The 57,671-nt window shown below is 41.9% G+C and carries 42 protein-coding genes (1 of these 42 running past the window's edge); 23 read left to right on the top strand and 19 right to left on the bottom strand.

The genetic code is table 11. The annotated features are described in order from the left end of the window. From Q0954_RS09620 to Q0954_RS09610, 3 genes are all read left to right on the top strand, one after another. Positions 1-3,482, top strand: the 3' portion of a protein-coding gene (locus Q0954_RS09620) for a CusA/CzcA family heavy metal efflux RND transporter (RefSeq protein ID WP_299456242.1). 856 nt of this gene lie to the left of the window's left edge; 3,482 of the gene's 4,338 nt are visible here — the last part of the coding sequence; the start codon falls outside the window, past its left edge; its stop codon occupies positions 3,480-3,482. 201 nt (positions 3,483-3,683) lie between these two features. Further along, positions 3,684-4,916: an efflux RND transporter periplasmic adaptor subunit gene (locus Q0954_RS09615; RefSeq protein ID WP_299456240.1), complete on the top strand. Its 1,233-nt coding sequence runs from the start codon at positions 3,684-3,686 to the stop codon at positions 4,914-4,916. A 495-nt stretch (positions 4,917-5,411) separates the two neighbouring features. Further along, positions 5,412-7,133: a mechanosensitive ion channel family protein gene (locus tag Q0954_RS09610; RefSeq protein ID WP_299456238.1), complete on the top strand. Its 1,722-nt coding sequence runs from the start codon at positions 5,412-5,414 to the stop codon at positions 7,131-7,133. Between the two features lie 135 nt (positions 7,134-7,268). Here the strand turns inward: Q0954_RS09610 and Q0954_RS09605 are convergent, their stop codons facing one another. After that, positions 7,269-10,682 carry an AAA family ATPase gene (locus Q0954_RS09605; protein WP_299456236.1) on the bottom strand — a complete coding sequence of 1,138 codons (3,414 nt, stop codon included), beginning with the start codon at positions 10,680-10,682 and terminating at the stop codon, positions 7,269-7,271. A 402-nt stretch (positions 10,683-11,084) separates the two neighbouring features. Here Q0954_RS09605 and Q0954_RS09600 point away from each other — a divergent pair, with 402 nt between their 5' ends. Continuing rightward, a complete protein-coding gene (locus tag Q0954_RS09600; protein ID WP_299456234.1) occupies positions 11,085-11,756 on the top strand; it encodes a hypothetical protein in 672 nt (223 codons plus the stop codon). 198 nt (positions 11,757-11,954) lie between these two features. Here Q0954_RS09600 and Q0954_RS09595 read toward each other — a convergent pair whose 3' ends face one another. The 7 genes from Q0954_RS09595 to Q0954_RS09565 all read right to left on the bottom strand — a co-directional run bounded on the left by Q0954_RS09595 (position 11,955) and on the right by Q0954_RS09565 (position 22,536). Beyond that, the gene (locus Q0954_RS09595) at positions 11,955-12,629 is read right to left on the bottom strand and encodes a class I SAM-dependent methyltransferase (RefSeq protein ID WP_299456232.1); all 675 of its coding nucleotides are present in this window, start codon (positions 12,627-12,629) and stop codon (positions 11,955-11,957) included. A gap of 249 nt (positions 12,630-12,878) precedes the next feature. Next, positions 12,879-15,107, bottom strand: a complete 2,229-nt coding sequence (locus tag Q0954_RS09590) for a DUF5916 domain-containing protein (protein WP_299456231.1) — start codon at positions 15,105-15,107, stop codon at positions 12,879-12,881. A gap of 538 nt (positions 15,108-15,645) precedes the next feature. Then, complete coding sequence (locus tag Q0954_RS09585; protein WP_299456229.1) at positions 15,646-15,831, bottom strand: hypothetical protein; 186 nt, start codon at positions 15,829-15,831, stop codon at positions 15,646-15,648. A 166-nt stretch (positions 15,832-15,997) separates the two neighbouring features. Then, positions 15,998-18,889 carry a COR domain-containing protein gene (locus tag Q0954_RS09580; RefSeq protein ID WP_299456227.1) on the bottom strand — a complete coding sequence of 964 codons (2,892 nt, stop codon included), beginning with the start codon at positions 18,887-18,889 and terminating at the stop codon, positions 15,998-16,000. Positions 18,890-19,116: 227 nt separating this feature from the next. Further along, entirely contained in the window at positions 19,117-19,512 is a 396-nt protein-coding gene (locus Q0954_RS09575) for a DUF1987 domain-containing protein (RefSeq protein ID WP_299456225.1), read from the bottom strand. Positions 19,513-20,123: 611 nt separating this feature from the next. Beyond that, on the bottom strand, positions 20,124-20,519 hold the full coding sequence (locus Q0954_RS09570) for a DUF1987 domain-containing protein (RefSeq protein ID WP_299456223.1): 396 nt from the start codon (positions 20,517-20,519) through the stop codon (positions 20,124-20,126). Positions 20,520-20,769: 250 nt separating this feature from the next. Then, positions 20,770-22,536 (bottom strand): ABC transporter ATP-binding protein, encoded by a 1,767-nt coding sequence (locus Q0954_RS09565; RefSeq protein ID WP_299456221.1) that lies wholly within the window; start codon positions 22,534-22,536, stop codon positions 20,770-20,772. Between the two features lie 280 nt (positions 22,537-22,816). On the opposite strand from Q0954_RS09565, the gene Q0954_RS09560 reads away from it, so the two are divergent. The 7 genes from Q0954_RS09560 (at position 22,817) to Q0954_RS09530 (ending at position 30,761) form a co-directional block, all read left to right on the top strand. Continuing rightward, positions 22,817-24,796, top strand: a complete 1,980-nt coding sequence (locus Q0954_RS09560) for a WG repeat-containing protein (RefSeq protein ID WP_299456219.1) — start codon at positions 22,817-22,819, stop codon at positions 24,794-24,796. Between the two features lie 731 nt (positions 24,797-25,527). Beyond that, positions 25,528-25,698: a microviridin/marinostatin family tricyclic proteinase inhibitor gene (locus tag Q0954_RS09555; protein WP_002703878.1), complete on the top strand. Its 171-nt coding sequence runs from the start codon at positions 25,528-25,530 to the stop codon at positions 25,696-25,698. A 382-nt stretch (positions 25,699-26,080) separates the two neighbouring features. Further along, a complete protein-coding gene (locus Q0954_RS09550) occupies positions 26,081-26,305 on the top strand; it encodes a microviridin/marinostatin family tricyclic proteinase inhibitor (protein ID WP_299456215.1) in 225 nt (74 codons plus the stop codon). Between the two features lie 167 nt (positions 26,306-26,472). Then, positions 26,473-27,465 carry an MvdC family ATP-grasp ribosomal peptide maturase gene (locus tag Q0954_RS09545; protein ID WP_299456213.1) on the top strand — a complete coding sequence of 331 codons (993 nt, stop codon included), beginning with the start codon at positions 26,473-26,475 and terminating at the stop codon, positions 27,463-27,465. Then, the gene (locus Q0954_RS09540) at positions 27,462-28,478 is read left to right on the top strand and encodes an MvdD family ATP-grasp ribosomal peptide maturase (RefSeq protein ID WP_299456211.1); all 1,017 of its coding nucleotides are present in this window, start codon (positions 27,462-27,464) and stop codon (positions 28,476-28,478) included. Before Q0954_RS09545 ends, Q0954_RS09540 begins: the two co-directional genes overlap by 4 nt. A 412-nt stretch (positions 28,479-28,890) precedes the next feature. After that, complete coding sequence (locus Q0954_RS09535) at positions 28,891-29,661, top strand: DUF2807 domain-containing protein (RefSeq protein WP_299456209.1); 771 nt, start codon at positions 28,891-28,893, stop codon at positions 29,659-29,661. Then, positions 29,658-30,761, top strand: a complete 1,104-nt coding sequence (locus Q0954_RS09530) for an acyloxyacyl hydrolase (RefSeq protein WP_299456207.1) — start codon at positions 29,658-29,660, stop codon at positions 30,759-30,761. Before Q0954_RS09535 ends, Q0954_RS09530 begins: the two co-directional genes overlap by 4 nt. An 858-nt stretch (positions 30,762-31,619) precedes the next feature. Here Q0954_RS09530 and Q0954_RS09525 read toward each other — a convergent pair. The 4 genes from Q0954_RS09525 to Q0954_RS09510 all read right to left on the bottom strand — a co-directional run bounded on the left by Q0954_RS09525 (position 31,620) and on the right by Q0954_RS09510 (position 37,921). Next, positions 31,620-33,938 (bottom strand): DEAD/DEAH box helicase, encoded by a 2,319-nt coding sequence (locus tag Q0954_RS09525; protein ID WP_299456205.1) that lies wholly within the window; start codon positions 33,936-33,938, stop codon positions 31,620-31,622. Positions 33,939-34,104: 166 nt separating this feature from the next. Then, positions 34,105-34,491, bottom strand: a complete 387-nt coding sequence (locus tag Q0954_RS09520) for a hypothetical protein (RefSeq protein WP_299456203.1) — start codon at positions 34,489-34,491, stop codon at positions 34,105-34,107. Positions 34,492-34,665: 174 nt separating this feature from the next. Next, positions 34,666-36,615 carry an AAA domain-containing protein gene (locus tag Q0954_RS09515; RefSeq protein ID WP_299456201.1) on the bottom strand — a complete coding sequence of 650 codons (1,950 nt, stop codon included), beginning with the start codon at positions 36,613-36,615 and terminating at the stop codon, positions 34,666-34,668. A gap of 64 nt (positions 36,616-36,679) precedes the next feature. Beyond that, positions 36,680-37,921 carry a sialidase family protein gene (locus Q0954_RS09510; protein WP_299456199.1) on the bottom strand — a complete coding sequence of 414 codons (1,242 nt, stop codon included), beginning with the start codon at positions 37,919-37,921 and terminating at the stop codon, positions 36,680-36,682. 401 nt (positions 37,922-38,322) lie between these two features. Here Q0954_RS09510 and Q0954_RS09505 point away from each other — a divergent pair, with 401 nt between their 5' ends. From Q0954_RS09505 to Q0954_RS09485, 5 genes are all read left to right on the top strand, one after another. Beyond that, the gene (locus tag Q0954_RS09505; RefSeq protein WP_299456198.1) at positions 38,323-38,874 is read left to right on the top strand and encodes a sigma-70 family RNA polymerase sigma factor; all 552 of its coding nucleotides are present in this window, start codon (positions 38,323-38,325) and stop codon (positions 38,872-38,874) included. Between the two features lie 282 nt (positions 38,875-39,156). Continuing rightward, positions 39,157-40,578: a toxin-antitoxin system YwqK family antitoxin gene (locus tag Q0954_RS09500; protein WP_299456196.1), complete on the top strand. Its 1,422-nt coding sequence runs from the start codon at positions 39,157-39,159 to the stop codon at positions 40,576-40,578. 362 nt (positions 40,579-40,940) lie between these two features. Continuing rightward, positions 40,941-41,903, top strand: coding sequence for a phosphoribosylaminoimidazolesuccinocarboxamide synthase (locus tag Q0954_RS09495; protein ID WP_299456194.1), 963 nt, complete (start codon positions 40,941-40,943; stop codon positions 41,901-41,903). 33 nt (positions 41,904-41,936) lie between these two features. Further along, complete coding sequence (locus tag Q0954_RS09490) at positions 41,937-42,320, top strand: STAS domain-containing protein (protein ID WP_045114763.1); 384 nt, start codon at positions 41,937-41,939, stop codon at positions 42,318-42,320. 204 nt (positions 42,321-42,524) lie between these two features. After that, positions 42,525-43,472, top strand: a complete 948-nt coding sequence (locus Q0954_RS09485; protein WP_299456189.1) for a ribonuclease Z — start codon at positions 42,525-42,527, stop codon at positions 43,470-43,472. A 66-nt stretch (positions 43,473-43,538) separates the two neighbouring features. Here Q0954_RS09485 and Q0954_RS09480 read toward each other — a convergent pair whose 3' ends face one another. Next, entirely contained in the window at positions 43,539-44,762 is a 1,224-nt protein-coding gene (locus Q0954_RS09480) for a hypothetical protein (protein WP_299456187.1), read from the bottom strand. A 754-nt stretch (positions 44,763-45,516) separates the two neighbouring features. Here Q0954_RS09480 and Q0954_RS09475 point away from each other — a divergent pair. The 4 genes from Q0954_RS09475 to Q0954_RS09460 all read left to right on the top strand — a co-directional run bounded on the left by Q0954_RS09475 (position 45,517) and on the right by Q0954_RS09460 (position 49,912). Further along, positions 45,517-47,331 carry an acyl-CoA dehydrogenase gene (locus Q0954_RS09475; RefSeq protein WP_299456186.1) on the top strand — a complete coding sequence of 605 codons (1,815 nt, stop codon included), beginning with the start codon at positions 45,517-45,519 and terminating at the stop codon, positions 47,329-47,331. Between the two features lie 160 nt (positions 47,332-47,491). Next, the gene (locus tag Q0954_RS09470) at positions 47,492-48,361 is read left to right on the top strand and encodes an RNA polymerase sigma factor (RefSeq protein ID WP_299456184.1); all 870 of its coding nucleotides are present in this window, start codon (positions 47,492-47,494) and stop codon (positions 48,359-48,361) included. A gap of 166 nt (positions 48,362-48,527) precedes the next feature. After that, positions 48,528-49,031 carry an SRPBCC family protein gene (locus Q0954_RS09465; protein ID WP_299456182.1) on the top strand — a complete coding sequence of 168 codons (504 nt, stop codon included), beginning with the start codon at positions 48,528-48,530 and terminating at the stop codon, positions 49,029-49,031. 149 nt (positions 49,032-49,180) lie between these two features. Beyond that, the gene (locus tag Q0954_RS09460) at positions 49,181-49,912 is read left to right on the top strand and encodes an SOS response-associated peptidase (protein ID WP_299456180.1); all 732 of its coding nucleotides are present in this window, start codon (positions 49,181-49,183) and stop codon (positions 49,910-49,912) included. Here the strand turns inward: Q0954_RS09460 and Q0954_RS09455 are convergent. Beyond that, a complete protein-coding gene (locus Q0954_RS09455; protein ID WP_299456179.1) occupies positions 49,909-50,616 on the bottom strand; it encodes a metallophosphoesterase in 708 nt (235 codons plus the stop codon). The genes Q0954_RS09460 and Q0954_RS09455 overlap by 4 nt on opposite strands. Before the next feature lie 358 nt (positions 50,617-50,974). Here Q0954_RS09455 and Q0954_RS09450 point away from each other — a divergent pair, with 358 nt between their 5' ends. Continuing rightward, entirely contained in the window at positions 50,975-51,607 is a 633-nt protein-coding gene (locus Q0954_RS09450; RefSeq protein ID WP_299456177.1) for a rhomboid family intramembrane serine protease, read from the top strand. Positions 51,608-51,701: 94 nt separating this feature from the next. Here the strand turns inward: Q0954_RS09450 and ytxJ are convergent, their stop codons facing one another. The 4 genes from ytxJ to Q0954_RS09430 all read right to left on the bottom strand — a co-directional run bounded on the left by ytxJ (position 51,702) and on the right by Q0954_RS09430 (position 54,640). Beyond that, positions 51,702-52,097 carry a bacillithiol system redox-active protein YtxJ gene (ytxJ, locus tag Q0954_RS09445; protein ID WP_299456176.1) on the bottom strand — a complete coding sequence of 132 codons (396 nt, stop codon included), beginning with the start codon at positions 52,095-52,097 and terminating at the stop codon, positions 51,702-51,704. 214 nt (positions 52,098-52,311) lie between these two features. Further along, positions 52,312-52,716, bottom strand: coding sequence for a DUF4279 domain-containing protein (locus Q0954_RS09440; RefSeq protein ID WP_299456175.1), 405 nt, complete (start codon positions 52,714-52,716; stop codon positions 52,312-52,314). A gap of 118 nt (positions 52,717-52,834) precedes the next feature. Further along, positions 52,835-53,566 (bottom strand): LytTR family DNA-binding domain-containing protein, encoded by a 732-nt coding sequence (locus Q0954_RS09435; RefSeq protein ID WP_299456174.1) that lies wholly within the window; start codon positions 53,564-53,566, stop codon positions 52,835-52,837. Positions 53,567-53,614: 48 nt separating this feature from the next. Beyond that, positions 53,615-54,640: a sensor histidine kinase gene (locus tag Q0954_RS09430; RefSeq protein WP_299456172.1), complete on the bottom strand. Its 1,026-nt coding sequence runs from the start codon at positions 54,638-54,640 to the stop codon at positions 53,615-53,617. Positions 54,641-54,863: 223 nt separating this feature from the next. Here Q0954_RS09430 and Q0954_RS09425 point away from each other — a divergent pair, with 223 nt between their 5' ends. Both Q0954_RS09425 and Q0954_RS09420 read left to right on the top strand, forming a co-directional pair. Beyond that, on the top strand, positions 54,864-55,088 hold the full coding sequence (locus tag Q0954_RS09425; RefSeq protein ID WP_299456170.1) for a hypothetical protein: 225 nt from the start codon (positions 54,864-54,866) through the stop codon (positions 55,086-55,088). Between the two features lie 815 nt (positions 55,089-55,903). Next, positions 55,904-56,197 carry a hypothetical protein gene (locus Q0954_RS09420; RefSeq protein ID WP_002694541.1) on the top strand — a complete coding sequence of 98 codons (294 nt, stop codon included), beginning with the start codon at positions 55,904-55,906 and terminating at the stop codon, positions 56,195-56,197. A gap of 85 nt (positions 56,198-56,282) precedes the next feature. Here Q0954_RS09420 and solA read toward each other — a convergent pair whose 3' ends face one another. Beyond that, positions 56,283-57,458 carry an N-methyl-L-tryptophan oxidase gene (solA, locus tag Q0954_RS09415; RefSeq protein ID WP_299456165.1) on the bottom strand — a complete coding sequence of 392 codons (1,176 nt, stop codon included), beginning with the start codon at positions 57,456-57,458 and terminating at the stop codon, positions 56,283-56,285. Between the last annotated feature and the right edge of the window lie 213 nt (positions 57,459-57,671).

Below are 57,671 nucleotides of genomic sequence, written 5' to 3'. Positions count from 1 at the left end.
CCGTAGGCGGCAAAGTAATGATGTTTAAAGGCGCCAACTCAGCACAAGTTACGCAAAGGGTGAAAGACAGAGTGGCGCAAATTCAGAAATCGTTGCCCAAAGGCATAGTCATAGATGCTTACTTGGTTCGCGATAAGCTCATTAGCACCGCTATAGGTACGGTACAGAAAAACCTGATAGAAGGTGGGCTCATTGTGGTTTTTATTTTGGTGTTGATGCTGGGCAACTGGCGCGCCGGAGTTATTGTGGCTTCGGTTATTCCATTGGCTATGCTGTTTGCGGTGTCTATGATGAACCTGTGGGGTATATCGGCAAACCTTATGAGCCTGGGCGCTATAGATTTTGGGCTCATCATCGATGGTGCCATCATTATAGTAGAAGCTATAGTGCATCGTTTTCAGACAAATTTTGCCGGGCAAAAGCTCAGTCAAAGCCAGGTAGACGAAGCGGTAATTGATTCGGCACAAGAAATAAGAAGCTCTGCTGCTTTTGGCGAAATAATTATCCTGATTGTATACATTCCTATCATAGCCTTGGTGGGCATAGAGGGCAAAATGTTTAAGCCTATGGCGCAAACCGTGATGTTGGCCATTGCTGGGGCACTGGTGCTCTCGCTTACTTATGTGCCTGCCATGGCTGCCTTATTTTTACGCAAACAAATAGTACGCAAAGTAACCGTTGCCGATCGTATTATTTTGCTTTGCCAACGGGCCTATTTGCCTTTGTTGGAGCTTGCCTTACGGCTAAAAGTGTGGTTTGTGGCGGCAACTATAGGCTTGTTTGGACTCAGTGTGTGGGGCTTCAGCCAAATGGGGGGCGAGTTTATTCCTACACTGGAAGAAGGCGACCTTGCCATGCAGCATATTTTGCCTCCAGGCAGTTCGCTCAGCCAAAGTGTGGTCACTGCCCAAATGATTCAACGTCGTTTGTTGGCAAAGTTTCCCGAAATTACCGATGCTATAGTAAACATAGGCGCTGCCGAGATTCCTACTGACCCTATGCCTGTAGAAATTGGTGATTATATCTTGGTTATGCGCCCCAAAGAAGCCTGGACATCGGCGCAAAGCCGCCCGGAAATGTTTGAAAAAATAGCCGCCGAACTCCAGCATATTCCAGGCATTGGCTATGAGTTTTCACAACCCATTCAGCTCCGTTTCAACGAATTGATGACGGGCACCAAAGCCGATATTGCCATTAAGCTTTATGGAGACAATATCGATCAACTTTTTGCGAGCGCCAAGGCTGCCGAACAGGTCATTGGTAAGGTGCCCGGAGTGGGTACGGTCAATGTAGAACAAGTGACTGGAATGCCTCAGGTAATTGTACGCTATGACTACGCAAAAATGGCGCAATATGGGTTGCACATCAAAGAGGTAAATCGTGTAATCAGGACGGCTTTTGCCGGAGAAAAAGCGGGGATTATTTATGAGGGTGAGCGACGGTTTGACCTGGTAATCAGGCTTGACCAGGCGCACCGTAGGGGCATACAAGATGTCAAAGATTTGTACATCAGCTTGCCCAATCAAGCGCAAATTCCGCTGAGCTCAGTGGCACGCATTGAGTTGGTAAAGGCGCCTATGCAAATTTCGCGGGAAAACACCCACCGACGCATTGTGATTGGGGTAAATGTGGGCGACTCGGACGTAGAAACGTTGGTACAGCATATTCGGCGAAAGCTGGAGGCTGAAGTAAAGCTACCAGCGGGGTATTATTTTGAATACGGGGGGCAGTTCGAAAACCTCAAGGCTGCCAAAGCACGATTGTCGGTAGCATTGCCCATAGCTTTGGCGCTTATTTTTATCTTGTTGTATTTTACCTTTGGCTCGGTGGCTCAGGCGGCACTTATTTTTACAGCCATTCCCCTTTCGGCAATTGGGGGCGTGTGGGCGCTCCAGTGGCGCGGCTTGCCCTTTAGTATATCGGCGGGCATTGGATTTATTGCTTTGTTTGGGGTGGCAGTGCTCAATGGCATTGTGTTGATTGGATATTTTAACCAACTAAAACACGAAGGAATGACTGACATCAGACAACGCATCATACAGGGCACCAAGGTACGCTTACGCCCAGTGCTCATGACTGCTGCAGTGGCTTCTTTGGGATTTTTTCCTATGGCAATTTCTACTTCGGGCGGTGCCGAGGTGCAACGCCCACTTGCTACAGTAGTAATAGGGGGCTTGCTCACTGCCACTTTTCTTACTTTGGTGGTATTGCCCATTTTGTATAGTTGGCTGGCAAGCTGGCAAGAAAAACAAGGAGGCAAAAACCTGCGTGTACCCAAGGCGTCATGGCTGTTGCCATTGTTGGCAGTGGGTTGGAGCACGGCACAGGCACAAACCCCGGCTATGTCGTTGGACAGTGCGATTACAGTTGCTTTGCAAAACCACCCCGATATGCAAGTGGCAAAACTCGCCATTAAGCAAACCACCATATTACAGCGCCAACGCTACAACCCTGGCACTACCAATATCACTTATCAGGGCGATGGTTTGTATAGGCCTAATAATCAGCGGGTGAGCCAGCTCAATATTACCCAAAACTTTGTAGGAACAGGCGCCACCAAAGCCCGTAATGCTTTGCAAAAACAATGGTTGGCGCAAAACAACCTGGCCAAAAATGTAGCAGCCACTAAACTTAAATGGCAGGTACAGCGATTGTATTTGAACATTCAATACAAAAAAAAGATGGTGGGGTTGTATACCCGCCTGACTGCTACCTATGGTCGGTTTTTGAAAAAAGCTAAAGCCCGGCAAGCTTCTGGCGAAACCAATGCTATAGAAAGCTTAAGCATTCGGTCACAACTTAATAAGTATCAGCTGCTTAAGCGGCAAACCGAGATGGAACAAAGCAGCCTGGAGCAACAATTTGCCCTCTTGCTTGGTTTGAGCCAACCCCTGACTACGCAAGACAGTTTGCGGGTATTGCCTTACACACCTGCCAGTTCCACCAATAACTTTAGTTTGCAACAAGCCAAGCAGCGTATTGCTATAGAAAACGCCAAAGTAAGGGTAATTAAGGCGAGTGTGCAGCCCAGTTTTAGCCTGGGCTATGCTGCCCAAAGGTTTGACGAAGGGGGTTGGTTAAACGGAGTTCAGGCAGGGGTACAAATTCCCTTGTTTAAGAGTCAAAACCGTCGCAAAGTAGCAGCACAAAAAATACAAGCCGCACTTGCCGAAACCCAATACCAAAGTACCCAATTACGTCTGAAGCAAGGCATCAGTGCTGCCCAAAATGCGGTGCAGCTTTACCGCGAAGGGGTGCGGTTTTATCAGCAACAGCTCGCTGGGGTAAACCCTGAACTGGAGCGCATTGCCCGACTGAGTTATCAAACGGGGGGGGTATCGTACCTGGAATTGCTCAACACGCTTAATCTTTCAGCTCAAAACCAGCAAAACTATTGGGCTCAAGTACTTGCCTACAACCAGGCAGTGGTGTATTATGAGTATTTGGTCAAGGCGGGGGGGGAGATAAGCGGCAAGCAATAAGCGACAAGCTTTAAGCGATAAGCATCAAGTGATAAGCAGCAAGTGTAAATACAGCAATAAGTGGCAAGCTACAAATGTAAATACAAGGACAACTTGTAGCTTGTCGCTCGTACCTTGAGACTATAGTAGCTGCTTGTCGCTCGTACCACCGATATGCATCGGCATCTAAGGACTTGAGACTATTAAATAACCAAACAAAAAATGAAACATATCAATTTATATATCATCATCAGTGTAATATTGGCTTTTGCCAATGCCTGTAAAAATCCTGAAAACAAAGGAATGGCCAATAAAAAGGCGGTGCAGGAAGCAAAAACAGGTGTCAAAGAACACGACCATCAACACCCACATACACACGAAGAAAAAGAAACTGGGGAAATACACCTAAGCAAAACCCAGGCAAGCACTGTGGGGCTGGAGTTTGGGGGGCTTAGCAAGGTGAAAATCAATGATTTTATCACGGCTACCGGTACATTGGGGCTTCCACCCAATGCTTACTCATCGGTGAGCGCCAAGGCGGAGGGGTTTATCAAAGGTAGCCAAAAATATATAGAAGGGGCGTATATCAAACAAGGGACGGTGATTGCTTATCTCGAAAACCCTGAGTTTATTCTCAAACAACAAAAATACCTGGAGATCAAAGCCGAACTTGTTTATATAAAGCAAGAAATGGCCCGGCAACAAACTTTGCTAAAGGCCAATGCCGGGGTACAAAAAAATGTGCAAAAACTACGCTCAGAGGTGGCTATCAAACAAGCCCAACTCGAAGGAATGGCCAAGTTTCTCAACTACTTGGGCATCAACACTGCCCAACTCACCATCCAAAATATAAGGCGGCAAGTAGCCATTACTGCGCCTATGTCGGGTTACATTACCTCTATCAACATGCACAATGGGGTGTATGTAGCACCCTCGCGTGAGCTCATGGAGATTGTAGATGAGGGGCACCTGCACCTAGAGCTTGAGGTGTTCGAAAAGGACGTTGCTTTGGTAGCAGAGGAGCAAAAGATTACTTATAGTGTGCCTGCTTTGGGCAAAAAACAGTACAGAGGAACGGTACACGTGATAGGCAAAGAGTTTGACAAAGCCAACAAAACGGTACGTGTGCATGGGCATTTGCAAAAGATACGCCCCCGGTTTATCAAAGACTTGTTTGTAACGGCAAAAATATGGCTCAACAATCAATCGGTGGATGCCCTGCCCGATGAGGCCATTGTAAGAGATGGTACGGCTACTTTTGTATTTGCTGGCAAGGCACACGAAAAAGATGCGCTGGAGTTTATCCCCATTAAGGTAATAACAGGGACTAGCGATAACGGCTATACTTCGATAAAGTTGATGGATAAAATACCTGCTGGAATGCAGTTAGTGACCAAAGGGGCTTATTATGTATATGCCCAGTCGAAGGCGGGCGAAGTGGGACATGAGCATTAGTGATTAGTCTAGAGCTAATTAGTCCGGAGTCGGTAGTCCCTCCTACAGCAGGGTTTTCTTATAAAACTTATACATACTCATTATCAATAACTTATGAATGTTTTTATTCAGGTACTCATCCGCAGGTGGAGACACCAGCGGAGGCGGTGACGCAACTTTTTAGGAGCTTATGCCCAAAAAACCACTCACGCTGTTTTAAGTGTTCCTTAAGGACACTTGAAGCTTATAAATAGAAGTCTCCAATCTTTACAAGACAGGCTTTCTAGCCGAATGGCTAAAAAAACTTGGACTATTAACTAGCAGTGATTAGTCTAGAGCTAATTAGTCCGGAGTCAGTAGTCCCTCCTACAGGCACCCATAAGATCAAAGTATAACTACCCTAAAAATGAACGCTTGATAATTTCGTAACCTCTGGACATTTTTTTTAACTTTGCGCTGCATAAAAATATCAAGCGAAATTAATCCAATCACATTTTAAACACGATAAGACATACAATGCATACCCCAAAAACTAGTGTATACTTTGCATTTATTTTTTTATTATTTAGTCACCTTGCCTTTGGACAAGGTTCAAAAAGAAAAACTGCCAACCTTAACACACCTTATCATGCGGTATCTACCCATATAGACAACCTTCAAACCAACAACTACCACCCTGAAATAGCCGCACAAGCCCTTTTTCGGGGGGGCAAGTATGCTTCTATAGAAAAGCGAGAAGAGTTGGCAAAACGATTGCTCAAAATTCTGGATGCCCGTGGCTTACGCGTTGACTATAGCAAGCTACCCAAAGATCCTAAATATGTAGACACGACGGCGTCAGAGGCAAACAAAAAAGTGTACATCCTCTTTCCCAAAGAACTACCTGAGGTATATGTAGAAAAAGTGGGCTCACAATGGTTGTACTCTGAATACACGCTTGACCGTATTCCTAGCTTGTATCGAAGCATAGGAATGATGGAGAAGGTTATCCATAAATTCCCCGATTGGGTGACCAACAAAGTATTGGGAATGACCTTGTTTCATTACTTATCGCTGTTAGTGTTGCTCATTTTCTCCTTCTTTTTGCACAAAATTTTTTCTTATATTTTTCGTAACCTCATTACCCGGCTTATTGTAAAACTGGGCAAAGGACAACGCGGTACCAATGTCAAAAAACTGATCCAGTCTATAGCACGCCCGGCAAGTTTGTTCTTAATTGTGAGAATCTGGATTTGGATTTTGCCCGTGTTCCAGTTTCCACTGTCTTTTACCGAGTATGTGGTCTTGTTTTTAAAAGTAGTACTGCCTGTGTTTGGTATGATGATAGGAAACCACCTGGTAGACTTTGTTGCCTTGTATATGGGCAAACTTGCCGAAAAAACCGAAGGAACTCTAGACGATCAACTCATTCCTTTGATCAAAAAAGCGCTCATTACCCTTGTGTATATCATTGGGTTTATATTTATGCTCAATGCGCTCAGCTTCGACGTTACTACCATACTTGCTGGTTTGTCTATTGGTGGTCTTGCCTTTGCTTTTGCCGCTCAAGACACGATCAAAAATCTGTTTGGCTCTTTTACTATTTTTATGGACCGTCCCTTTCAGGTGGGCGATTGGATAGTGGCAGACAATATTAATGGTACAGTAGAGGAAGTAGGCTTTAGATCTACCCGCATCCGAACTTTTAGCAACTCGGTGATGTATGTCTCTAACGGTAAGCTTGCCAACATGGTGATAGACAACATGGGGGTACGCGCCTACCGTCGTTACTCTACTACCCTGGGGCTTACGTATGACACCCCTCCCCAACTGATTGATGCTTTTGTAAAGGGCTTACGCCAAATAATTTTGGAACACCCCGATACCCGCAAAGATTATTTTCAGGTATACCTGAATGATTTTGCCGGGTCGTCGCTCAACATTTTGTTTTACTCATTTTTTACGGTCAACGACTGGGGACTGGAGCTGAGGGCACGCCATGAACTTATGATGAATATTTTGAGGCTGGCTTATGAGCTGGGGGTTCGTTTTGCTTTCCCTACACAAACTGTTCATGTAGAAGATTTACCCGGACAAAAAGGGCTAACTCCTGCCTACAGCGATTCAGACCTCAACGAAGAAAACCTGAACAAGAAAATAAAGCAGTTTATTGCAGCTCAGTTTGACGAGAAAACATTCCACGCCAAACGCAATCAAAGTAACTCTTCGGTAGGTGGAGACTCTAGCGGAGATAGTTAAGAGGTGTTCCTTCCAGATATAAAAAAACGTGCTTGTATAAAACAAGCACGTTTTTTTTGTTTTCAACCATAATTGAGATGCAGTTCAACTAGAGCGGTTGTTTAATAGAAAATGTTTTACACCATTGTGGTTAGCTCAAGACTCACCCCCTTCTTTCTCATTTTTAGGGGGTTCTATAGCTTCTACATTTAGCTTAAATTCAGCATCAAAATTGGCGTAAAACAAAAACTTAAGCTCCGCATCCGTCAAATCTTCATAATTGATAATGCCCGTGCGCAAGTCGGTGATGGACCCCTTGCGCTGTAGCAAATCTGAGAAAGCATACAAACGGATGATATGCGCTACCTTTTTTAAGCTTTTGATTCCCTCTTCGGTCTTCACCATATCCTGCCAACGGCGGTTGTCCAGATTATTGACAAAAGTCTCAGGTGTTTCGTCGTCACCCAGGCGGTGAATGCTTACCTCTACTGGCAAGGGTGTTTCGTGGGGGGTAAAAAACATGTGGAAGCCTACTTCGCAGCTAAACAAGTCGAACAAACCAGGGCCATTGAGGTATAAGTGCCACTCGTTGTCTTTGGCTTCTATTACTTGCTCTACCGGGTGTATCCGTTCATACAGTTTTTTCAAGTACTTTACTTCGTCTTGTCCTGCCTTTTCTACCCGCGATATAACACAAATCATTACTCGGTCGAGCCCGTTTTTTTCGTAATGGTGATAATAAAACCTAATCCAAGCCCAAGCTTGTGACACCTCAAAAAACATCGCGTCCGACTCTCGCACAATTCTGTCGGTTGCCTGGGCTACCTCTTCCAGGTATTCATAAATCTCTAGCTCGCTATATAGCTCTTTAAAATATTTTTTCTCTACTTTAGAACCCGAATTATCATTTTTGATCAGTTTTTCCTGCGCTACATAGCGTATTTGTACATTCGATTGCGACAGGTCAAAGTTGTTTTGGGTTTGGTACTCATAAATAATATTGCGTACCTTTTGCTCAATGTTCAGCACGTCCTCTTTCATGTGAATGAGGCTATAGTCGGTAATGGTAGAGGGGTCAATAATGGCATTGTCTTCATCGTCTGCCAACTGAAACATTTCAGCCTTGAGCTGCTCAATTTCGGTGAGTAAATACTCAAAGTGTTGAATGCCTACCTCAAAATCGCCAATTTTAGGAATTGCCGATTCATCAAAAGCCTCTATATGCTCTAGCCTAGTGAGCAAGGGTTTGAGCTGGTGGTCTTGAATAAACAAGTTAAATATAACGGGTGTGTCGGGCAACGTTTCTACCAATTGGTCGGCAATGAGTACGGTCAACTCTTTCTCTATTTGGCGCTTCAATGCCCTCCCTCCCATTTCGGGGTCAAAGCCATTCTCAGCAAGTTTTTGCAGTACCTCTTCCGATACATTTAGAATGGTATGACGACGCATAAAGCCGTGGCGTTTGAGCAATTCTTTGATCTGTAGCCACGCAATTTGCCCAATATGCTCCAGGTTTAATTTGTTGAAAATAATCACATTGTCAATGCGGTTGATAAACTCAGGCCGGAAAAAATCACGTACTGACTTTTCGTAGGTGCTGGAGGCCAAATCGGCGCGTCGCTGAATGTTAATTTCTTTGCCTACCCGCTCTGCCCCCAGATTGGAAGTCATGATAATTACAGTATTGCAAAAACTAATGGTGCGCCCCAAGGCATCGGTCAGGCGTCCTTCGCCCAATACCTGTAGCAACAAATTGTGTACATCGGGGTGGGCTTTTTCTATCTCGTCAAACAAGAGCACACAGTAGGGATTATAGCGTATTTTGGTGGTGAGTTGCCCTTCGGGGTAATCCAGGTCACCCACCAAACGGCTCACTGCTCCTCCATCGATAAACTCGTTCATATCAAACCGTACCAGGCTGTCTTCGTGGTTAAAGAGGTATTTTGCTACTACTTTGGCGGCTTGGGTTTTTCCCACCCCAGTGGGGCCAATAAACAGGTAAGAACCAAACGGGCGCTCAGGGTTGTTGAGTTGCGCCTTGATTACATGCAACACGTCGGTCAGGCAATCTACAGCGTCTTGTTGCCCCACCAGGCGGCGCGAGATATACTGCTGAAACTCATCTTTGGTAATTTTCACCTCTGGGTCGGCCAGGCGCTCGTTGAGGTGAGTCTTAGAGCTAAACTCTTCTACGATGGTTTGGGGGGTTACTTCTTCTTCAGAGTATTTAGACGACAACTGGTGCAGGTTTTCGGCGATGGCACCAATGAGCACCATATTTTGATTAAAACGTTTTTGCAGCTCAATCAAACGCAACAAACCAGTGTTACTAATCTTAAAATCGTGTTCGCTTTCCAGCCTTACCCTCACTTTGTTGATAATGCGCAAAGACTTGGTTTCGGTAGGTTCATACAAACGCACTACTTTAAACAAATCGGTAAAACCCCGGTCGAGTTCGCTTGCAATGTCCCACTCTTCAGGGGTGGCTTCTAGCACTACTTGTATCTCTCGCTTTTGCAAATAAGGTTTCAAAACATCGCTCAATGTCATGTCGTTTTGAGCCGATTTGCCTATCCTGAAAAGGGCAATAATATTGTTAAAATATAATTTATCGCGGCGGGGGTATTCGGTAATTGGGTTCATGGCAAACCTAATGATAGACTCAAACCTGCGTTGCCACATGCCTACAATGCTCATACCCGCAATCAAACGCGAGGGGTCTACATTCCAGATGTTGTCCAGGTGGTACAATTCTTTTTCAGTGTTGCGCTCCAGGTAACGGTGCACTACCTCATGCAACAGCGTGCTTTTGCCCACCCTACGGGGCCCCAGAATGACCATTGGCACATTTTCGCGGTTGTAGATCAACCGATCGAGTTGCGTTACCAGTTCGTCTTGATAAAAAGCCCGGTTTAGTTCCGACGGATACAAATCGTTGAGTTCAAAGCCTACTTTTTCTATTTCGTCGCGCCCCTCGAAGGTGGCATTGGGGCGGAAAAACTGCTGAAACATGTCATCGTCTACATAGCCCAGGGTTATTTTTTCTCCGGCAGTGTGCATATACATGTCTACCGCCGTGCAAAACTCTTTACCATTTGCCTGGTAAGGCTCCATTAAAAACTCTTCATCATATTCTTTTTTATACCTCCGGCCAAAACGCTGAATCTGCTCTTCTACCTCGCGCACCACATCGGCTTTTTTAGGATCACGGGTTTCCATAATAAACCAGAGGTTGTCAAAAGCAGGCATAGTTACTACAGTATAGCCGTTGTGCTCAAACCAGGCAGTGGCTACTTGCCCATGAAAGTAGCGTTGCCCGTAAGAAAACTCAAGCTTTAGGTTTAGATATTTAAAATCGGGATTGAATAAATACCATAAGAAATAGTCGAGGTTGGCGCGATTGGTTTTATAGTTTTTAAATTCGTTTCGCACCGATTTTATCAGGCCTTTCATTGCCCTTTCGTAGCGATCGTTTGCTACGCTTTGGTTGGCAACAAACAACGGGCGAATGATGTATTGTTTGTTTTTGTACTGAACCCATACCGGGAACTCAAAGTGAATCGAAGCCATAAAAGTTTGATAAGTGAGTGTTAGTAGTTGGGAGTTTCTACAGCCTCAAGCTATTAGCCTTTAGCTTGGCGCAGATCGCTTGCGTGTTTGTTTTTTTTAATGTTCAACCTTTAAGGAGCAGAACATAGTGAGCTCAATGTAGTTACGCCAGCATTTGGGCAACCATCCATAGCCCCTCTAGACAACCGAATCTCTAAGTTAAGCATAATCGTAAAAAACACAAGGGGTTTTTAGTAGTTGGCTTTTCTTTGTAACCCTGAAACTACACAAGGGGTGGGCGTAAAACCGGGCATTTAACCAAAGTGACTGATATTCTTTTATTCAAAGGTGAAAGAACTTAAGCCAGAGAGATTACCTTTGACACAAAAAACTCTCAAGCTCTTAACCATTAAACGCAAATACATGCAAAAAAACGCTTTTTATATTCATATCAAAGAAGCTATCGAGATTAACCAACGACGTAAAAAAATATACGCTCAACAAACCCAACGCCAATCGGTAGGGGTTTCTAATTGGTTGATTATGTCAGAAAAAACATCATTGCCTATTGCCCATTATTTCGACTGGCGGGCGCGTAAGTTCAACCAGGCAGGCATTGGCGTGGTTGCCAGCGATTTTGTGCCAATGGACGCTATTTTACCCCCCGAAACTCCGCCCTTGTATTTGCAACAGGCAAGCCCTGCCTACCTGCACGAAGTAACCCGGCTTACTCAGGCATTTGCCCAAAAGCTGAAGGCAACCCTTAAAACATACAACTTTGAGGCAGCATGTGCGGCTACTGAGGATGCCTTGCAGCAACTAGCCCAAATAGAACACCATGCCCAGGCTCATTTTGCTATGCTCAAGCACTTGCTAGAGTCCATAGGGTACGCCTCGGTCAATGCTCCACAGTATGCTCAACTAAGCAACGGAGCTACCAGCAAGCTTTCTTGCCAATTGATTAGGATACAGGCAAAAGGACTCAGTCTGGCATTGCGCATAGATAGCCGCGCCCAAAAAATTCATCAATTAGGTACAGGTATCATCGTAAATGATGTGCCTCCTATTCCTTTTATGGAACGCTGGAGGGAGTAGCTTTGAGGATGGTTTGGTGGTTTGCAAAGTACCTATAAGTTGGGCGTTTTTTTATTCAAAAAAATAGATGCTTAAGTTGAACCAAAACAGCCTCAAGCTTACGACTTATCGTTCATACTACCAACAATATGCTTGAGGCTATTATAGCATAATAGGAAACACTTGTAGCTTATCGCTCACACCTTGAAGCTTTTTTAACTACCTACTTCCTTCTTTAGGTTTTACCCCAGCAAGGAACCACACCCACACTTCTTTTTTGTTTTTCCAGCGGGTGAGCGGATATTTAAAGTCGGCAGGAATAAGCCCCACTTTTTTGAAGTCATAACGCACAAAACCAATGTCTAAGTTATGTTTCTCTTTTTGCTCATCGCGGCTGAGTTGTTTGCGGTAGGTGCGGATAGACTCTACAATAACCAACCTTCCGCCTGGCTTGAGGGCTTTCTTTAGTTTTTTGAGGTACTTAAGCGGTTTTTCCAATATATGATGATACGTATCAATCATAATGATGGCATCGAGCTGTCCTTTGGGCAACAAAGGGTCGTTTTCTTCGCCTTTGATGGTTACAATGTTGTTGTACCCTTGCTCGGTGGCTTCTTCTTTGAGCGCCTCTAGCCTATATGTGTTCAAGTCTACCCCGTATACCTTGCCTGTTTTGCCTACAGCTTTTGCCAGGTGCATGGTCATATAACCTTGGTGACAGCCCACATCGGCTACTTTGGCACCTGGGCGAATGTTCATTGCCTTGAGCAATTGAGGCACTTTTTGCCATTTGTCACGGTCTTTCCAATCGTCCGATTTATACTGAGCGCTTGCATAGGTAGTGCCCATAAGACATAGTACAATGGTGAAAGTAAAAGTTTTGAGATTTTTCATTAGATATATGGTTTGTTTAATTACGAATTTTTCAATTACGAATTACGAATGGGCGCGAGGCGAGGCTAAAAACTATGGTCTACCGACTCCCGACTCTGGACTAAATTACGAATGGGCGCAAGGCGAGGCTAAAAACTATGGTCTACGGACTCCCGACTCTGGACTATTTATCTAACTTATCATATATGCAAAATTGACAAAAACAACATTACACTATTGACCATCGACCATTGAACCATTGACTATCGCCTAAAGATTCAACCAATAGCTCAATTTAATAACCAACGCCCGGTTTTTAACCTTAAAAGCCTCGGCAAAATAGTTGTCGGTATATACAATAAATAAGTCGGACATGGGACGGAAACGCCATTGAAAGCGACTGTTAATATTGAAATTATCGGCTTGGGTATTGTACTGCAAAAAGGTTGTCCAAAACATTGTATTAGAAAAAGAGATTTCTACAGTAGGGCTTACCAGGGTAAGGTTTGCTGTACCATAGTCACCGGGCAACTCTACGTAGTTTTGGCTCACATTTACTCTAAAATTGCCCCAAGGCTGCGCCCTAAAGTTAATTCCTCCTCCATAAGACAAACGGGTACCATTATAAAAAGTACCATATTGTACAAAAGTACTCACCGAAAATGGCTGTCGGTTGTCTGAGTTATATTCTGCTCTGCCCCAGCTAAAGGCGTAGAACGTGGCAGGTAAATATTCATCTCCACCGATTAGGTCAAGGGCAAAGGGCAGTTGCACCTCGTTGTAACGTGCGCTGAGGTTCAAGTTGCTGCTATTGGTAAAGTTGAGACGATAATTAAACCCCATATTACGCTCCTGGAACTGCCCTGTTACATCGTGGTTATATAGCACATGCCAATGGTTAAAACGATGATTGTTGATGATCCCACCCTTAGAAAAGATCGTATAACTTCCCCACACTGCCCAGCGGTCAAAGCCAATATTTACGGTTCGGTCGTTTATTACATCGTAGTTTTGCAAACGAGGTGTAAAACCTAACTCGGCAATGAAGTTTTCTTGCTGTTGTTCATAAGCCACCCCTATATTGAACTTGCGGTTACGATATTCGCCAAAGCCTCCATAACTGAGGCTTCGATCCAACTGATCGGGTGTAAAAGATTTAAAGCCCCTGAGGGCTCCACGCAGATCGCCATTATTAGACAAATACCTGAACTCCATTCCGGCTACCCGATTAAAATCATTGCCAAGCATCTGGGTACCATCAAATGCCTGTCGGTTTACCAAGATGGCGTTGATGCTTGAGCGCCCCCATACACGTTGTTGTACAGTGGCCACAAACTGGTTTTGCCCCAACGAGTCGGCTTCATGGTTGCCTTGAGTCTGCACGTCCAAGATGCCCACCCGCATAGATTTGGTAATGTTGCCCGATAAGCGTGCCCCTGCCAAAATGGGCACAGGTGTACCATCTTTGAGACCTACCCTGCGCGAAAAAAACGGTTGCGTCCGCCCTGTACCAAAGTCAGCAAACAGGTCTCTATTTTCTAAAAAGAAGTTGCGTCTTTCGGGAAAAAACAGCGAAAAACGGCTCAAATTGGTTACTTGCTGATCTACATCTACCTGCGAAAAATCAGGATTAATGGTAAGGTCAAGGTTGAGGTTAGAAGTAATGGCTATTTTGGCGTCCAGCCCGGCATTGCCTCTTCTTTCCAATCCACTGGTTTCTTCAAAGTCTTCCGACATACCCCCAATAATGTAAGGAATCAACACTACATTGCCCTTCACTTTTTTGGGTGGCGAGTCCCAACGCAAAGCACCTGTATAGCCCAAGTCGGTACCATCGTAAGGAATAGGCACGTGCGCCCAGGTAGAGTAAGCGTTGCGCTGCATGTCGTTTCTTATAAAGTTGATCCCCCACTTATCAATGGTTTCGCTATAGCGCAATGACTTAAAAGGAATGGCCATTTCTACCACCCAACGGTCGTGGTGCAGTTTTACCCTAGAGTACCACTTGGCATCCCATTCCATAGAGTTTTGCCCACCCACGGTCAATCCCTCCATTTGGGCACCTCCGGCGTTTACCCCAAACAAAAAACCGTTGCTGTGCTGATTCATAGGGTCCATCAATAGAGCAAAGCCATCGCTGTTCCAATGTCCCACGTCTCGTCTAAGCGTCTGAATCACTGGTTTTTTGTCAATAAAACATACTGCACTGATATACAAAAAATGATCGTCGTATAATAGTCGTACTTCGGTTTGGGCTTCAGCCTGCCCTTTGTCGGTAGGCCATTTGCGGAGAAAGTTGCGGGCGGCATTGGTAGATTTCCAGGCTTCTTCGTTGATGTTGCCGTCGATTTTTATCTTGGCAGCAGTTTTTACAATGTTTACCTTGTAAGTTTGTTGGTTTCGGGTAGGGTTGGGTTTGGCATAAGAGGTGAGAGTACAGGCAAAAAGCCAACAGACCAGCAGGCAAAGCCTCTGATAGTTTGATAGTTGTTTTTTCATGGGTATTGGTTTATGGTACCTTTATCATGTAGTTATTACTAGATGATAAATAACGGGATAGCAGTTTAGACAAGACGTTAATAAGTTGTTAATAACCTGGTTTGCAGACAGACAACCAGTTGTGTCCGATGAAAAACCACTTGAACAATGACTGGATGCTTTGGTAGGTAAAATAGCTACTTTGGAGGATGTAAAAGGGGCATTGGTCGAGGATTACGAATTTTTCAATTACGAATGGGCGCAAGGCTTATTAATTACGAATTGGTCAATTACGAATTACGAATGGGCGCAAGGCTTATTAATTACGAATGGGTCAATTATGAATTACGAATGGGCGCAAAGCTTATTAATTACGAATTTTTCAATTACGAATTACGAATGGGCGCAAGGCTTATTAATTACGAATTAGTCAATTACGAATTACGAATGGGCGCAAGGCTTATTAATTACGAATTGGTCAATTACAAATTACGAATGGGCGCAAGGCTTATTAATTACGAATTTTTCAATTACGAATTACGAATGGGCGCAAGGCTTATTAATTACGAATTACGAATGGGCGCAAGGCGTTACTGACTAAATGACGAATGGGGTTGAAGTAACTATGGTCTACCGACTCCCGACTCTGGACTAAAGTACGAATGGGGTTGAAGTAACTATGGTCTACCGACTCCCGACTCTGGACTAAAGTACGAATAGGTTTGAAGTGACTATGGTCTACCAACTAAATTACGAATTTTTCAATTACGAATTACGAATGGGCGCAAGGCGAGGCTAAAAACTATGGTCTACCGACTATGGACTAAAAAAAAACAAACGCGTGAGCCATCTGAGACAGGCTAAAGCTAATGGCTAAAGGCTTTGTTAAGGAAACAGCATTGGACTACTAACTATCGAGTACGAAAAAAGTTGGTGACCCATACCTGTAACTGTTGGTCGAAGTTGTGCTCTGTGTGGTCGCTGATAAACTTTTTGCGAAAAGCAGCTACCTGATAATCTTCTATACCCAAATCATCTATTTTGGCAAAGAAACCCGCCAGATTACCTTGGTCAATCAACCGCTGAAACTCTTTGATGTGCTGGCGGTTAACGTCCAAAATACCTTCGAGCAAGCGTTTGATAGACACTACAGAGTCGTGATCGCACACCAGTTTGGGTATGCCCGCCTTGAGGTTTTTTTCCAGCGATTTTTTTCTAAAAGTATGCGCAGGCTGGTCGGGCTGTTGGCATTCCTCACAATAACAAGGAATCTTCTCGTCGAGCGGTGGGTGGTTGAGCTCGCCATGAATGTGCTCGAAATGACTGCGAATGGTATACAGCAATTTATCGGCATCTACCCCCCACACCTCCAGGGCAATTTGTTTGGTGGCAAGGGCATCGTTGAGGGTGACTATAGCGCTGCTTTGCTCTATCTGTAGCACCACACCATCGCGCCAAAACAAGTGTTCGATAATGTAGGGGTGAATACGGCAAATAAACCGACTCATAATGCCTTTGGGCATAAATTTATAATGATACTCGAAGCGCAGCAAACGGGGTGCAGTTGCCTGCAAGACGGTATAATCGGGCAAGTTGAGCGGTTGCTGGGCGGGGAGTAGCTCAGGTACTATATAGTTGCCCTGATTGTCGAGGTTAAAAATAAGTTCAAAACGCTCCATAATCCGTAATAGAAACGCGTGTTTATCGTCAAAGCGTTCATCTTGCCAAATATCATCTAGTTGTGCCTCGTGAAACTTGCCTTCGGCTACTACCTGGCTGTCTAGCAGGCGGTAAGCGGCTTCGGTTGCCCATTCAGGTTTGAGCACCACGGTATTTTTGAGCGAAAGATCGTCGCCAAAATGCAAAATGACCCCAATATCGTGCAGTTGCTCGGCAAGAAAGCCCGCCGCCTCCCGACTCAACCCATGTTTTTCGCTTATGCGCAAATATTGTCGGTGTGAAATATAATCCTCCGTCATCGCCTCCAGCGCTTGACGCACCGCAAAACGATCTTTGTTCCATATTTCGCGGGTATTGGGTAGCTTAAGCAGCTCTTTGGTTGCCATTTCGCGCAAAGCATCCATGCCCTCGCCCGTTTTACACGAAGTTTCATGAAAATCGACAATGTTAGGAAAAGCCTTTTGCCAGTTTTGTTGGTTGATCTGTCCCTTGTACACATCTACCTTGTTTTGTACCACCAGCACTGGGGCATTGTCAGAGAGCAAGCTCACAATGTTGAGCCAATAGTTAAATTCTGATTTGTCTTCACCCTTGCGGGTTTCCCACACAAACACGTACACCGAATTTTTGGTCAAAAAGAACTGGTGAGTACCATAGTTGATTTCCTGCCCGGCAAAGTCCCAAATATTTGCCGTAAAATCTATAGGTTTGCCTTCCCGGATACAGCCTTCTGGTTTCCATTGCTTTATTTGAATACCCTTGGTAGTAGCACGCCCACCCACAAACCTATAGCCCGGAGTACTCATTGCCTCGGCAAGTTCGGTTTTGCCTACTTCGCCTACCCCCACAAATATCAACTTGGCTTCGTTCAACTCCCTTTGGTCGTCTTGGCGGGCAATAGAGTGTAGATAGTCTTTGAGTTTTTGGATGCCTATATTATAGGTTTCAAAAAGTTCTTGGGGGATATTTTGGATAGGGTTGTTTTCAAGCTCAAGTACTAGCAACTTATGTAATTTATCGAAAAAGTGAACCGGAAGTTCGGTGATTTGGTTGTTTGCCAACACCAATATTTTTAGCTTAATCAAACCAGCCAAAGGACGAATATTTTGAATTTGATTTACCCCCAACACTAAGCCGGTAAGCTTCGTCAAGTTGTGCAAGGGATTTACATCCATGATTTGGTTTTGTGACAAATCTAATCTATCTAACTGAAGCAGAGAATGAAGGGCTCGTACATTTTGAATTTGGTTATCTGCCACACCAAGTATTGTTAACTTTGGCAACTTTGCCAAAGGATCAAGGCTTGTGATTTTATTTTCGTTCAGATAAAGCTTTCTTAATGTGACTAAACCCGCCAAGGGTGCAAGGTCTTCTATCCTGTTCTTATTTAGAAACAAAGCCTCTAGTGCTTGTAGGCTTGCCAAAGGACTCAAATCTTCTATATGATTCTCATCTAAACGTAAATGCACCAATGCCCTTAAGCCAGCCAAAGGGCTAAGATTGGTCAGTTGATTGGAACGTAAGTAAATACTCTTTATTTTTTTATACTGCTTTAAGGCTTGAATATTGGTTAATCGACAAGAGTTAAGGTATAAAGTAGTTAAATTGGGTAAGCTTGGCAAAGTATCCAAATCTAAAGCCTGATTCCAGTTCAGGTTCAATGTTTTAAGGTCTTCTAGCCCTGCTAAATGGCTGAGGTCAGCAATGGTATTTTGGCTAAGGTTCAGTTTTTCTATTGTAGGAAAGTTTGCCAATACTTTAATATCACTAATATGATTCGAGCTTAGATTTAAAGCTTGCAATTGGGTTAAACCAGTCAAAGTTTGCAAATCATCAATGCCCCACAAGTCACCATAACCTCCAGCCACCAATTCTTTTAAGTAGGCAGGCAAAAATTTTGGAAGCTGTTTTAAGTCATTGGCTTTTTGCTGGTTATTGCTTTTTTGGGGAGTGTGACCAAAACCCACCCACTCATTACTCAAAATCAACGTTTCCAGATGATCACATTCGGCAAGGCGCTTCAACACTGGCTCGGTGCCATCCAATCCACAGTTGCCCAGGTCGAGGACAGGGTTTTTAGTGGCTAAATTTTCGTTAATCAGTTGCTTTGCCAAATCACTCATGGGCGTATGCTTGTCGTTTGATGGTTTTTAGAAGATTGAATATAAAAAAGATTTGATTCTTGGGTAGGGCTGGGAGTGTTTTTTTATTGCCTGAAGGGTAATTTGTTGGTTGCCCAAAGGAGTGCAGGTTATCTGAAAAAAACAAAAAAGCCAACTACTTACAAAAAACGATAAGTAATTGGCTTGGCTATTCAGTACAATTTAAATGTGCCGCTTAAACCCTGTGACTAAGTACTTGCCTGAAAATCCTGTTCTATGATTTCAAAAGGAACTTTCAGCACAGCCTGATAGTCTTCTCCAGCTTCTATCATGCGGTATTCTTCGGGTAAACTGTACCAATTTATTTTTACTTGCCCCTTTCCAGAGTTATGGTATTGATCTAACATTTGCATGATCTCTAGCAACCTTTGCGAGCTACCTGTATTGTAATACAATAACTTAAAATTAAAGGTAATGGGGCCTTCGTATTGTTTGGTGTAGGTATCTATCCATTGAATAATGGGTAAATAAAAATCCATTGAATATTCACTGAATGACTCTCCGCTAATTTCGAAAACCTTGGTGTTGGCATCGAAAGAAACCTGGGGGGTGTCATATTTTTCGGCGATAAAAAAATTTCTCACTTTATGTTATTTACTTTGATAATGTGTCTATAGAATAAATGTATTTATCTTTTACTTCGAGGCAAATACATTGACAACAAGCAAAACCTTATTTTTCTGGCAATGCTTTGTTGATGAAACAAGACGTTTTTTTTTCTGCAAAGGAAATCAAAAAAATAATAATTTATCGAGTACCAAATGCAAGAAATATTACACTGTAACATCTTTTTTATGCCATTTACTACATTTTCTTTGTTTTGTCCTTTTTTATATACCTTGGGTACAAACCCAGTTGGGTGCAATGGAGTGGGCTTCTTAGCAAACAGGGGGGAGTAATAAAAAAATGGTCAAGCGGAAGCTTTTTTTATCAACAGTACCTCATATTTTCGATGAATGTCCTGTTTTTTTAGCTGAATTTTGTTCTTTGACGCACTTTAAAATTTATCCGGTAGGGCTGATATATTCATAGTTACGTAAGTTTTTTGAGTAAAATCAGGGGAATAACGTCATTGAGCTAACTACAGCTTTACTTTGTCAGGCATTTAGTACTCTAGCTAAAAAAGTAAAGCCATTGGCCGATAGACCAATGGCTTTTAATTATATTATAAATGAATAGAAGACTAGATAAAAAATCAAGCGACCGTTACCTCATCTTGCAATACTATTTCGAAAGGTATTTGGATACTTGCCTGAAAGTCTTCACCTGCCTCTATGATACTGCTTTCGTCAGAGGTGGTATACCAATTTATTTTTACTTGCCCACGCCCCGACTGGTGATAGCGTTCCAGTAACTTCATCATTTCATAAAACCTTTGTGAACTGCCTGTATTGTAGTACAACAGCTTAAAGTTGAAAGTAAGAGTGCCTTGGTGTTGTTTGGTGTAGGCATCTAACCACTGGATAATAGGCAAGTAGAAGTCCATTGAGCACAGACCAAAAGACTCTCCTTTGATTTCAAAAACTTGAGTCGCAACGTCAAACGATACTTGTGGAGTATCCTGATTTTCGGGAATAAAGAAATTTTTCATTAATGTATATAATATTGTTTTTATAAATAGGTTTGACCCAAATACAAAATAAGCATGATGTTTTGTGGTACAAGTACAATATTTTGTAAGTGAAGCCGGTTGTATTATGCAAAAGAAACAAAAAAAAGTATAATTTACCGACAACAGTTGTAAAAAATATTACCTTGTAACATCTTCCCTCAAATAAAACATATAGATTGAGGGCTTGCTGTACATGCTACCCCTCCTGTAAACATCGAAGCACGCTGAGTCACTTTCTTTGTAGTCGCATTTTGTGTAGTTGGGCATAGTGCCCCCGCAATGCCAGTAATTCGGCATGGGTGCCTTGCTCCTGTATGCTGCCTTTGTCCAGTACTATAATTTTGTCTGCTTTTTGGATAGTAGACAGGCGATGAGCAATGATGATAGCAGTACGACCTTTCATCAGTTTTTTGGTGGCATTTTGTATCAATCTTTCAGTTTCTGAGTCTACCGATGAGGTTGCTTCATCCAACACAATAATTTGTGGGTCGTATACCATAGCCCTTATAAAAGCAATCATTTGGCGTTGTCCTACCGATAACGTAGCGCCACGTTCCATCACATTGTAGTTGAGCCCTTCCGGAAAACGGGAAATAAATGTTTGTGCGCCTACCATCTCTATAGCTTCCCATAATTTTTGTTCGCTGATGTGGGTAGCGCCCAGCAAAATATTGTCTCTGAGCGATTGAGCAAACAAGAATACGTCCTGCAAAACAATGCCTATTTGCGACCGCAAAAAGCCAAGGCGGTAAGCCTCTATAGGGATGTTGTCAAGCGTGATTGTTCCCCGGCTTTTTTCATAAAATCTGCCCAACGCATTAATCACCGATGATTTGCCCGCCCCGGTAACACCTACCAGTGCAAGGGTTTCACCTGCTTTTACCTCAAATGAGATGTCCTTTAGTACAGGTTCTTCCTGGTGGTAGGCAAACCATACCTTGTCAAATCTAATGTGCCCTTGCACCTGTAGAGGAGTGTAAGTGCCGTTATTGGGAATTTTCTCTTGCACGTCTATCATCCCCAAAATATGGTGCAGGCTTACCAACCCCGCTTGTAACACATTGAGACGTTGGGCAAGGTTACGCACCGGACCAAACACCATGCGGATATACATGATAAAAGCGACCAATACTCCCAGCGATATCTCGTCCTTCAATACGCTACGTGCCCCATACCACACCAGCAAGCCAGTGCCTCCTGCGGTGAGCGCTTCGGTAACGGGCATATATACTGACTCGTACCAAACTGATTTGAGGTATATTTTTTTGAAACGGTGGCTTACTTCCCGAAACTTTGCTTGTTCGCTTTGTTGTGCGCCAAACAGTTGAATAATGCGCATGCCGCTTATTCGTTCCTGAACAAAAGCATTGAGCTCGGCTACAATGTCTCGTACTTCAGTCACCACTACTTTCATTTTCTCTTTAAACACAAACGAGCTCCACATAAACAAAGGCAACAGTGAGATGCTTACCAGGGTAAGTTGCCAATGAGTATAAAGCATAATGCTAAAAATAGTAATGGTAAAAAAAATATCGGCAATGAGTGCCGCAATGCCTGCCGAAAGAATGCCCGATAGTGTTTGTACATCGGTAATGTTGCGGGTCATAAGTTCGCCAATGGGGGTTTGGTCATAATACCTCAAGCGTAGGCTTAATAAGTGTCGGTATACGTGCATTCTGATGTCTCTGACCACGGTTTGCCCCAACCAGGCAGCCAAGTAGGTGTGGGCATACGTGAGCAATACTTGCACCATTACTACAGCCACCATCCACCACGATAGGGTAACCAAACCTGCATAGTTATTTTTGAGTATGTAATTGTCTACCGCCAGTTGTACTAAAATGGCCTGTGAAGGACGCAAGACAGCAGTGATGATGGCCAGGAAAAGCAAAAGGTAAAAATACGCTTGATAAGGGATTACAAACTCAACCAAACGATGGTAAATTTTCCAGTGGAGTTTTTTTCTTTGCGAGGTAGCTTTTTCTTTTACTGGCATTTTTATGTGAATATGATTTAATTTGGCAACGGGCACTTTTTGACATGCGTGCACCATTAGAGCTTGTTTAAATTTTCATTTATAGGAGATTTTATGATGAGTTTTCAGATTAGATGCGTCAAATTTTGAAGTAATAGCAGCGCTATTGCTGATAAATTTGACAATATATAATCAGGAAAGGCACGTAAAAGACCTAATTAATGATTTTTAAACAAGCTCTTATCCAATGTCTGTAAAAAACACCAGTTTTTATACTTTAAATAAAAAAAGAAACACTTTTATGAAATACCTTAATCTATTACTTCTGCTTTGCTTTGGGCAACTATTGGCACATGCACAGCTACCTACTCCCCAAAAGGAGCAGCCCTCTCAAAAGTATGGGTTTATCAATCGCGCTGGCAAAGTGGTGGTTTCTCTTAAATATAGCAATGCCCGCGATTGTTCGGAGGGGCTCATAGCAGTACAAAAAAGAAAAAAGTGGGGGTTTATTAATAAAAAGGGCAAAGTAGTGATCAGATTTAGGTACGAAGATGCCCGCCCTTTTTCTAATGGATTGGCAAGAGTAAAGAAAGAAGGCAAGTGGGGGTTTATTAATAAAAAAGGTAAAGCAGTGATTGAGTTTCAGTATGAAGAGGCTGGCTGGTTTTTGCGGGGACGTGCCAAGGTAAAAGAAGAGGGAAAGTGGGGATTTATTGATCAAGCAGGCAAAGCCGTTATTGAATCAAAATATGACCATATAGACAGCTACGCCAAAGAGGGTTTTTACCGGGTAAAAATAAACAACAAGTGGGGACTCATTGGGCAAGATGGCAAAGTGATAGTACCCATAGAGTTTGACAAGGTCACAGACTTTTACCAAGGAGTAGCAAGAGTAAAAAAGGGGGATTACTGGGGCTTGGTGAACCAACAGGGAAAAGTGGTGATTGATCCCGTTTTCGACAAGGTAAGGAGCACCGCCAAGCGTGGATATATCAAGGTAAAGAAAAACGGTCGGTGGGGAATGGTGGATAGTACTGGTAAAATAATGATTCCTCTGGAATTTACCTACTTGTACTATTATGCCAACAGCGATTTTATTTTGGTAAAGCAAGGGCTGAAGTGGGGAGCATTTACCGCAAAAGGTGGGTTATTGGTGCCTGTCGGGGTCGACCGGGTAAGTGTGTTGAACAAGCATTTGATCATAGTAAGAACAGGTAAGTTGTGGAAGTTGGTCAATCAGCAGGGCAAACAGTTGCTTCCGCTCAGGTACCAAAGCATCCAGTTAGCCAGTAAGACTTTGCTCATTGTAAAACAAGGTGGCAAGAAGGGCATCGTAGATACAGCAGGAAAGGTAATGCTACCTATAGTGTATGATAGAGTCAGTGTTTTTCATAAAGGGCTTGCGTCGGTAAAAAAACAAGGTAAATGGGGGTTTATCAACACCAACTGCCAATTGGTCATTCCGCTGGAGTACGATTACCTGGGGTATTTTCAAAGAGGATTGGCATTGGTAGAAAAAAATCAAAAATACGGATTTATGGATACTACTGGCAAAGTGGTGATTCCTTTGGCATACGACAAAGCCAATCGGTTCAACTATTCACTATCGGTTGTAAAAAAAGGAGGCAAGTGGGGCTTGATTGACTCTACAGGAAAAGTGGTGTTGCCTATTGCTATAGAAGCTGATGATGTAACGATGAGAGACAGCCTGCTGCTGTCTATAGAAAAAAAGGGTAAAAAGGGTTTGCTAGATCTGCAAGGCAAAACAGTGGTTCCGATAAAATATCTGCGTATATACCGTTTTTATGAAAGCGAAGAGAAGGTATTTTGGCAGGCAGAAACCAAAAACGCTACAAGTATGTACAATGCTCAAGGGCAGCTATTATTTACAATGAAACTACAACACCTCAATTGGTTTCTAAACGAGTTTTTTATGTTGTACAACAATGGTAAAATAGCCTTGGTAAACGAGCAGGGCAAAGTGATATTTCCGTGGGGCAAGTATAGGTTCAGGGGTTTTTCGGAGAGCCTAGAAGATGAGTTCTTTTGTGTTGTAACTACCAACATCAACCAACACAAACAGGTAATGGTATATAACCGCAACGGTAAACCAATGTTGGCTACTAAGCTAGACTTGATCAAGCCGTTTCGAGAAGGGCTTGCCCAAATAAAAAAAGGCAAGCGGTGGGGGTTGATCAACAAAAAGACCCAAATAGTAGTTGCACCAAAATATGGTAGTATAGGCAGGTTTCGAGAAGGGCTGGCAAAAGTGGGGGATTAAAGACTGAGGCAATTAATGTGTGCATAAACCCCTTCAGGGTGGCGTAGGGCTACTTTGGAGGGGTTTGTTCATGAAAAGAAAAGTCTGAGTACTTTTACATCAGGTACTTTTCTTTTCAAATTTATATCTACCTTACTATAAAGTGTGTTTTAAATGTATTGATATTGATTTAGTGCTATTTTTTGATTTTATAAAATGCTTTTAAAGCAAGTTTATAGCCTATTTATAGTGCCTCAAGGCAGGCAAAACAGCCTACACAGGAAATTCATCTTTATAGGAGGATTTTCTCTAAGTAAACCAAGTGATAGTGATCAATCGTATATTTGTTGAAAATAAGTCAAATGTTTATTAATCAATTGATTGTGGCATTAGTTTCGGTGATTAAAAGAATATTGTTTTGCTTTTTTGTATACTTGCAAAAGTCATTTTTGTTTTACAAACACCTTAAAATATTCTCCAGGAAAAGCAATTTTATTAGAGATTTTCCTGGAGTGCTAAGCGAGTAGTAGTCAAAGAGATGTTCTTTGAAAAATTATATAATTACTTGTTATTCAAATAAGTTGAGATCAAAAAAAGCTGCAAACCAAATATTATTCTTTCTCTTTTTGGAGAATAATCTCAAAACATAGAGATTGCACACAAATAAAAAAAGCGAGCATGCGCATGCCTTGACTTTTAATATCACACATACAAGTACTTATTATTCAACTAATTACAACATAATAAATCTCATGAAAAAGAACGTTAAAAAACCATTTTTCGCCAAATTTTTAGAAAACCAGGTAAAAGAAGAAAGCTTGACTAACGCAAAAGGCGGAACTTGTATTCAGACCAGAAAGTACCCTTCTGACAGTGACGAGTATGTTACTATGAAGTACCCTTCTGACAATGATGAGTTTTAGACAGTAAGCCATCATAAGAGAGCACTCAGTCAATAGTGTATTACTTAATAAAATACTTTGTTGAATTGTGTGTTCTCTAAAAGAGCGTATGTCCAATGTTTGTACAGCGAGCAAAAAATAGCCGCTTTGTGGGGCAACCCAACAGCATAAGCGAACGTTTGCTGCTCAAATATAAACCCTTGGACATACGCTTATAGCAAACCCAACCCTTTATAAACTCATCCTCCCTGTTGATGGTTAAAAACTTACCGTTGGTAAATTAGGACGATTTGTTTTATACAAAGTGCTTAACTTTGTAGCAATGAGTAGGAAATGCTCGCTTTGGGCGAGTTACTACATCAGGTACCTAATTTTTTAATTATTACAAAACATTATTCATCTTATGAAAAAGGTAAAAAAACCATTTTTTGCTCAATTTTTAGAAAATCAAATTGCCGACGAAAAACTAACCAACACTAAAGGAGGATTAAGTGCTGCTACTTTTGCCACCGCCACTGCTGCTTCTGACAAAAAGAAGAAGATTAAAATAGAACAAACTATGAAGTATCCTTCTGATGCTGACGAAGATTATACAATGAAGTATCCTTCTGACAGCGACGAATGGTAGACACAGCCATTGTTCATTATACAGACTTTTGGTTTTTAACCTGTTGGCTTAAAAGCTAAAAGCCTAACGACTTACAAACTACTTGTTTATATTTTAGACAAGTAGTTTGTTCAACATTTGTTTTGTTCCCTAACCCATCCGGTTTTTCTCATAAAGCAACCCCCCGAATGAAGATATTGTTATTGACCCACAGTGGTGACTTTTTTACCATAGACCGGGTACAGCAAGCTTTAGAAGCAATAGGTACCCACCCCATCAGAATCAATACTGATTTATATCCCGAAGAAATCAAGGTGAACTTTCACCTAGAGGCAGGCACTCCCAAGGTTTTTATTGAAACCCCCCAGGGTACTATAGACACTGACGAGGTAGAAGGGGTGTGGATGCGCCGAATATGGAAGCCACGACTGGACAAAGAAATTCAAGGCGACTTTAGGAATATTTGCCTAGGTGAATCTCAAACTGTTTTACGCAATTCGCTTTTGTTACTCGATCACGCGATATGGTTAGACCCATTAGAGCATATCTCGCGGGCAGCCAATAAGTTGTACCAACTAAAGCTTGCCGTAAAACACGGATTACAGGTGCCTGCTACATTGATTACCAATGAGGCAGCACAAGCATTGAGCTTTTATAAGAATAAGCAAGACATTATTACTAAAATGCACGACCAAACCGATTATGGTATGGGGCGTTCGGCTATGCAAATGAACACCTACAAGGTAACCCCCGAACACGTAGAGGAGTTTGAGTCGTTGCAATACTGTCCAATGACTTTTCAGAAAGAAATCAAAAAAGCCTGTGAGTTAAGGGTAGTATATGTAGGAGGGGAGTTTTTTACCGGAGCCATTGATACCAGCCAATCTGCCCAGGGGGGCACCGATTGGCGCCGGAGCGAAATTAACGAAGCTGAGTGGACTCATTTTAGCCTGCCAGCAGATGTACGGGCAAAACTGGTCAGTTTTATGGACGAACTCCACTTGTCGTTTGGGGCTTTAGACCTTATTCATACTCCCAATGATGAGTATGTATTTTTGGAGGTAAACCCGTTGGGTGAATGGGGAATGCTGGAACGTGACCTTGATTTGCCTATTTCTAAAGCAATAGCCAACACACTATATAAACAGATAAAAACTAAACAACACACTACTACCGCATGAATGTATTAATTATTAGCTGGAGCGGCGACAATGAGAGCGTGGCACTGGTAACCAAAGCTATAGAAGCTAAAGGAGGAAAAGCCTACCGATTTGACACTGACCTGTACCCTACCCAACTGATGATGTCGGCTGGATACGAAGGCAACAAGAGAACTTTGCGCCTCAAGGGTGCACAGATGGATCTTGACCTTGCCAAAGACATCGACGCGATTTGGTATCGCAGGCTTAGAATAGGGCAAGAGATTCCACAAGAGATCAACAAGCAATTGTACATGGCTTCGGTAGAAGAGTCTAAAAAGACTTTTGCCGGAATGTTGGGCAGCATGAAAAAATTTACGTTGGACCCTTACCACAAGGTAAGACACACCGAAAACAAACAGCTACAGCTACAAATAGCTGCTGAACTGGGGCTTGATATTCCCCGTACCTTGTTTACCAACGATGCCGAAGCGGTCAAAGAGTTTTACCATAGTGTAAAGGCTCCCCTGATTACCAAAATGCAACACTCGTTTGCCGTGTATGACAAGGAAGGGCGTGAAAATGTGGTATTTACCAACGAAATTACTGAGGAACATCTCGAAGACCTGGAGGGGTTGGAGGTGTGTCCGATGACTTTTCAGGAAAAAGTTGACAAAAAGGTCGAGCTTCGTATCACCATTGTAGGCAACAAAGTGTTTGCCGCAGCGGTAGATTCCAGTGTGTCGGAACTTTCGAAAACCGACTGGAGACGCGATGGAGTGGGGCTGGAAAATGCCTGGAAACCTTACAATCTACCGCAAGAGGTAGAAGCAAAACTACTAAAGCTCATGGATGAGCTAGGGCTCAACTATGGGGCTGCCGACGTGATTGTTACCCACGATGAGCGTTATGTTTTTCTGGAGGTAAACCCCGCAGGTGAGTTTTTCTGGTTAGACAAGTTGTTTAATGGGCAAATTTCGGAAGCTCTAGCCGATGTTTTGCTAGACAAAGCTCCACGACGCACCAATAATATACAAGTATTGGCAGAGGCTTAAACTGCTATAAACGATCAGCAACAAGCGACAAGTCACAAGTGATAAAACATTTGGTGGTTTGTCGTTTTTTTTATGTGTCTCGTTAGGGATTACGAATAGGGCAATTAGTCCAGAGTCGGGAGTCCGTAGACCATAGTTACTTCAAACCGATTCGTACTTTAGTCCAGAGTCGGGAGTCCGTAGACCATAGTTACTTCAACCCCATTCGTCATTTAGTCAGTAACGCCTTGCGCCCATTCGTAATTCGTAATTAATAAGCCTTGCGCCCATTCGTAATTCGTAATTGACCCATTCGTAATTAACTTCGAAGAGCTCCGTTTGGAGAAAACTCCATTATATTGTATTATTAACGATAAGAACTCATCTGGAAAAGTTGTCAGGTATCATGTTTTATGTTTAAATCAAAGAAAGTATGTTTTACGCAAAACAACTATATCAATTCCTCTTGCTTTTATTGGTAGTGAGTGCCTGTGATACACGCTGTTTGAAACCAGCAGGAAAAACCATTACAACGACGCGCACGGTCGCCAATTTTGAACATATCAATATAGGTTTGCAATGCCATGTACACAGCATTTTGCAACAAGCCGACACACCTACGCCAAACAACAGCCAGGAACTGACTATTACCGCCAGTAAAAACATTATCCCCTATATACAAATTACCGATAAAGACAAGCTCTTAAACATCAGCACCGCCATTCCGCAATGCGATAGACTTACCAAAAGGAAGGCTTATCTGAAAATACCTTATTCGCAACTTCGGAGCATTAGTCACAATGGTTATGATGTGTTTGAATCGATGGACACTTTAAAATCGGAAAGGCTCGATGTTAGTGCAAATTACCAAGGGGATTTACGTTTATTGGTGCATACTGACCAACTCCATGCAAGCCTTAAGCACATAGGGCATATCAGCTTGGCAGGTATCACCCGCTATGCGTTTATTCAGACAAGTAGCGATTGGTCGCCGCCTGTTGGTTTCGGACATTTTAAGGGCAAACATTTACAAACCAAAACTTGTACGGTTTTGCACCAGGCAGAGGGCAATGTAGAGGTTTTGGTAAGCGATACCCTGAACGCTACAATCAACGGTGTGGGTAATATTATTTATTATGGAAACCCAAAAATTATCAATCAACAGGGTTCAGGAAGTGGCAAGTTGATTAATGGAGAACTATGACAAACAAGACACTGTATTTTATATGCCTGCTGTTCGGTCAGATGGCTAACTTACATGCACAAACCAACCGACAGCTATTGAGTTACGATATGTATCTGCACAAAGCTTCTGTCATTAGAGGTGGACAACATTTGGGGCGAGGCAACCCTTATGCCTTTGAATTTCGCGTATTGCAACAAACCGATGGGCGCAAATGGTGGCACAAACCTTTCAATTATCCGCGTGTTGGGCTATCGTTCAATTACTTGGATTTTGACGACCCGATGCTTGGCAAAGCGTATAGCGTGCAATTAACTGCCGAAAAACGCCTCCTGACTTTTGGCAAAAACCGACGAGACCCGGCATCCCCTCCCCGATTGACGCTTAACTTTATAGCCGGAATGGGGGTAGGTTATGTAACAAACCCTTTTGACAGGTTGCATAACCCAAAAAATATTATGATAGGAAGCCATCTTAATACATCTTGGATAGGGCATTTATCATTGAGTTATGCCATTACCAGGCAATTCCGTTTGCAAGCCCAAACAGGCATTATCCATTTTTCGAATGCGGCTTTTACTTTGCCCAACCAAGGGGTAAATCTTTCGAGTGTCAATATCGGGCTTAGTTATCAGCCGACTATAACCCTCAAACCCGATAGCTTAGCCTCGCGAGCTACTGCGCCTAAACGTTCGGCTTACGGGCTACTGCGATTCTCGTTAGGTGTCACAGAAAAATACCCTACTGGCGGAAAAAAATACGGTATTATGGCTTTGCACGCACACTTACTAAAAATGTGGGGGAAGGTGAGTTTTTGGCAGGTTGGTGTAGAAGGCTTTCATAATCCGCGACTGGTCGAACTTGCCCAAGCCGACGAACACCCGCACAATAAACGCTTTGCCCTTACTGCCGGAGTGGGTTGGATTGCCGGGCGTTTGCTTGGTGATGTGGGCATTGGATATTATTTTTACAAGCCACAACGCATGGACACTCGAGTGTATGAACGTTATGGTCTTCGATACTTTTTACACAAAAAAATGTTTATCGCTTTCCATGTAAAAAGTCAACGTGGAAGTGTTGACAACTTGGAGTTTGGTATTGGTGGAAGGTTTGGAAATTGAAGGAATAACATTCATCTTAGGAATGGTGAGAAATTAAATTACCATTCTTGAGGTAGAGGTTTTGTTTTGAGACGAGGCTATTTTTTGCGCCCATAGCAGCGTTACGGGCAATAAAAATAACGAAGTATCAAGGCGAAAAATCACCCCTCAGAGTGTAAATTTATTTTTGAACAATTCCTAAGTATAAATAGTTTTTAAATTCATCAATCGCTGATCACCAGCAAACAACTTTGACTAAAATCACTGCGGAGTATTGTATGATTGAAAGACTCTTTTAAAGCTTAGATTGACACTTATGTGCACTTGATTTGGGGCGCTGCCAACGGCTAATTTTAGACAAGCTTCTAAAACTTACAACCTACTCAAAATAAGCATACTATGGATTTATTAGCTACCGATATAATACCAAGTCTGATTGAAAACTCATACAAACTCACTTGTAGTCGTCTTAAGGCTTTTGGCAAGTTCTTCACTGTCGTTACCCGCTCTCTTGGTCAGCTGCGCTTAAGACCAAGAGGAGGGGACAAGCTTGGGGATGGCTTTTAGATCTAGACATACAATAGCGTACGGGTAATGGCAACGATTTGATATAACAGGGTGTACCTAGTGGAGGCTACGCCGACACCCCTCTTGCGGGGCACTGGTATTGCGACTTGTCGCACCGATATGCATCGGTATCCAAGGACTTGAAGCACCGATATGCATCGGCATCTAAGGACTTGCCCCTGTCGGGGTTTTTAACTACGCTTTTTGTAAGTCACTTAAAATCAACGTTATACAAAAAGTGTAGATACTTGTGGAACAGGGTATACCTAGAACCTTGTCAGGGCTTTTAACTAAAAACCCTTCATTAAAAAACTACTCCTGTTTCTTACTTCTCCATTTTCTCACCATGCCCATCACCAGCAAAGCCGGCAAACTAAAAAAGTCGACCTGAAGCCCCAAGTTTCCGGCAATTGCCATTCCTATTTCATTGCCTAGCGGGTTGTCGTTTACCACATAAGTCCAGGTAGAAGACGGCTTTTTGATATGCCACTCTTTTTCTTCCAACAAGTTTTTGCGGGCTTGCTCGGTGAGTGTATCCAAGGCGTATTGTAATTGATCGAAGGCTTGCCCCGCTTGTTGCCAAAACGAATGTAGAGGCATTTTGCCTGCCATTCTTGCCCAATAAATACCTTCTTTGATTTGGGCAATATCATTCAAATAATTAGACCATTGTCGATCGTATTGGTTCAGCAAATACTCTTTCAATACTCCCGTAAAACTTGCCCCCTGTAAGAGCAATTGGCGTTCTTGATGCAGTATTTGACGCTGTTTTTCTACAAAAGCCGAATATTCATACAAAGTTTTACGCATATAGTGCATTTGCCCCTCGATTACCCTTTGTGCCTGGGCAATGCCTTTGACAATGCCTGTTTGAGTGAGTGGAGCAGTTTGCTTGAGGTCACGGTATTTTTTAGGCAATAAGGTTTTCAAGGCATACTTTTGCATCAAGTGATCTTCAAAACTGATCATAAAATGGGTGCTGCCTGGATCGCCCTGACGCCCGGCGCGCCCTTTGAGTTGATCATCAATCCGGCGGCTCTCGTGACGATTGGTGCCTATCACGTGTAAGCCCCCCAAAGCACGCACTTGCTCTTGAGTCTCCTCGTGTTTGCCTCCCAACACAATATCGGTGCCCCTGCCCGCCATATTGGTGGCTATAGTGATGGCACCTAATGCTCCCGCATTGGCTACTACCTCGGCTTCATGGGCATCTTGTTTAGCATTGAGCACTGTGCACCGAATGCCTTCTTGTGCCAATAATCCAGCTATTTCTTCCGATTCGCTCACCGATAACGTCCCTACCAATACCGGACGTTGGATTTGGTGCACTGTTTTTATTTCTGTCACCAAGGCATCAAGCTTGGCTGCTTTGTGGGTAAAAATTGAATCAGGATGATCGATTCTTTGTGAAGTAATATTAGGAGGAATCACTACAGTTTTTAAGCCATAAAAATCAGCAAATTCATCGGCAGAAAGTTGTGCTGTAGCCGTCATTCCGGCAAGGTGTGGGTATTGATGGATCAAATGCGGCAGGGTGATAGAGTTGAGCACTTGCCCCTCTATTTGTATGGGTACCCCCTCTTTGGCTTCTACTGCCGCCTGCAGTCCATTTTGCCACTTACGATCTTCTACCATTCTCCCCGTAAATTCATCTATCAGCATTATTTGCTCCCCTTTTACCACATAGTCAAGGTCTTTGTGTAACAATGCCTTTGCCTGTAGAGCAAGGTTTAGGGCAGTCAATAAAGTTTTGTTTTTTGGATCATACAAGTTGTTTGCCTTGAAACGTTTTTCTGCTTTTTGGCTGCCCAAAGCCGACAAAAACACATTTCGTTCATATTCTCCTTTTTGATAGTCAACTTCAGGCTCTAGTTTTGCCACAAACCGCGCAATAGCAGGCAGGTTATGGGGCTGTTGTCGAATATTACCCGCCAACACCAATGGGTTACGGGCTTCATCAATCAACAAAGCATCAGCTTCGTCGACAATGGCAAAATGAAAGGGACGCAGTATAAGTTCATCAGGCGAATAAGCAATAAAAGAACGCAAATAATCAAAGCCTACCTCTTTTGCTGTGGCATAAGTCACATCACAACTGTAGGCGTTTTTCTTGTCTCTGGCCAGCATATCTTGTTGGATATACCCCACCGAAAGCCCCAAAAATTCATACACAGGCGCCATCCACTCTGCATCGCGTTTTGCCAGATAATCGTTAAAAGTAAGCACGTGTACTCCTTTGCCACTCAGTGCTTGCAAATAAGCAGGTAGCACCGCCGCCAACGTTTTACCTTCTCCAGTTTTCATTTCGGCAAGTTTGCCGTGGTACATCGCCAACCCCGCTAGTAATTGTACATCGTAAGGGCGCATACCCAACACTCGGTGGCATACCTCACGACAAAGAGCAAACGCTTCTACCAAAATACTGTCTGGTGAAGCCTTGCCCGACAGCTGTACTTTGAGCTGTAAGGCTTCGTCTTGCAATGCCTGGTCTGGCAGGTGTTCAAACTTTGCACCTAACCCATTGATTTCTTGCAAAATAGCCTCATAAGGTTTTAAGTCATACTCGATGGGTGAACCATTCGATTCGGCAATTTTTCTGGATATATTTTGATATACTTTCTGGAAATTCATTGATATAATCGTTTGTATACCCCGACCAGCATTGGTATAAACAAGGGATGTGGGGTATGTATTGGCGTACCTGTGTGGGCACAAAAAAAACAGGAATAGTGCTACAGATGAGACGAAAAGTTGACTTGAACAAATTTATCAACCAACGGGATTTGTAGCTTAAAGATTAGATCAATAAAGTAGGGGTATCGGCAGGGCTGTTGTAGGTATTTTGAGAAAGTTTAATATGAGCCAACAAAGGTTGGATAATGAAAGCTTCGCGTTGGTTTTGCCGTTTGGCGGTATTAATCAAACGTTGATAGTGCTGGTATACTGCCCTAAAGCAGGTTTTGGGCAAAGGTAAGTCAACCAAGTGAAAAACAAAACCAAAAGTGCATTGGCTTGTATTTGTATTGCTTTTGCCATTGTTTTGCTGCCCTTTTTTATACGTATTTTGGGCAAATAGTGGTCCCTTGTACCCATTGGCGTACAAATCGCCTTCTACTGCGACCAATAAGCCCAACAGAAAGAACACAGATTGAAACTTTTTGATATGTTGGAAACAGTTTGCCAATGGATATTTCTAATTTTTGACAAAGTTAAACATTTTATGCCAAAGATGGGCCCTTGGTACAAATAAAAAATCCCGCATTTGCCTAAAGCAAACTACGGGAAACACATTAGATTGAGAGAACAGTTGCCCTTGAACGGGCTAATTCAATCATACAGTTATTTTTCAACAAAAAACCTACCCCATCCATTCCCAAGCAGAACGATAAGCCCCAATGCTGTCAATATAGTCGAGAAAATGTTGGTAAAAAGCATTTTGCCCAAGCGTGCCACTATCGCCAATCACCACCAGTTTTTTGCGGGCACGGGTCAGCGCCACATTCATCCGTCGGGTATCCTCCAAAAATCCAATCTTGCCCTTGTCGTTGCTGCGCACCATAGAGATATACACCACGTCGCGCTCTTGCCCCTGAAAACCATCAATAGAATTAATATCGGTCCAGGGAGCCACCTCGGTCAAGTCAGGATGCTCAGCAAAGAGCTCTTTCAAATGTTTGACCTGTGCTTGATAGGGCGAAATAATGCCCGCCGAAAACCAACCCTCTTTGAGCATGTCAGGCTCGGCCAGCTGTAGTTGGGTGGCCAGTTGTACCCAATGTTTGAGCAATATGCCTGCCTCGTCAGGGTTGTACTTACTGCCGGTTTCTGCCATCGACTTTTCCTCAAACCCACAGCCTGCCGTATCAATAAACTCTACTGGTTGATTGATCACCTCCCCCTGCAAGTCAGCATGGGCAAATAAACGGTGATTCACCACCGTATCAGCAGCCAATAGTTCGCCCTGATAAAATTCCTGGTTCGAGAACTGCATAATGTGCTCATGCATACGGTATTGGGTTTTGAGCATCACATCTACTGCCTGTTTTTTAATCACTTGCTCAAACAAAGTCTCAGTAAGCCCTCCTTTTGCTGCATCAAACGATTTGATGGTAGGGGGCAACTGACAATGGTCTCCGGCAAATACTACCCGCTCAGACTTAAGCAGAGGAATCCAACAAGCAGGCTCCAATGCTTGCCCAGCTTCGTCTATAAATACCGTAGAAAAACGTCTATAACGAATAAATTTATTGACACTGCCCACCAAAGTAGCCGTAATCACTTGGGTATTGTTAAGTAAACTGTCTACAATGTATTTTTCCAGGGCATAAGCTTCGTGCTTTAGTTTCGACGCCTCCGCAAACATCAACTTGCGCTGTTCGCGCTCTTCTTTGCCAAAGTTGCGTTTATACTTTGCCGCCATTTTTTTGTATTCGTCGGCATCACGGCGTATTTTTTTCAACAATTTATAGTCGGGGTGTTGGGCTATTTGCGACTCCAGGCTAAAAGGAATCAAATCTTCATTGACCCTTGCCGGGTTGCCTACCCTTATCACGCTTACCCCTTTGGCAAGCAAGCGTTTAGTGAGCAGGTCTACCGCCGTATTACTGGGGGCAGTTACCAACACTTGTTTTTCTTGTTGCAAGGTCAGTTTTACGGCAGCCACCATGGTGGTAGTTTTGCCAGTGCCCGGAGGTCCGTGAATGATTGCCACGTCTTGCGCCCGCAAGATATTTTGTACGGCTTCGTTTTGCGACTCGTTCAGTGTAGCCACCTTATAGTAGTCGGGCAACTCGCTTTTGTCCAAAAAGCGGGCTTTCTTCTTACCAATCAATATGTCGCGTAGCTCTATCACTCTTGGTTCCTCACTGTTCACTACCTTGCGCACTGCAGCATCCATTTCTTTGTAAGTAACGGCATCAAACAAGAGGTCTATACCCAAGGTGCCATACTCTACCCATTCAGGCAACTCGTCTACCGAAAAAGCCACCCGCATGGCATCCCTTTTCACGTAAGTGATTACCCCCGAAATGCTCGATTTTTTGCCTTGTTTGCTACTATTGTTAAACAACGACACCATATCACCCACCTGAAAGCTGTGGTTTTGTCTAAGTTCGGTCACTCGCTCAAAACTAATGTAGTAATTTTCACCGGTGCCTATCTCCGTACTTTTTACGGTTACCGGATACCAACTCACTCCCTTTTTTTTACGTTCGCTTAACGGAGTCAACACCATTTGGTTTTGGTATTGTCGCTGGTCTTCGTCCTTTTCTATTTTGAGTAATTCTAATAATTTATCGAAATGTTGCATTTATGAAGTTTTTTAGGGCGTAGGGCGTATCCTGTCCCATATTTTGATACATGTTTGTATTTCATTAAAAAGCATAAGTGGCAGTTTTGAGCACTTTGCTTTTCTTGTTTGCCAAAGTCCACGCCAATATGGCGCGTTTGCCTTGCACTATTATCTGTGGAAAACCACTAGATCGTGCACTACTGGTTTGACTCACAATGTATACTTTGCCTGCTTTACCCTGAGTGCTTACTCTGCGTAGCTTTATAAAGGTTTTTGTCTCGTTGGTTTCCAACCAAACCACCAAAGCGTCGCCATTGGGCAAAGCCGCACAAGCCACCCTGCCTACGGTGCTACCTTCGTTTACCTGAGTAGGCAAACTAAAGGACTCACCACCATTGTCAGAAAAAGCCACTTGTACTTTAGCCTTTTTGTTTGCCTTGGTATACCAGGCTACGGTCACTTGGTTGCCATTTGCCGAAACACTAGGGCCATTTACCGGACAACCACTAATTACCCAACCATCAGAATGAATAATATAAGGGGAAGTCCATCGACCATTTTTATAGGTTTGGCAGGCAATGTCGCGCACCTCGCCTTTTGAGCGACCTCGATACACTACTACATAACCTTGTTTGGTTGGTGCAACCGATGTTTGGCAACAATCGCACACCCAATCGTTGAGCAAAGTAGGCGCCTGTTTGTTGCCCTTGCCATCGAAAAAGGCTGCCCTTAGAGTCATTGCCTTTTTACTTGCCCCATGTCCCTGACTGTGTCCGTGCGATTCTCCCGCTCTTTTGGCTGTTTCGCGTCCATCGAGCCATACTGCCAAAAATCGCCCATTTGGAGCAGGTGCCAAACTCACAAAACCGTGTTCGGTATGGGTTCCGTCCTGATGTGCTACAAAAGGCTTTTGCCAGGTTTTGCCCTTGTTGTGAGAGATACGCAACATTACGTCATAAGCATAAGTAGAAGAAGCACTTTTTTGCAGGTAGTTTACCGCCAACGAGCGTTTGCCAAAGGTGGTAACTGCCGGAAAATCTGCCCAATTGACAAACCATTGTTGGGTTTCGGTAGCGGCTTGTCTGGGCGCAGTCCACTTTTCACCCTTGAGGCTACTTACCCACAAGCTGTGTTTTTGGTTGACATTTTTGGTTTGCCAGCTCAAATATACTTTGCCTTTGGGCGAAAGGTGCAGCTTGGGAGTAAAGCTATTGGTTGCGGCAGGGTTGGGCAATGGTTGTATTTGAGCAATGCTCAGTGAATATATACTCCCCCACAAAACAAGAGTAAGCAAAGCTTGACGAGCTATAATAGAGGTATTCATTTTTTTGTTTTTTTATGTGACTTTTTGGACTACTCCCCGACTATGGGGCGAAAATTAAATGGTTTTACTCAAAAATTTGATATATATGACGACTTTAAATAATAATTTCGCAAAAAACGGGTGCACTTGTGAAAACTGTACTTGTGCTAATTGTAAATGTAGCAACTGCAAAACGGCTGACTGTAGCTGCGAAAAATGTAACTGTACCAACTGTGCGGATAGTTGCTGTGGGTAAGTTTTTTGATTGAAAACACCGCCTTTGGCTATGTTTGGGCTTGATTGGCAGCTTTTTTTACTTTTGTCAAAATTTATATTCGTAAATTTGAAAAAAAAGTAGCAAAGATCAGTATTACTACATAGCCAAGGGCTTACCATTCTTTATAAACCACTAAAGAAAGACGATGGAAAAAACAGCAAAAATATGGAGCGATTTCTCCGATCGTTTGTTGCGTTTTATCAGCAGCAAAATTCCCAATACGGAAGATGCCCATGATATAAGACAAGAAGTTTTTGTAAAAATACACACCCAACTCGATAAGTTAAAAAACGACGAAAAACTGGAAGCCTGGGTATACCAAATTTCAAGGCATGCCATTGCTGACTATTACCGTAGACATTATAAAACTACTCAAGACACCCACCCAGCACTGGAAACAATGGCCGATACTGCGGAGCAAAACCTGGCTTATCAGCAACATGCCTATTGTTGTTTAGAGCCTTTTATCCGAGAATTGCCCGAAAAATACCAGCAAGTGATTTTGCTTACCCACCAGGGACACAAACAAGCTGAGATTGCCCATCAGCTCAATACTTCTTTATCTAATGTAAAAATGCGTTTTCAAAGGGCTAAAGATATGCTCAAAAAAGATTTTATTAGCTGTTGTGGTTATCATTTAGACGCTCACGGCAAACTCACCGGAGAGCAAGACTGCCAGCGGGAATGTAGGCACTGATACACGTATTGAGAACTTGCCACATAAAATTGTTTTATTCTTTGCTTTTCGCGAAAAGCATGCCTCCACAACTCAAAATATCGAGTGCCTGTTCATTTTATTACAAAAACAATCATACTACTACATTTTTCGGTTGTGAAGACACAACTCGAGGCGGACGCGCCGCTGGCAGTGTCTTCACTGCCAGCTTGAGCCAAAATGTCTAGTAGTATGGTTTTGGGCAACACTTTAAATCTATATCTTATCACGGCTTTATTACGTTATAGCCTCAAGCAATAAAAAATGCAGAAAAATAAAGTGTTAGAATTACAAAAAAATATCAAAGTGAACATGCAAATTAAAAAACATTGTCTTTTGTTACTGCTTGCTGCCTGGGTGAGTGCCCCGGTGGTGGCTCAAAAAACCGAACCTGTAAAAACCTATTATGACTCGTTGCATCAGCAACTCAAAGAAGAATACAACCTGGTAGCCCGTGCCGATACCAAACTGATAGAGGGCGCCTATAAAAGCTACCATCAAAATGGACAACTGGCTTCTATGGGTGACTTTGAGGAAGGAAAGAAAAACGGCAGGTTTACTGGATACTATGCCAGTGGAAAAAAACAAATAGAGATTGGCTACGCCGAGGGAAGCAAAGAAGGTAAATTTACCATTTACCACCCCAACGGTGAAATGTCGCAACGAGGGGTATACAAAAACGACTCGCTCACGGGCACTGTAGAGGTGTATGACAACCAAGGAAGAATACTCAAGAAAAGCGACTTTGTACGCGACATAGTACACGGCAAAGTATTTCTTTATTTCTTGTCGGGCAAAATTAAGCAGGAAAGCGACTTTGTACAAGGCAGGGCACACGGCGTTACCAAAACGTTTTATCCCAGTGAAAAACTGCGCAAAGAAGAGGCCTATAAAAAAGGTAAGCCGGATGGTTTTTATAAAACCTATTTTGAAAATGGCCAAGTACAGGTGTCAGGATTCAATGTAAACGGTAAAAAGGAGGGCGCATACATTCAATACGCCGCTGATGGAAAAATATTAACCAAGGCTTTTTATGTAAAAGACCGCCTGGACAAAGAGTTTATTAGAAACTACCGGAATAGCCAGCTTCAACAGCGTTCTTATTACAAGTTAGGGTTCAAAGAAGGGAAAGAAGTGCTGTTTTATAAAGATGGCACCAAAAAACGGGAAAGTGAGTATAAACGCAAAGAGCTTGACCAAACACATACCCAATATTACCCTAATGGCAAGGTAAAAGCCAAAATAGCCTACCAAAAAGGAAAAAAGTATGGTACCTGGAAATATTACCACCCCAATGGCAACATTAAAACAGAAGAGCCTTATGTAGAGGGCAAAGTGAGTGGTATTAAAAAGACATACAACCAAGACGGTAAACTAATACGCGCCGAAACCTATAAAGTAATGCGCATGTATGGTGCGGTGCGCAACAAAAACCGAAGTGTAAAACAAGGTTTGACTAAAATATATGCACCCGATGGACAAGTCCTGGAAGAAATATATTATCGACGTGACAATAAATACGGAAGATACAAGTCGTATTACCCCACGGGCAAAGTAAAAGCACAAGGAGCTTATTTTTATAACAACAAAAATGGGACTTGGTATTTATACAATGTGCACGGCAAACGGGTAAAAATGATTCAGTACAAAGCAGGCAAGGTTGTGTCAGAAAAAGAACTTAAATAGTAAGGCATTACATTTATCAAAAGCGGGTTTTCCAGAAAGCCCGCTTTTGTTGCTTTAGGCTTTGCCAAAACATTGGTTTGCTTAAGGTAGAGGGTATGATATGAACAAAGGCTTATTTTTTTAATATAAAATTGGTAAACTTACCATATAAATATCAAAATAATGTGCGAGCTAAACATTGGGTTTATGTTTTTTTTCCTTATTATGGGGCTAGTAACTCACTGAAAAGCAAATAAATAAAAGAAAATTAGTGGACTCAAATTTAAAAAATGACCCAAACTATGTGTAAATACAATCTTTAAATTAGTGAAAACTTTTTTTCTTGATATTTTCATTATATTTGCCTTTCAACGAAAAATAATATGTCCCTACTTTTAGGTACAATGCAAAACAATACTATCAAAGAAACTAATTTTCATTTCGAAGGGCAACAAAACTTTTACCGGGGAAAGGTAAGAGATGTGTATATGTTTGATAAACATCTGGCTGTTGTAGCCTCTGACCGTATCTCGGCGTTTGATGTGATATTGCCCGAAGCCATCCCTTACAAAGGGCAAGTGCTTAATCAAATATCTTGGTTTTTTATGCAACAAACCCAGGATATTGTGCCCAACTGGATCATCGACTGTCCCGATCCTAACGTGGCGTATGGTTATAAATGTACTCCCTATCCAGTAGAGATGGTAGTAAGGGGCTACCTTGCCGGAAGCGCCTGGAGAGCTTACAAAAAAGGAGTGCGTGAAATGAATGGATACAAGTTGCCAGAAGGTCTCAAAGAAAATGACCCGCTGCCCCAACCCATCATAACCCCCTCTACTAAAGCCGCGCAGGGTGAACACGATGAAGACATTAATTCTGAAGATATTGTAAAAAAAGGGTTGGTTGATAGAAAAACTCTTGATAAATTGGAAGCGTATACTTTAGCTTTGTTTCAACGAGGCAGCGAAATCGCTCAAAAACAAGGGCTTATTCTTGCCGATACCAAGTATGAGTTTGGGCACTTTGAGGGTAAAATCTATTTGATAGACGAAATCCATACCCCCGATTCATCCCGTTATTTCAACATAGAGGGTTATCAGGAGCGCCAACAGCAAAACCAACCACAACCACAACGTTCAAAAGAAATGGTACGCAAATGGTTAATGGAAAACGGATTTAATGGTCAGGAAGGACAAAAAGTACCCGAAATGACTCCCGAATGGATCGCTGCCGTATCTTCTGAGTACATTGCACTTTATGAGCAATTGACAAATAATAAATTTGAAAAATCTGAAGACACCGATCGTTATGCAAATTTGCAACAGCGTATCAGTGCCGTAATATAAACTTGTATTTAAACAAAATAAACCAATATATTGATGAAGTATTCTCTCGACAAACAACCTAAATACACACTAATTCAGTTGCAAAACGAAAAGATGGATGCTACTTTGTCACCTGAGCTTAAAAGTACTTTTGTAACCCTCAACGCAGAAGGTGCCAAGAATTTTGTGATTGATTTGAGCAAAGTGAAATACGTAGACTCTTCTGGATTGGGTGCATTATTGATTGCAAACCGACTTTGCATGGATGCAAAAGGAACAATGGTGTTAACTGGTATTACCGACCATGTAATGAAGCTTATAAAAATCTCTCAACTTGACAAAGTATTGAAGATTTTGCCTACCAACGAAGAAGCCATTCAATTTATACACATGAATGAAGTGGAAAACGACGTTGCCAAAGACGGTGGAGAAGGTTAATACAATCATTGTTGGTTTAAATATAGGGAGTCTGTTTGTGTTTTGTACCTTGGTATAATGCCCAAACAGACTCTTTAATTATTTTTAAAAACCACACCAGTATAGAAACCTTTACCATTAAGCGAAAACAACACCAGCAATCGAAAATTTTTCAGTCAAGCCCTTATCCCTATAAGGTGCATACTATTTTTGTAATACCATCACATGTTTCAAGTAACCATATTAGGTAGTGGTGCTGCCCTTCCTGTTATTGCCCCCGATTTCCGGCGTTATCCAACTTCTCAAATCGTTTCTTTGCCTCACACCCACTTGCTTATAGACTGTGGCGAAGGAACCCAGATGAGACTGCAAGAGCTAAAAATCAGGATTAACCGAATCAAACACATATTTATTAGCCATTTGCACGGCGACCATTACCTCGGATTGGTAGGTTTGCTGTCGTCAATGCACCTCAACAAACGCAATCAAGACTTATATTTATACGGCCCTCCGGGGCTTGCCGAAATCATTAGCGTACAACTTAAGTACAGCCAAACCCGGTTTAACTATAAAATTCATTTCAAAGAGTTAAAAATAGGCGAGTCGGAAGAGATCATGAGCGATGGAATGTTTACCATCCGCACGATTCCTCTGAACCACCGCATACCTTGCAATGGTTTTTTGATTCAGGAAAACCCTAAGAAAAGAAAAATTATCAAAGAAAAAATTCCAGAAGAAATATGGGATTGGCAGTATGCCAAAATCTTACAAAAAGGTGACGACATTCTTGACCCAGAAGGCAAAGTATTGATAAGTGCCAAAGACGTGACGGTACAACCCAAAAGCCGGACGTATGCCTATTGCAGCGATACGGCTTACCACGAACCTATCATAGAGCACATCAAAGGGGTAGACATGTTGTATCATGAGGCGACTTTTACCAACGAAGAAATTGACCGGGCAACAGATACGTTTCACTCTACGGCTCGTCAGGCAGCCACTATAGCCTCCAAAGCCGAGGTAGGCAAATTATTGATTGGGCATTTTTCATCGCGCTACCGCAACCACTTAGATCCTTTGATAAAAGAAGCCCGCGAAGTATTTGGTGAGTCTTACCTGGCGGTAGAAGGCAATACTTTTGTGCTTGAGAAGGAGTTGTTGCCAGTAGAATAAACAAAAACCTCCTTGGCTGGGTTAAATACCAGCCAAGGAGGTTTTTTCGGAGGATATTCTCCCTAACTACTTATTCGTCTTTATTTTACTATGAATAGGCGCTCTGGTATAGCCTGCCATGCCATTGACCACTGTGCCCAGGTAACGCTTGCCATTTTTATAAATCAGCCCAAATATAATTCCTCCATACTCTTGATTTACTTTCTGCCATGACCTGCCATTGAAGCATATTAAATAAGAGTGGGTAACAGAAGATGGTTTAGTATTTTCGTTATAGGGTGTTTCGAAGCCCCCACCTGCATATAATTTGCCCCGATTGCTAAAAAACGTATAAATCATACTCCGATGGTTTCGTTTGATTTTTGGTTCTATGATTTTGTGTACCACCACCCATTTTTTTTGTGAATGCCATTTTACAATCTTGATCACAGGTGCAGCAGAGTCGGCAGGGGTAACCATAGATGTATCTACGGCAGTGTATAGCGTGCCTTGGTACACTGCAAGCGCATTGATGCTGCCATGTGTTTTTCTGAGCGCTTCCCAATTGGGTTTACCTTTGTATTTTTTATACTTTTTGAGTGCTCGTTCCCTTCTGAAAGCAGTTCCCCAGAACATCCGCTGAAACCCAAACATATCTGCCCTATCAAAACGGGTGTCATATATTTTAGTGGCTTGCAATGAGTCAACAAAGCGAGGTCTGCGGTTAACTCCCAGCTTATGAATTTGTTCTAATTTGATCAGGGGGTCATAGCCTGGCTGTATCCAGGCAAGCTCATCTATTGACAATCCACTTTGGGTTTGCCAAACATCAAACTCAGCTGACTTGATCTGACGGATATAAATGAAGTTGCTATTTTTTTGTACTGCTTTACAAAACTTACCTTTACCACTCTTGAGCATCAAATACCCCACTGCACAATAACGCCCCTCGTGGTCGATAAACACTGGATTGCGGTAAGGCAAATAATAATTACGGGGACAATTGCGTAGTTGCCAGTATTTGTTGAGTACTTGCAGATGTTGACGCCTTTGGCGTTGTTGGGCGGGGTTGAGGTGGTCAATGGGGCGTTGCCGAAATATTTGCTCAAGCGTACGAATGTGAAATGAGAGTAAATCTTGTTCATGTTTGAGAGGCTTTGCCTTGACCAAGCCCATTTTTTGGGCTATAGCCCGATGTTTGTACCATTCCTGATTTACTTCACAAAGTTGCTCGTATAAGTTACGGGGGGTGGCTTGCGCCAATAATACCACGCTGACCAACATCAGAATAGATAGTGTTGTTCGTTTCATATTGCTTTTGATATAGTAGTGTTGAGTGTATTAACGCTTCGTGGAACAATAGGTTAAGGAGCAGCCTCCACCAAATAAGCAAAGAAAGGCAACAGCGACAGGCTGTTCACTACCCAAATATACTTTGTTATACAAGATTACGCATCACAAATAATTTTGGAAGCTTTTCAAACCCTTTTGCATACTTTATTAGTATAAACCTCTATATCCCCTAATAATCTTATATTGTATGTAAGTTTTAGCCCCAAAAAAAATGTTATGCACGCATAATACTTTTAGTATTTTGTGTATATTTGCTTCAAGTTTGACCGCTGGTCATATTTTAGAATTAATTCATCACGTGTATATAAGGAATGGTACTAAAATAAATTTACATTCTTAACCTCATCTTTTGAGGCTATACTTTGTTAAAAAATAGCCGAATAGCGATGCTATTAGCTGACCATCCCTCAAGCTCGCTCAATATCCACTGGATATTGCCGTGCCGCGTATAGCAACAAAATATTTTAGCGTTACTATAGAAATTTATTTTTACACCATTCCTAAGGAACGGTGAGAAATTAAATTACCATTCTTGAGGTAGAGGTTTTGTTTTGAGACGAGGCTATTTTTTGCGCCCATAGCAGCGCTACGGGCAATAAAAATAACGAAGTATCAAGGCGAAAAATCACCCCTCAGAGTGTAAATTTATTTTTGAACAATTCCTAAGTTAAATAACCATAAAAAAATACTGTTACAAAAACACAGAAGTACTATGGCAAAAAAATATATAAGCATAGAAAATCTAAAGTTCTTATTAAATGAAGTTTTTAATATAGAAGAAGTTTTAGAGTCTCCTTACTATGCTGAAACAGATAATGAAGCTGTAAACATGATCTTGGATGCAGCTGTTGACATTTCAGACCGTCACCTCTTTCCTTTCTACACAGAAATAGATCGCGCTGATCATACTTTTGAAGATGGCAAAGTAACCATCCACCCTGAAATAATAAAATACATAAAAGCAATGGGAGAAGCTGGCTTTATTGGAGGCAGTTTTTCTTTTGAGCATGGTGGACAGCAACTTCCACAAATGGTAACAGCTGCTTCGGGTGCTATTATGAGTGCTGCCAACAATGGGGTAGTAATGTTTACTGGTCTGACCGCTGGTTCGGCTCACTTGATTGCCTCTTTTGGGTCAAAAGAACTGAAAGAAAAATATACTGGTAAAATGTTGAGCGGCGAATGGCAGGGAACAATGGCATTGACCGAGCCTCAAGCAGGTAGCTCATTGTCTGATATTGTAAGTTCGGCTACTCCTACCGATCAGGGACACTACAAACTCAAAGGACAAAAGATATTTATCTCTTCGGGCGACTATGAAGGTACAGAAAACGTAGTACACTTGATGTTGGCACGCATTGACGGGGCGCCATTGGGTACTAAAGGCATATCTTTATTTGTGGTACCTAAGCTTCGCGAAGACGAGAATGGCAATCTGATAGACAATGACGTAACTACAGCCGGGGTTTACCATAAAATGGGACAAAAAAGTACCCCAGCTGTTCACTATATTGCCGGTGACAATGATAACTGTCACGGATGGTTGGTAGGCGAGCCTAACAAAGGTTTGAGCTACATGTTCCAAATGATGAACGAAGCCCGTTTAGGGGTTGGTTTGATGGGAGCAGCCATTGCTTCAGCCGCTTATTATGCTTCTTTGGAGTATGCCAACGAGCGCCCACAAGGACGTAAAATCAGTGAGCAAAGCGCTAAAGACAAACCTCAGACTTTTATCATCAACCACGCCGACGTAAAGCGTATGTTGTTATTCCAGAAGTCGGTAGTAGAAGGTGGACTTTCGTTGATTTTTGAGTGTTCGCGTTATGCCGACCTTGAAATGACTACAGAAGACGAAACAGCCAAAAAACGTTACAAAGGCTTACTTGATTTGCTTACTCCAGTGGCCAAAACATTCCCGGCTGAGTATGGTATCAAGTCGGTAAGCGAAGGTATGCAGTGTTTAGGTGGATTTGGTTACACAACCGACTTCCCGCTTGAGCAACACTACCGTGACATTCGTATTACTTCTATTTATGAAGGAACCACTGGTATCCAATCACTTGACTTATTAGCCCGTAAAATTATGGGTACTGGTGGTAAGTCATTGATGTTGTTGGCCGAAGAAGTAAAGAAAGTAACTGACGAAGCAAGCACTTACGATGATTTGAAAAAATACGTCACTGCTTTGCAGGAAAAACTTCAGGACTTGCAGAAAGTAACCCAACAGTTAGGCGGAATGGCAATGCAAGGCAAAATGGAACTTGCTTTGGCCGATGCTACTCTTTATATGGAGTTTTTCAGCCTGATTGTCATTGGTTGGCAATGGCTTAAACAAGCTACCGTGGCTAAAAAAGCAATGGTTACTGGAAATCCCGAAGGCGAAAAGCTTAAATTTTACGAAAGCAAAATACATACTATGCGTTATTTCTTCTCTTATGAGTTGCCAAAAACTTTGGGCTTAATGACTCGTTTGATGGACAAAGACGACACATTGACTGTAGAAGTTGAGAAAGAATTGATTGTGTAAATATTTTAATCCATAATTAATATATCTGAAAAAGTAAAGCTCATTTAGGGCTTTACTTTTTTTATGGAATTTTCTAAAAAAAGGACAATGTTTTGTAACACCTGCCTGAGTATGGTATCCAACCAAAAAAACAATTGGTTATTACTTAATCTATTATACAATGAACAATCCATTATCAGACAAATACTCAGAAGAACAAAACCGGACTTTGGTAGAAAAATCGTTGAATGGTGACCGTAAAGCCATAGAAGCACTTATTCACTTACACCAACCTTTTATATACAATGTTGCCTGGAAAATGGTGCACGACCCTAACGATGCGCTAGACCTTACACAGGAAACTTTGCTGAAGGTAATCACCAAGCTGTCGCAATTTAATTTTAAAAGCGCTTTTCGTACTTGGTTGTACCGCATTGTGGTCAATGAGTTTTTACAAACCAAAAGAAGAAAAGGTGCTCAACGTTTTAGTTCGTTCGAGGACTATGGAGCAAAACTGGACTCAATACCCAACCCTGACCTAAACGAGGAGGAATACATTACTTTTCAAGAGCTTTCGCGTGAGATGCAAATCAAGTGTATGTCAGGTATGCTTATGTGCCTCACTAGAGAGCAACGACTCATCTATATCATTGGCGATACATTTGGGGCAAACCATCATATAGGGGCAGAAATTTTTGACCTTACACCGCCTAACTTTCGGGTAAAGTTGCACCGGGCACGCAAAGAGCTATACAATTTTATGAATAATAAATGCGGTTTGGTCAATCAAAACAATCCATGCCGTTGCCCTAAAAAAACCAAGGCTTTAAAAGAAATGGGGGCACTAGACGAAAACAATTTACAATTTAACATTTCTTATAAAAACAAAATTGCTTTGTATGTAGCACCTCGCTATGAAGAAACTGCCCAGCTTTTTGAAGAAAAATACACTGAATTATACCGTGAACACCCTACCAAAGAAGACTTTAGTACCGAAACAATTGTGTCAGAAATACTGAAAGATGATAACTTGTTGAAATACTTTAAATAATTTATCAAACACTAAAACACTGACTACTAGAATATTAGCAAGTATTTACTTTCTTTTTACTTTATCCTTGGGTGAGTTTTGTAACACCTGCCCAATTGTTACATCCAATGGTAGAACATCAACTATAAGTTCAATCATTTTAATACTCACTAAACTTTTTTGCACCATGGAATTTTACCGAGAAACTGTTATCAATGCTTCTATTAACGATGCCTGGGAAATATTAGGCAACCAATATACTACCGCTTACAAGTGGGCAAGTGGCTTGAAATATTCAGAAGGACAAGGTAGTCCAGTATTTGAAGGAGCCAATTGTAGCAACCGGGCTTGTGACACCACTAGTTTGGGGGCAATTAAAGAGGAAATCAAGGTTTTTGATCCTCAAAATTATATTTTAAGCTACGAGGTAATAGAAGGTTTTCCCTTTTTTGTGAAGTTGGGACAAAACACCTGGCAACTTACCAAAGAAGGGAACCAGACAAAGGTGTCTATGAAGCTAGAAATGCAAACCAAGGGTTGGGTAGGCAAACTCATGTCGCCTATGATGCGAATGCAAATGGGTGGGATTTTGACCAACGCCATTGAAGATTTTAGGCATTATGTAGAAACAGGCAAGCCCAGCCCCCGCAAAGCCAAAGAGATAGCCAAATACGCAAATAAAGCGGCTTAGACTCTCCTGTTTTGAAAGGAGGTCGATTCGTTTTTTTAATGAGTCACTACAGGCTCAAAAAAGTAAGGTTCATTTAGGACTTTACTTTTTTTATGCGCCAAAAAAACCGCATTTTTACAGTTGACTTGTACCTTTTAGACCATACCCTTATGTGCGGAAGATTTGGAATGATCAACAATATAGATGATTTGGCGCAACAACTGCAGGTTTTTCCTCCTGAACAAAGCAATTTTGCCCCTAATTATAATACATCGCCGGGCGACTACTCACCAGTGATTACCAACCAAAAACCTGATGTGTTACAGTTTTTTCAGTTTGGGCTTACCCCACATTGGGCAAAAAAACGCATGTATTTGTTTAATGCCCGCGCTGAGGGTGACCACAATAAAGGCAATGATCCAAATTATACTGGAGCATTGGACATTGGCAACAAGCCTGCCTTCAAAAAAGCCATTCGGTCGCAACGTTGTCTCATTCCTGCCATTTTTTTTGTAGAAGGACCTACCAAAGAAAAGCTCGACAAACCTTATGTGGTATACCTGACTGATCGTAACAAGCAAGCCTTTTGTTTTGCTGGTGTGTGGGACTCGTGGGTAGATCAAGACAAAAACGTGCTAGTCAATTCTTTTGCCATTATTACTACTGTACCCAATGCTTTGCTACAGCAAATACCACATCATCGCTCCCCGGTAATACTGCCCAAAGCCGCCGAAAAACAGTGGTTGGACAATGCCACCCTTGATAACATATTGCCCTTGCTTAAGCCCTACAACGCCCACTGCATGCAGGCTTACCCGATAGATGCCCGCATCAAAAACCCTCAGCTAAACGGAAGAGATTTGGTAAAAAAAATCAATGATACGGTGCTGAGAATTGATTAAGCAAAAAACAGTAACTCATTCATGGCAACCAATGCCATCTGGGTGTGCTGATGCTGGTAACGCTTGCTTGCGTGAAAATGTCCATAAAACCAATGGGTCAATGAGTTAGAAGGTTGGTGGGCAAGCTGTTGATACATTTGAGCAAGTAGAATACGTTCTTCCTGCAAATCTTGGATCAGGTGCGGATCTTGTGCAGCAAATGTATGTACCAAATCGCTGAACTCAAAAGGTGGGGCAAAGTTAGGGGCACTATGCGTTACTACCACATCTATACCCTGCATGGCAGCAATGGCTGCCTCATTGTACACAAACTTTTCGGCTTGCCAGTAACCTTCGCCCTCGTTGTGCCTGTGACGGTCTATAGAGAGCGCCCCTCCTACCAACAAAAATCGTTGTTGATGAAGCTCAAGCACACTATAGTCTGCCACAAGTGTAATGTGAGACTGGTCTAAAGCACGTGGAGCTGGTCCTTGAAAATAAGCTGGGTTGTCGTGGTTGCCCCTGATTACATACATAAAAGTATTGCGTTGTTTTAGTATGGCATTAAGGGTTTCCATTGCCTTAAGTTCCTCTAGAAATGACGCATGCCCTACGCCAAAGTCTCCTACCTGAATAATGACTGAGTCTTGAACCTTTTGTTGAACAATGCGTTGCTTTGCCAGCTGAAAGTTGCCATGTAGATCGCCTAAGAAGTAAATAGACATAAAAATTGAGGGTTTAACATTGTAAAAGAGAGTTTTCAACTGCCCCACAGGTACATTCATTTTTAAGGAGACCACTTAAGGGCGTAAGAAATAAACAAGAATATGCACCTGTGCCCTACCAGAAAAGTGTTGCAAGGCAACTTATGGTAGTTTTCAAGAAAAAATACTGAAGGTTTTGACTCAAAAATTTAAAACTACGTAAAAAGTATATATTTTTGAATAAAAAGCCGGGTTCAAAAACAACTTCTCTGGCAACCAAACTGTTAAACAAGTGGTCGGCCAGGGTAACCTCACTTAACATTTGGCTTGAACCTTGACGTTTTTAACTCTCTGACTTTAAACAAATATAACCTACTACATGAAACTCAAAATTCAATATAACTCTCCAGTGGTACTCACTTATACTTTAATTTGTGTGGCAGTCACATTTTTTGACTGGATGATATATGGCGACTTTGCCAAAAGTGCCAATTTTCCCAATACAGTTACGGGGCAGTTTTTTACATTATATCCTAACAAAATGAGCTTTGACAGTGTACTGTCTTATTTCAGGGTTTTTTCGCACTCTATGGGGCACGGTGGCTGGAACCATTTGCTGGGCAATTTCTCGTTTATTTTGCTGATAGGACCTATTCTCGAAGAACGCTACAAATCGGGGCCTTTGCTTATAATGATTCTGCTCACAGCCACCATTACCGGCATACTACAAACCATCTTTTTCCGTAGCGCACTGTTGGGTGCCAGTGGGATAGTTTTTATGATGATTTTGCTGGTTTCTTTTACCAACTTTAAGTCAGGCAGTATTCCTTTGACATTTATCCTGGTTGCTATTTTGTACTTGGGCAAAGAGATGTTCAATGCGGTGAACCCTTCGCCGGGTACTCAAAACATTTCACAGTTTGCCCATATCATTGGAGGCCTGTGTGGTGGTTTATTTGGGTATGTGATCAATCAAAAAAACATGTTGCAAGACAAACAACCCGAAAGCTGATTATAAACTTTGCCCAGACCCAAAGAAAAACGCGTGGAGTTTCTATCAAGGGAACATCCACGCGCTTCAAGTTCTTTTTTGTCATAAAAGCGTACTACTCAGATTGCGCCAATTGTTTTAGCCCGCCATAGTTGATCGCTCTGTGTGAGGTATGATAAATACATTTTCCATTCTCAATCACCAAAACCTGAGGCGATTGGTGCATCACTCCAAAAGTTTGGGCTACTTGGTTAGATACTTCTCTATACCGAATCAAGTCAAGGTAATAGGGGGTTAAACCTTCCATTTCGTCGGTTATCCAGGCGCTTTCTAAATCATAGAGCACATTGGCACTGATACCACAGCGGGTGCTGTGCTTGAAAATAAGTACCTTTCCCTGTCTCGATGCTTCTTTTATCTTTCCTATAGTTGCCTCATCGGTCAACACTGACCAATTGACGCCAGTAGCTTTGGAAGATTTTTTCTTATCTTTTTTGAATAGATTGAACATTGTGTGTTTTTTGGGTTAATGCCTTTGTGCTGTAATAACAATGGAGGAGGTGAGATAATTCCATTGTTCGGGTGTTTTGGGCAAAATAAGGAGCTGTGTACTATTTCACAACAATACAAGCTAATAGCCACCATCACAAGAGGCTCAAAAAACTTATCTCGTCAGGCAGGAGAGAACTTTCTTGTTATTCACAGGTATAAATCGGGTTGTTTGGCTATATAGCGTATATATCAACATCAATCTCTCCCTCCAAGTTGTTTACAAACTTTAAAAATCTGTTATTTAAATAAAATGCAGGAGTTTGATCACCTGAGATTTCTAATACTACAAATAGCTTCATCTTCAAATTATTTTTTGATAAAAAACCTTTTATTGAAGCCACTTTGCTTTCAAACTTATCAATTAATTTATTTGTGTACTCTTCAAAATATAGCGTTTCAAGAGGCTGTATTGAATAACTCCAGCTCGTTTCCTTACGTTGAATGGTTTTATTATATTCCTTTACAACTTCTTCTTTTAAATAGGTTGTTGTTGGTTTGATAGTTATTAAGCTTGTCAACTCATTTGGATCAAATGAATCTCCAAATATGGCTAATTCCAGTCTGATATTATTACCCATTTTTTCAGTTATTAGTCTATATCCTCACCTAAAAATAGAAACCTCTTCACTTTTCAAAACATAAGTCCCTCCTTCTCAGGCCTATAAAGAATCATGAACGAAACTACATGCAAAAAAACTATCGTTTAAACTTTTGCTCAAAAATTAAACGGTACTTATTGCCCACCGGCAAAGTATGGCTGATAATTTTGATTTGATTTCCTTCTATCTGATCTATTTTACTCAATGAAACAATGTAAGATTTATGCACCCTTACAAAGTCACTTTCGGGCAATTGTGCCATAATATTTTTCATGGTATCGGCCGCCATAATCATTTTATCTTCTGTAAAAAACTTCAGATAATTACCATAGGCTTGTATAAACAATATATTGTTTAAAAATACTTTGTGGGTAACCTGATTTTCTTTCAAAAACAGGTAGCCATTCAAGCTTTCGTTGGTGTTGGTGTACTGCTGATTGATGACTGGGGCTTTTTCTGATTTTTGCAGCTCCAAGGAGTCATCTATTACCCGGTTTACGGCCTTTAGAAACCGAGGAAAGGCAATGGGCTTTAGTAAATAATCTACCACTCCAAACTCATAGCTCTCTAAAGCAAATTCGGTATAAGCAGTAGTCAAAATAACTTTGGGTGAGTGGGGCAAGGTCTTGAGCATATCCAGCCCGTTGAGTTCAGGCATTTGAATGTCCAAAAACATCAGGTCTACATCGTACTCATATAAAAAGTTAAGCGCTTCTATGGCATTATAGCAACTGCCCACCACTTCGAGGGTATTGAGGCGGGCTATATAGTTTTGGATGATTTTATGTGCCAAAGGTTCATCATCTACCAGTAGACATTTTAACTTCATACACTTTTTATATAATTATCAATGATGATGGGTGATTGCGTCGACATATCAGGTCAATTCTAGCTCAAGGTGTACTTTAAAGGTATTGTTTTCTGCAGTAATATTCAAGTCATATTGATTTTTATACAAAAGATTGAGTCTACGCTGGGTGTTATCCAGCCCTGTTTTGGTAGAAATTCGTTTTGCACTTTTAGAAGGAATGCTATTTTTAATATCAAAGCTTAGGTGGTGGTGCTGTACATGAATAAATATGTGAATAAAATTATCTTGTATGGTATTGATGCCGTGCTTAAAGCTATTTTCGATGAATGGAATGAGCAACATAGGGGCTATTTGCTGGTGAGCAACCTCTCCCTCTATGTGCAACTGTACATCCGATTTTTCGGTGAGGCGGATACGCTCCAGATCTATGTAGTTTTGCACAAACTGCAACTCGTCGGCCAGAGGTAAAGTTTGTTTTTGACTGCTTTGCAATTGGTAACGCATCAGTTCAGACAGTTTAAGGATAGTATCAGAGGTTTCGGGCAGGCTATCGAGGCTCAATGCGTAAATATTGTTGAGAGAATTAAATAAAAAATGAGGATTGAGCTGTGCCTTGAGTAGTTTCATTTCCATTTGCTGAATCAACACTTTATTTTTGAGCTTTACTTGGGTTTGCAAAATAGCACGTTTGGTAAACAACATGGTCAGTCCTACCAATAGTATCATCAATTGCCCAATTGCCAACAACGGGATAAATTGCCAAATAGTGCCATATTTTTCGTAGTCATGGGCATCTAGCGATAACGCTGACAAGGTGGTAACAATGCCCCAGAAAACAATAAAAACAATGACATAACGAGTAAAGTGTCCCTTGTCGAAAAAGCGAGGCACCAATAAAAAGTGATTGATATAAATGGGTACCAATACTGAAGAAGTGCTGATGAGGGTGCTCAGCAGGCTAAAAGTTTTTTCGGGCTTTTCTATACGGCTCATTGTTCCAAGCAGTACAGCTACCACCACAAAAATAATTAAATCGCTCCAGCCAAATTTTGCCTTCAATGCCTTGGAATCCTCTTTAAAAGTGCTTACCATAGTTGTTGATTTTTCGCTATTCAAACATCCTCACCTATCACCACAACTACAAAACACTTACATTTATCACAATAAAACAACTAAACATGATCAACTACTTTGGTCACTTGATGAACGGCTTTGGTCATGTAATCTTAGTAGATAATCATATTTTTTTAGAAAAATGATATAATCATGTGAAATTTGAATCAATCAATCTATATAACTATAAAATATTATCACCATGAAAAATCACACGGCAGCTACCCCCTCTCTATTAGGAGTTTTTGTTTTGGTGGCAATTATACTTGGTATGCTTATCACAGTTACCTTACATAGTGGTGATTCGTCGGAGCAAGCCAACGGCAATTGGAAGTCAAACAAGAAAAACATCACAAAAGAAGTAAGTAACGATACAGGTAAAAAGCTCATTGATAAAGTAAAGATCCAATATATTAAGTTTCAATAACAACCCACCCAGCACCCGCTCAAAACCCCAGGTATGCTACAATGTCTGGGGTTTTACATTTTTACTACTGATTGAAGGCTTCCGGTAATATTTACACCATCCTCCCTGATCCCAACGTCACACCCGACGAGATTTGCCAATAAAGCAAAAATAATTGGCATGCATTACGCCCCACATAAAACATCTGCTGGACAGGTTAAATATAAAAATAGTACAAAAACACCTTAGGATGTTTTGCAACAATTTAGTAAAGCAAAACGTTCTCTGTTTCTTAACGCTAACAGAGAGTATACCAAAAGCAAAGCGTATCAAATGTTACAATATTACACTGTCATATGAAGGTAGGCTTGAGCTTATAAGGTGAGAGTAACCGAAAAAGGCACTAGGAAAAAGGCTAAAAAAATCTCTCTGAGCAAAGGTTAAAACTAGGTAATTTCAGAGTCTATTGCCCCAAAATTAGGTAATTCCTCTATTTACTTTATAAAAACTAACAATTAACCCCATCAAAACAGGTTAAAACAAAATATATTTTGGCTTTACACATATAAAACCTACAAATTATGTATGAAAACTGTAGAGTGACTGTAGGCCTTTTGCCCGACAACTTGTCGTGTTTAGCCTAAAAACGGCTAAATTATGGTGCATAAATGGCAAAAAAATTACACCACTTATGAAAATAAGTTGTACATACATAAATTTAGAGACGTTTTCAATATAGCCTATGATATTTTCAGCCACTTGTGCCACTACTTAAGTGATCGTTACAGATATGCATTTAATGTAAGGATGTTAATATATATAAAAAGTTGATTACTATGCTCGTTCAAAAACTGCCAGAATTGGACACGATCAATTCTGAATTTATCAAACAAGAGATCAGGAGATTAAAAAAAGTAGGCATAAAAGTAACTCGTGAAAACATAGCTGAAGCGGTAGGTGTACCATATACTACATTTGCCAATCACTTACGTGAACCTCGTTCTTTTACCATCCCGCAATATGCGTTGGTGGCTGCTTTTCACTACCTGAGTTATATCGAAAAACAGTATGAATTAGATATGTTACGCAATCGCATTGACAAAGTGAAGGAAAGCATTAAACATATTTAATTAGATTAGTTACAATTGATTTATTGGTCTACAGGTGTTAGTATTGGCATTGAGCCTTTATTAACACCTGTTTTTAGTTAACCAACTACTGTTGCTGCAACCTCGACAACGACAAAAACCCAATAGGTAGGTTAGTGCTGCCTTTGAGGGCAAGGTCGGCAAGTATTTCGCCTATAGCAGGCACAAACTTAAACCCATGCCCACTAAAGCCTGCTGCTATCACTACTTTTTGGTGAGTATCAGGCAAATAGTCAATGATAAAATGTTCATCGGGCGAGTAGGTATACAAACAATGCTTAAACTCTACAAAGTCGCCCTGTAAACCAGGTAAGTACTGGGCAATAAACGCCTGTAGGTTGGTCTTTTCCTGTGCAATAAGCTCTTTATTTTCGGTCAGAGGCAAGTCTTTGGGTAGCACTGCCTGCCCTGGGGTATGGTGCCCTAGTTTAAAGCCTATAGTTTGATTGGCTTCTGTGGCCAACCATTCGGGCGAAAGCCACGGAAAACCATAATAAATGCCTGGTACTTCAGGTAAGTCAACAATCCAACAAGGCATTTTTTCAATAGTTTTTTTTGGTTTTATCCAAGCCAGCAATTGCCTGGTTACCTGAAGGTAGTCAGCAAGCTGAGGCAATATTTTGGCGGTATAGGCACCAGCAGTCACGATCAACTTTTGGGCAAAGTAGGAGTCTTGATTGGTACTTACTTTTACCTTTCCTTCTTTGAGTTGCCAGTTAAACACGATTTCGCGCGCACGAATGTCGGCACCTTGTTGTTGAGCGGCTTGGGTCAAAACAGCCACGGTACGTTCAGGAGTGATATACCCAGCGTTGGGCTCCCATATAGCCTCTTGGTTGGGCAAAAGCTTAAACTGAGGGAAACGCTTTTGGGCAGCCTTGGGCAAGTAGGTTTCCAATGGAATATTATATTGTTGCGCAGAGGCCTTCACATCTTTAATAAATGGGGCTTCGGGTGTACCCAAATAGGCAAGCCCCACCTTATGATATAGTCTTTGTTGTGTCGCTTGTTCTAAACTTGTCCAATTGGCATAAGCCCGCTCTAGCAAAGGAACATAATCGGGGTGTTCAGCGTAGGCTTTTCTTATCAGGCGGCTTTGCCCAAAATGTGATCCATGCGGATGTACTATGTTGTGTTGTTCAAGGGCAAGCACTTGCGCCCCTTGGTTGGCCAGGTAGTAAGTAGCCGCAGCACCCATAGCGCCTACACCTATTACAATGACATCGTATAGAGTATTTTGCATTGGTTTATTGTTATTTAAGTCTGCTTTGTCTCATATTTAATTTGATGTTGTGCCAAACACCACTCAAACTTTACTCTGGCTTTGTCGTTCAACTTAAACATTATTTTTTTGTCTCTATTTACAATACTCCGCAGTAATTTTCGTCAAAGTTGGTTGCTGGTTATCAGTTATTTATGGATTTAAAAACTATTTAATTGGATGTTTAGGCTTAAA

Source organism: uncultured Microscilla sp. (genome assembly GCF_947493425.1).
Classification (GTDB): domain Bacteria; phylum Bacteroidota; class Bacteroidia; order Cytophagales; family Microscillaceae; genus Microscilla.
The sequence above is the reverse complement of the archived record's forward strand: the minus strand, read 5'-3'. Positions and strand labels throughout refer to the sequence as shown.

Excerpts from the sequence above, each read along its gene's own strand:
- Q0954_RS09615 (WP_299456240.1), top strand. The coding sequence starts at position 3,684 with ATGAAACATATCAATTTATATATCATCATCAGTGTAATATTGGCTTTT.
- Q0954_RS09610 (WP_299456238.1), top strand. The coding sequence starts at position 5,412 with ATGCATACCCCAAAAACTAGTGTATACTTTGCATTTATTTTTTTATTA.
- Q0954_RS09605 (WP_299456236.1), bottom strand. The coding sequence starts at position 10,682 with ATGGCTTCGATTCACTTTGAGTTCCCGGTATGGGTTCAGTACAAAAAC.
- Q0954_RS09600 (WP_299456234.1), top strand. The coding sequence starts at position 11,085 with ATGCAAAAAAACGCTTTTTATATTCATATCAAAGAAGCTATCGAGATT.
- Q0954_RS09595 (WP_299456232.1), bottom strand. The coding sequence starts at position 12,629 with ATGAAAAATCTCAAAACTTTTACTTTCACCATTGTACTATGTCTTATG.
- Q0954_RS09590 (WP_299456231.1), bottom strand. The coding sequence starts at position 15,107 with ATGAAAAAACAACTATCAAACTATCAGAGGCTTTGCCTGCTGGTCTGT.
- Q0954_RS09580 (WP_299456227.1), bottom strand. The coding sequence starts at position 18,889 with ATGAGTGATTTGGCAAAGCAACTGATTAACGAAAATTTAGCCACTAAA.
- Q0954_RS09570 (WP_299456223.1), bottom strand. The coding sequence starts at position 20,519 with ATGAAAAATTTCTTTATTCCCGAAAATCAGGATACTCCACAAGTATCG.
- Q0954_RS09565 (WP_299456221.1), bottom strand. The coding sequence starts at position 22,536 with ATGCCAGTAAAAGAAAAAGCTACCTCGCAAAGAAAAAAACTCCACTGG.
- Q0954_RS09560 (WP_299456219.1), top strand. The coding sequence starts at position 22,817 with ATGAAATACCTTAATCTATTACTTCTGCTTTGCTTTGGGCAACTATTG.
- Q0954_RS09555 (WP_002703878.1), top strand. The coding sequence starts at position 25,528 with ATGAAAAAGAACGTTAAAAAACCATTTTTCGCCAAATTTTTAGAAAAC.
- Q0954_RS09550 (WP_299456215.1), top strand. The coding sequence starts at position 26,081 with ATGAAAAAGGTAAAAAAACCATTTTTTGCTCAATTTTTAGAAAATCAA.
- Q0954_RS09545 (WP_299456213.1), top strand. The coding sequence starts at position 26,473 with ATGAAGATATTGTTATTGACCCACAGTGGTGACTTTTTTACCATAGAC.
- Q0954_RS09540 (WP_299456211.1), top strand. The coding sequence starts at position 27,462 with ATGAATGTATTAATTATTAGCTGGAGCGGCGACAATGAGAGCGTGGCA.
- Q0954_RS09535 (WP_299456209.1), top strand. The coding sequence starts at position 28,891 with ATGTTTTACGCAAAACAACTATATCAATTCCTCTTGCTTTTATTGGTA.
- Q0954_RS09530 (WP_299456207.1), top strand. The coding sequence starts at position 29,658 with ATGACAAACAAGACACTGTATTTTATATGCCTGCTGTTCGGTCAGATG.
- Q0954_RS09525 (WP_299456205.1), bottom strand. The coding sequence starts at position 33,938 with ATGAATTTCCAGAAAGTATATCAAAATATATCCAGAAAAATTGCCGAA.
- Q0954_RS09515 (WP_299456201.1), bottom strand. The coding sequence starts at position 36,615 with ATGCAACATTTCGATAAATTATTAGAATTACTCAAAATAGAAAAGGAC.
- Q0954_RS09510 (WP_299456199.1), bottom strand. The coding sequence starts at position 37,921 with ATGAATACCTCTATTATAGCTCGTCAAGCTTTGCTTACTCTTGTTTTG.
- Q0954_RS09505 (WP_299456198.1), top strand. The coding sequence starts at position 38,323 with ATGGAAAAAACAGCAAAAATATGGAGCGATTTCTCCGATCGTTTGTTG.
- Q0954_RS09500 (WP_299456196.1), top strand. The coding sequence starts at position 39,157 with ATGCAGAAAAATAAAGTGTTAGAATTACAAAAAAATATCAAAGTGAAC.
- Q0954_RS09495 (WP_299456194.1), top strand. The coding sequence starts at position 40,941 with ATGTCCCTACTTTTAGGTACAATGCAAAACAATACTATCAAAGAAACT.
- Q0954_RS09490 (WP_045114763.1), top strand. The coding sequence starts at position 41,937 with ATGAAGTATTCTCTCGACAAACAACCTAAATACACACTAATTCAGTTG.
- Q0954_RS09485 (WP_299456189.1), top strand. The coding sequence starts at position 42,525 with ATGTTTCAAGTAACCATATTAGGTAGTGGTGCTGCCCTTCCTGTTATT.
- Q0954_RS09480 (WP_299456187.1), bottom strand. The coding sequence starts at position 44,762 with ATGAAACGAACAACACTATCTATTCTGATGTTGGTCAGCGTGGTATTA.
- Q0954_RS09475 (WP_299456186.1), top strand. The coding sequence starts at position 45,517 with ATGGCAAAAAAATATATAAGCATAGAAAATCTAAAGTTCTTATTAAAT.
- Q0954_RS09470 (WP_299456184.1), top strand. The coding sequence starts at position 47,492 with ATGAACAATCCATTATCAGACAAATACTCAGAAGAACAAAACCGGACT.
- Q0954_RS09465 (WP_299456182.1), top strand. The coding sequence starts at position 48,528 with ATGGAATTTTACCGAGAAACTGTTATCAATGCTTCTATTAACGATGCC.
- Q0954_RS09460 (WP_299456180.1), top strand. The coding sequence starts at position 49,181 with ATGTGCGGAAGATTTGGAATGATCAACAATATAGATGATTTGGCGCAA.
- Q0954_RS09455 (WP_299456179.1), bottom strand. The coding sequence starts at position 50,616 with ATGTCTATTTACTTCTTAGGCGATCTACATGGCAACTTTCAGCTGGCA.
- Q0954_RS09450 (WP_299456177.1), top strand. The coding sequence starts at position 50,975 with ATGAAACTCAAAATTCAATATAACTCTCCAGTGGTACTCACTTATACT.
- ytxJ (WP_299456176.1), bottom strand. The coding sequence starts at position 52,097 with ATGTTCAATCTATTCAAAAAAGATAAGAAAAAATCTTCCAAAGCTACT.
- Q0954_RS09440 (WP_299456175.1), bottom strand. The coding sequence starts at position 52,716 with ATGGGTAATAATATCAGACTGGAATTAGCCATATTTGGAGATTCATTT.
- Q0954_RS09435 (WP_299456174.1), bottom strand. The coding sequence starts at position 53,566 with ATGAAGTTAAAATGTCTACTGGTAGATGATGAACCTTTGGCACATAAA.
- Q0954_RS09430 (WP_299456172.1), bottom strand. The coding sequence starts at position 54,640 with ATGGTAAGCACTTTTAAAGAGGATTCCAAGGCATTGAAGGCAAAATTT.
- Q0954_RS09425 (WP_299456170.1), top strand. The coding sequence starts at position 54,864 with ATGAAAAATCACACGGCAGCTACCCCCTCTCTATTAGGAGTTTTTGTT.
- Q0954_RS09420 (WP_002694541.1), top strand. The coding sequence starts at position 55,904 with ATGCTCGTTCAAAAACTGCCAGAATTGGACACGATCAATTCTGAATTT.
- solA (WP_299456165.1), bottom strand. The coding sequence starts at position 57,458 with ATGCAAAATACTCTATACGATGTCATTGTAATAGGTGTAGGCGCTATG.